Origin of the sequence: Desulfovibrio aminophilus DSM 12254, assembly GCF_000422565.1 — a bacterium.
GTDB lineage: Bacteria > Desulfobacterota > Desulfovibrionia > Desulfovibrionales > Desulfovibrionaceae > Aminidesulfovibrio > Aminidesulfovibrio aminophilus.
This window is the reverse complement of sequence record NZ_AUMA01000008.1, coordinates 115,344-169,300: the sequence shown is the minus strand read 5'-3', so window position 1 is coordinate 169,300 and position 53,957 is coordinate 115,344. Positions and strand designations below refer to the sequence as shown.

Annotated in this window: 57 protein-coding genes and 1 tRNA gene (1 of these 58 only partly in view); 19 read left to right on the top strand and 39 right to left on the bottom strand. The window is 67.4% G+C overall.

What is annotated here, in order from left to right:
• Positions 1–119 precede the first annotated feature (119 nt).
• The 3 genes from H587_RS0105965 to H587_RS0105955 all read right to left on the bottom strand — a co-directional run bounded on the left by H587_RS0105965 (position 120) and on the right by H587_RS0105955 (position 3,290).
• Positions 120–878 carry a L,D-transpeptidase family protein gene (locus tag H587_RS0105965; RefSeq protein WP_051202484.1) on the bottom strand — a complete coding sequence of 253 codons (759 nt, stop codon included), beginning with the start codon at positions 876–878 and terminating at the stop codon, positions 120–122.
• A 132-nt stretch (positions 879–1,010) separates the two neighbouring features.
• Complete coding sequence (gene pal, locus H587_RS0105960; RefSeq protein WP_027175486.1) at positions 1,011–1,541, bottom strand: peptidoglycan-associated lipoprotein Pal; 531 nt, start codon at positions 1,539–1,541, stop codon at positions 1,011–1,013.
• Positions 1,542–1,694: 153 nt separating this feature from the next.
• Positions 1,695–3,290: a flagellar hook protein FlgE gene (locus H587_RS0105955; protein WP_027175485.1), complete on the bottom strand. Its 1,596-nt coding sequence runs from the start codon at positions 3,288–3,290 to the stop codon at positions 1,695–1,697.
• 238 nt (positions 3,291–3,528) lie between these two features.
• Here H587_RS0105955 and H587_RS0105950 point away from each other — a divergent pair, with 238 nt between their 5' ends.
• Positions 3,529–3,768 carry a hypothetical protein gene (locus H587_RS0105950; RefSeq protein ID WP_027175484.1) on the top strand — a complete coding sequence of 80 codons (240 nt, stop codon included), beginning with the start codon at positions 3,529–3,531 and terminating at the stop codon, positions 3,766–3,768.
• Between the two features lie 170 nt (positions 3,769–3,938).
• Complete coding sequence (locus tag H587_RS0105945; protein WP_027175483.1) at positions 3,939–4,301, top strand: response regulator; 363 nt, start codon at positions 3,939–3,941, stop codon at positions 4,299–4,301.
• Between the two features lie 75 nt (positions 4,302–4,376).
• Here the strand turns inward: H587_RS0105945 and H587_RS0105940 are convergent, their stop codons facing one another.
• The gene (locus tag H587_RS0105940; protein ID WP_156904468.1) at positions 4,377–4,967 is read right to left on the bottom strand and encodes a peptidylprolyl isomerase; all 591 of its coding nucleotides are present in this window, start codon (positions 4,965–4,967) and stop codon (positions 4,377–4,379) included.
• A gap of 112 nt (positions 4,968–5,079) precedes the next feature.
• On the opposite strand from H587_RS0105940, the gene H587_RS0105935 reads away from it, so the two are divergent.
• Positions 5,080–6,450: an SH3 domain-containing C40 family peptidase gene (locus H587_RS0105935; protein ID WP_034608638.1), complete on the top strand. Its 1,371-nt coding sequence runs from the start codon at positions 5,080–5,082 to the stop codon at positions 6,448–6,450.
• A gap of 210 nt (positions 6,451–6,660) precedes the next feature.
• Positions 6,661–8,199 carry a methyl-accepting chemotaxis protein gene (locus tag H587_RS17495; protein ID WP_169432750.1) on the top strand — a complete coding sequence of 513 codons (1,539 nt, stop codon included), beginning with the start codon at positions 6,661–6,663 and terminating at the stop codon, positions 8,197–8,199.
• On the opposite strand, the gene H587_RS0105925 is transcribed toward H587_RS17495, so the two are convergent.
• From H587_RS0105925 to H587_RS0105915, 3 genes are read right to left on the bottom strand one after another with little or no spacing between them, the layout of a single operon-like run.
• Complete coding sequence (locus tag H587_RS0105925; protein WP_034608636.1) at positions 8,196–8,960, bottom strand: amino acid ABC transporter ATP-binding protein; 765 nt, start codon at positions 8,958–8,960, stop codon at positions 8,196–8,198. The genes H587_RS17495 and H587_RS0105925 overlap by 4 nt on opposite strands.
• Complete coding sequence (locus H587_RS19575; protein ID WP_051202502.1) at positions 8,961–9,995, bottom strand: amino acid ABC transporter permease; 1,035 nt, start codon at positions 9,993–9,995, stop codon at positions 8,961–8,963.
• A gap of 16 nt (positions 9,996–10,011) precedes the next feature.
• Entirely contained in the window at positions 10,012–10,794 is a 783-nt protein-coding gene (locus H587_RS0105915) for an amino acid ABC transporter substrate-binding protein (protein WP_027175478.1), read from the bottom strand.
• 221 nt (positions 10,795–11,015) lie between these two features.
• Between H587_RS0105915 and H587_RS0105910 the strand changes: the two genes are divergently transcribed.
• Both H587_RS0105910 and H587_RS0105905 read left to right on the top strand, forming a co-directional pair.
• Positions 11,016–11,852 carry an AraC family transcriptional regulator gene (locus tag H587_RS0105910; RefSeq protein ID WP_027175477.1) on the top strand — a complete coding sequence of 279 codons (837 nt, stop codon included), beginning with the start codon at positions 11,016–11,018 and terminating at the stop codon, positions 11,850–11,852.
• Positions 11,853–11,893: 41 nt separating this feature from the next.
• Positions 11,894–12,811, top strand: coding sequence for a DMT family transporter (locus H587_RS0105905; RefSeq protein ID WP_027175476.1), 918 nt, complete (start codon positions 11,894–11,896; stop codon positions 12,809–12,811).
• On the opposite strand, the gene H587_RS17485 is transcribed toward H587_RS0105905, so the two are convergent.
• The 3 genes from H587_RS17485 to H587_RS0105890 form a co-directional block, all read right to left on the bottom strand.
• Positions 12,779–13,699 (bottom strand): DMT family transporter, encoded by a 921-nt coding sequence (locus H587_RS17485; RefSeq protein WP_051202482.1) that lies wholly within the window; start codon positions 13,697–13,699, stop codon positions 12,779–12,781. The genes H587_RS0105905 and H587_RS17485 overlap by 33 nt on opposite strands.
• Before the next feature lie 72 nt (positions 13,700–13,771).
• Positions 13,772–14,611 (bottom strand): AraC family transcriptional regulator, encoded by an 840-nt coding sequence (locus tag H587_RS0105895; RefSeq protein ID WP_034608635.1) that lies wholly within the window; start codon positions 14,609–14,611, stop codon positions 13,772–13,774.
• A 64-nt stretch (positions 14,612–14,675) separates the two neighbouring features.
• Positions 14,676–15,398: an acyltransferase gene (locus H587_RS0105890; protein ID WP_027175474.1), complete on the bottom strand. Its 723-nt coding sequence runs from the start codon at positions 15,396–15,398 to the stop codon at positions 14,676–14,678.
• A 191-nt stretch (positions 15,399–15,589) separates the two neighbouring features.
• Here H587_RS0105890 and H587_RS0105885 point away from each other — a divergent pair, with 191 nt between their 5' ends.
• A complete protein-coding gene (locus tag H587_RS0105885) occupies positions 15,590–16,378 on the top strand; it encodes a hypothetical protein (RefSeq protein WP_027175473.1) in 789 nt (262 codons plus the stop codon).
• A 134-nt stretch (positions 16,379–16,512) separates the two neighbouring features.
• Here H587_RS0105885 and H587_RS0105880 read toward each other — a convergent pair whose 3' ends face one another.
• The 6 genes from H587_RS0105880 to H587_RS0105855 all read right to left on the bottom strand — a co-directional run bounded on the left by H587_RS0105880 (position 16,513) and on the right by H587_RS0105855 (position 21,966).
• Positions 16,513–17,172, bottom strand: a complete 660-nt coding sequence (locus H587_RS0105880) for a GntR family transcriptional regulator (protein ID WP_027175472.1) — start codon at positions 17,170–17,172, stop codon at positions 16,513–16,515.
• A gap of 232 nt (positions 17,173–17,404) precedes the next feature.
• Positions 17,405–18,787, bottom strand: a complete 1,383-nt coding sequence (locus H587_RS0105875; protein WP_051202500.1) for a Na+/H+ antiporter NhaC family protein — start codon at positions 18,785–18,787, stop codon at positions 17,405–17,407.
• Positions 18,788–18,847: 60 nt separating this feature from the next.
• Entirely contained in the window at positions 18,848–19,873 is a 1,026-nt protein-coding gene (cuyA, locus tag H587_RS17480) for a D-cysteate sulfo-lyase (protein WP_051202481.1), read from the bottom strand.
• 207 nt (positions 19,874–20,080) lie between these two features.
• Complete coding sequence (locus H587_RS0105865; protein ID WP_027175470.1) at positions 20,081–20,704, bottom strand: LysE family translocator; 624 nt, start codon at positions 20,702–20,704, stop codon at positions 20,081–20,083.
• Between the two features lie 13 nt (positions 20,705–20,717).
• The gene (locus tag H587_RS0105860) at positions 20,718–21,380 is read right to left on the bottom strand and encodes a TylF/MycF/NovP-related O-methyltransferase (protein ID WP_027175469.1); all 663 of its coding nucleotides are present in this window, start codon (positions 21,378–21,380) and stop codon (positions 20,718–20,720) included.
• 133 nt (positions 21,381–21,513) lie between these two features.
• A complete protein-coding gene (locus H587_RS0105855) occupies positions 21,514–21,966 on the bottom strand; it encodes a GlcG/HbpS family heme-binding protein (RefSeq protein WP_245560828.1) in 453 nt (150 codons plus the stop codon).
• A 502-nt stretch (positions 21,967–22,468) separates the two neighbouring features.
• Here H587_RS0105855 and H587_RS17475 point away from each other — a divergent pair.
• On the top strand, positions 22,469–25,894 hold the full coding sequence (locus tag H587_RS17475) for an autotransporter outer membrane beta-barrel domain-containing protein (protein WP_034608633.1): 3,426 nt from the start codon (positions 22,469–22,471) through the stop codon (positions 25,892–25,894).
• Between the two features lie 4 nt (positions 25,895–25,898).
• On the opposite strand, the gene H587_RS0105845 is transcribed toward H587_RS17475, so the two are convergent.
• The 3 genes from H587_RS0105845 to H587_RS0105835 all read right to left on the bottom strand — a co-directional run bounded on the left by H587_RS0105845 (position 25,899) and on the right by H587_RS0105835 (position 29,088).
• The gene (locus tag H587_RS0105845; protein ID WP_027175467.1) at positions 25,899–26,561 is read right to left on the bottom strand and encodes a flavodoxin family protein; all 663 of its coding nucleotides are present in this window, start codon (positions 26,559–26,561) and stop codon (positions 25,899–25,901) included.
• 9 nt (positions 26,562–26,570) lie between these two features.
• Entirely contained in the window at positions 26,571–27,326 is a 756-nt protein-coding gene (locus H587_RS17470) for a substrate-binding domain-containing protein (protein ID WP_169432749.1), read from the bottom strand.
• A 61-nt stretch (positions 27,327–27,387) separates the two neighbouring features.
• Entirely contained in the window at positions 27,388–29,088 is a 1,701-nt protein-coding gene (locus H587_RS0105835) for a uracil-xanthine permease family protein (protein WP_027175466.1), read from the bottom strand.
• 490 nt (positions 29,089–29,578) lie between these two features.
• Between H587_RS0105835 and H587_RS0105830 the strand changes: the two genes are divergently transcribed.
• Positions 29,579–30,904: an APC family permease gene (locus tag H587_RS0105830; RefSeq protein ID WP_027175465.1), complete on the top strand. Its 1,326-nt coding sequence runs from the start codon at positions 29,579–29,581 to the stop codon at positions 30,902–30,904.
• Positions 30,905–31,088: 184 nt separating this feature from the next.
• On the opposite strand, the gene H587_RS0105825 is transcribed toward H587_RS0105830, so the two are convergent.
• Positions 31,089–31,164, bottom strand: a tRNA-Ala gene (locus H587_RS0105825).
• Between the two features lie 242 nt (positions 31,165–31,406).
• Between H587_RS0105825 and H587_RS0105820 the strand changes: the two genes are divergently transcribed.
• Genes H587_RS0105820 through H587_RS0105810 form a run of 3 tightly spaced genes read left to right on the top strand, consistent with a single transcriptional unit; the run spans position 31,407 to position 34,881 of the window.
• Complete coding sequence (locus tag H587_RS0105820; RefSeq protein WP_027175464.1) at positions 31,407–32,402, top strand: ABC transporter permease; 996 nt, start codon at positions 31,407–31,409, stop codon at positions 32,400–32,402.
• Entirely contained in the window at positions 32,399–33,235 is an 837-nt protein-coding gene (locus H587_RS0105815) for an ABC transporter permease (protein WP_027175463.1), read from the top strand. The genes H587_RS0105820 and H587_RS0105815 overlap by 4 nt, the downstream gene beginning before the upstream one ends.
• Before the next feature lie 56 nt (positions 33,236–33,291).
• The gene (locus tag H587_RS0105810) at positions 33,292–34,881 is read left to right on the top strand and encodes a DNA repair protein RecN (RefSeq protein WP_027175462.1); all 1,590 of its coding nucleotides are present in this window, start codon (positions 33,292–33,294) and stop codon (positions 34,879–34,881) included.
• 29 nt (positions 34,882–34,910) lie between these two features.
• Here the strand turns inward: H587_RS0105810 and H587_RS0105805 are convergent, their stop codons facing one another.
• The 8 genes from H587_RS0105805 to H587_RS20790 form a co-directional block, all read right to left on the bottom strand.
• Positions 34,911–35,495, bottom strand: coding sequence for a hypothetical protein (locus H587_RS0105805; protein ID WP_027175461.1), 585 nt, complete (start codon positions 35,493–35,495; stop codon positions 34,911–34,913).
• 30 nt (positions 35,496–35,525) lie between these two features.
• Positions 35,526–36,014: a universal stress protein gene (locus H587_RS0105800; protein ID WP_027175460.1), complete on the bottom strand. Its 489-nt coding sequence runs from the start codon at positions 36,012–36,014 to the stop codon at positions 35,526–35,528.
• Positions 36,011–36,967: a serine/threonine-protein kinase gene (locus tag H587_RS17465; RefSeq protein WP_034608632.1), complete on the bottom strand. Its 957-nt coding sequence runs from the start codon at positions 36,965–36,967 to the stop codon at positions 36,011–36,013. The genes H587_RS0105800 and H587_RS17465 overlap by 4 nt, the downstream gene beginning before the upstream one ends.
• 19 nt (positions 36,968–36,986) lie before the next feature.
• Complete coding sequence (locus H587_RS17460; RefSeq protein WP_034608630.1) at positions 36,987–37,715, bottom strand: molybdopterin-dependent oxidoreductase; 729 nt, start codon at positions 37,713–37,715, stop codon at positions 36,987–36,989.
• Positions 37,716–37,794: 79 nt separating this feature from the next.
• Positions 37,795–39,033, bottom strand: a complete 1,239-nt coding sequence (locus tag H587_RS0105785) for a molybdopterin molybdotransferase MoeA (RefSeq protein ID WP_027175459.1) — start codon at positions 39,031–39,033, stop codon at positions 37,795–37,797.
• Positions 39,033–39,737 carry a molybdopterin-guanine dinucleotide biosynthesis protein MobB gene (locus H587_RS0105780; RefSeq protein ID WP_027175458.1) on the bottom strand — a complete coding sequence of 235 codons (705 nt, stop codon included), beginning with the start codon at positions 39,735–39,737 and terminating at the stop codon, positions 39,033–39,035. The genes H587_RS0105785 and H587_RS0105780 overlap by 1 nt, the downstream gene beginning before the upstream one ends.
• 8 nt (positions 39,738–39,745) lie before the next feature.
• Complete coding sequence (argB, locus tag H587_RS0105775; protein WP_027175457.1) at positions 39,746–40,621, bottom strand: acetylglutamate kinase; 876 nt, start codon at positions 40,619–40,621, stop codon at positions 39,746–39,748.
• A 112-nt stretch (positions 40,622–40,733) separates the two neighbouring features.
• Positions 40,734–40,880 (bottom strand): hypothetical protein, encoded by a 147-nt coding sequence (locus H587_RS20790; RefSeq protein ID WP_169432748.1) that lies wholly within the window; start codon positions 40,878–40,880, stop codon positions 40,734–40,736.
• 124 nt (positions 40,881–41,004) lie between these two features.
• On the opposite strand from H587_RS20790, the gene H587_RS0105765 reads away from it, so the two are divergent.
• Both H587_RS0105765 and H587_RS0105760 read left to right on the top strand, forming a co-directional pair.
• A complete protein-coding gene (locus tag H587_RS0105765) occupies positions 41,005–41,361 on the top strand; it encodes a PilZ domain-containing protein (RefSeq protein ID WP_027175456.1) in 357 nt (118 codons plus the stop codon).
• 28 nt (positions 41,362–41,389) lie between these two features.
• Positions 41,390–41,719 (top strand): carboxymuconolactone decarboxylase family protein, encoded by a 330-nt coding sequence (locus H587_RS0105760; protein ID WP_034608629.1) that lies wholly within the window; start codon positions 41,390–41,392, stop codon positions 41,717–41,719.
• Between the two features lie 78 nt (positions 41,720–41,797).
• Here the strand turns inward: H587_RS0105760 and H587_RS0105755 are convergent, their stop codons facing one another.
• The 10 genes from H587_RS0105755 to H587_RS0105710 all read right to left on the bottom strand — a co-directional run bounded on the left by H587_RS0105755 (position 41,798) and on the right by H587_RS0105710 (position 48,972).
• The gene (locus H587_RS0105755; RefSeq protein WP_027175454.1) at positions 41,798–42,172 is read right to left on the bottom strand and encodes a NifB/NifX family molybdenum-iron cluster-binding protein; all 375 of its coding nucleotides are present in this window, start codon (positions 42,170–42,172) and stop codon (positions 41,798–41,800) included.
• Between the two features lie 98 nt (positions 42,173–42,270).
• Positions 42,271–43,425 carry an MFS transporter gene (locus tag H587_RS0105750; protein WP_027175453.1) on the bottom strand — a complete coding sequence of 385 codons (1,155 nt, stop codon included), beginning with the start codon at positions 43,423–43,425 and terminating at the stop codon, positions 42,271–42,273.
• A 5-nt stretch (positions 43,426–43,430) separates the two neighbouring features.
• Positions 43,431–44,588: a glutamate 5-kinase gene (gene proB, locus H587_RS0105745; protein ID WP_027175452.1), complete on the bottom strand. Its 1,158-nt coding sequence runs from the start codon at positions 44,586–44,588 to the stop codon at positions 43,431–43,433.
• On the bottom strand, positions 44,585–45,631 hold the full coding sequence (gene obgE / locus H587_RS0105740) for a GTPase ObgE (RefSeq protein WP_027175451.1): 1,047 nt from the start codon (positions 45,629–45,631) through the stop codon (positions 44,585–44,587). The genes proB and obgE overlap by 4 nt, the downstream gene beginning before the upstream one ends.
• Before the next feature lie 121 nt (positions 45,632–45,752).
• On the bottom strand, positions 45,753–46,022 hold the full coding sequence (rpmA, locus tag H587_RS0105735) for a 50S ribosomal protein L27 (protein WP_027175450.1): 270 nt from the start codon (positions 46,020–46,022) through the stop codon (positions 45,753–45,755).
• Positions 46,023–46,035: 13 nt separating this feature from the next.
• Positions 46,036–46,347, bottom strand: coding sequence for a 50S ribosomal protein L21 (gene rplU, locus H587_RS0105730; RefSeq protein WP_027175449.1), 312 nt, complete (start codon positions 46,345–46,347; stop codon positions 46,036–46,038).
• A 124-nt stretch (positions 46,348–46,471) separates the two neighbouring features.
• Positions 46,472–47,188 (bottom strand): ComFC family protein, encoded by a 717-nt coding sequence (locus tag H587_RS0105725; RefSeq protein WP_051202477.1) that lies wholly within the window; start codon positions 47,186–47,188, stop codon positions 46,472–46,474.
• A gap of 2 nt (positions 47,189–47,190) precedes the next feature.
• On the bottom strand, positions 47,191–47,814 hold the full coding sequence (locus tag H587_RS17455) for a flavodoxin family protein (RefSeq protein WP_034608628.1): 624 nt from the start codon (positions 47,812–47,814) through the stop codon (positions 47,191–47,193).
• 10 nt (positions 47,815–47,824) lie between these two features.
• Positions 47,825–48,424: an MBL fold metallo-hydrolase gene (locus H587_RS0105715; RefSeq protein WP_211219491.1), complete on the bottom strand. Its 600-nt coding sequence runs from the start codon at positions 48,422–48,424 to the stop codon at positions 47,825–47,827.
• A gap of 26 nt (positions 48,425–48,450) precedes the next feature.
• Positions 48,451–48,972, bottom strand: coding sequence for a nitroreductase family protein (locus tag H587_RS0105710; RefSeq protein ID WP_027175446.1), 522 nt, complete (start codon positions 48,970–48,972; stop codon positions 48,451–48,453).
• A 181-nt stretch (positions 48,973–49,153) separates the two neighbouring features.
• Here H587_RS0105710 and H587_RS0105705 point away from each other — a divergent pair, with 181 nt between their 5' ends.
• The 5 genes from H587_RS0105705 to H587_RS19565 all read left to right on the top strand — a co-directional run bounded on the left by H587_RS0105705 (position 49,154) and on the right by H587_RS19565 (position 52,946).
• Positions 49,154–49,705 carry an RNA polymerase sigma factor gene (locus H587_RS0105705; protein ID WP_027175445.1) on the top strand — a complete coding sequence of 184 codons (552 nt, stop codon included), beginning with the start codon at positions 49,154–49,156 and terminating at the stop codon, positions 49,703–49,705.
• Positions 49,698–50,291 carry a glycogen-binding domain-containing protein gene (locus tag H587_RS19570; protein ID WP_051202476.1) on the top strand — a complete coding sequence of 198 codons (594 nt, stop codon included), beginning with the start codon at positions 49,698–49,700 and terminating at the stop codon, positions 50,289–50,291. Before H587_RS0105705 ends, H587_RS19570 begins: the two co-directional genes overlap by 8 nt.
• Entirely contained in the window at positions 50,275–51,042 is a 768-nt protein-coding gene (locus H587_RS0105695) for a hypothetical protein (RefSeq protein WP_156904465.1), read from the top strand. The genes H587_RS19570 and H587_RS0105695 overlap by 17 nt, the downstream gene beginning before the upstream one ends.
• Before the next feature lie 89 nt (positions 51,043–51,131).
• Positions 51,132–52,112: a tetratricopeptide repeat protein gene (locus H587_RS0105690; RefSeq protein ID WP_051202475.1), complete on the top strand. Its 981-nt coding sequence runs from the start codon at positions 51,132–51,134 to the stop codon at positions 52,110–52,112.
• Between the two features lie 24 nt (positions 52,113–52,136).
• A complete protein-coding gene (locus H587_RS19565; protein WP_156904464.1) occupies positions 52,137–52,946 on the top strand; it encodes a hypothetical protein in 810 nt (269 codons plus the stop codon).
• Between the two features lie 60 nt (positions 52,947–53,006).
• Here H587_RS19565 and H587_RS0105680 read toward each other — a convergent pair whose 3' ends face one another.
• On the bottom strand, positions 53,007–53,957 hold the 3' portion of the coding sequence (locus H587_RS0105680) for an NADase-type glycan-binding domain-containing protein (RefSeq protein WP_027175442.1). 141 nt of this gene lie beyond the right edge of the window; only the last 951 of its 1,092 coding nucleotides appear in the window; its start codon lies beyond the right edge, outside the window; its stop codon occupies positions 53,007–53,009.

Below are 53,957 nucleotides of genomic sequence, written 5' to 3'. Positions count from 1 at the left end.
CTCAAGCAGGAGCCGGCAAACAACCTCGCCGGATCGGCGGGTCAGGCGAGCGGACATGCGCCGCCCCGCGTATGCCCCAAGGGGAAGAGGAAGACGTCCGAGCCGCAGCGCGGGCTCGGCTAGGGCAGTCCCCAGACCGTCTTGAGCCGGCCGTACTCGGCCCGGGGCAGTTGCACCAAGACCGGCCGCTTGACCGTGTCGAGGCGGCGCAGCAGGCGTTCCATGTCGGGCCGCGCCATGGACGTGCAGCCGGAGGTGGGCAGCGGAGGCTCCGAAAACAGGTGCATGAAGATACACGAGCCGCCCCCGGGCACGACCGGGGGTGGATTGTGGCCCACCAGCAAACCCAGGTCGTAGCGGGCGTCGGAACGCAGCATGTTTTCGCAGCTGTCCCAGTTCCTCACCGGGACCTGATCGGCCTGGAATACCGTGTTGTAGCGGGAGGACACGCCGTCGTCCACGCAGATCGTCTGCCCGTTCACCACGAGGAAGGGAAAGGTCTTGAGCTGCGGCGCGAGCGGAGCCCGGCCGAAGGCCGAGTCCAAAGTGAAGATGCCCGCCGGGGCCCGGCCGTCCCCCTCGGCCTTGCGCGGCCCCTCGGTCTGTTCCGGGTGCAGGCCCCGGCCCCACCCCAGCCCCTTGCGCCCCAGGAACACAGGAACCCCCGGACCGACGGCTTTCCAGCTCCCGGTCCAGGAACGCTCGAAGAGCGACAGCGTCCCTTGGGTGGAATCCCAATCCTCCGCCAGCACCAGCAGACACTGGTCCGAGGAGGCCACGGGCGTGACGGCCTTTCCGCCGCCCGGGGAACGCCCACCACAGGAACAACAAAACAGGGCCAAAACCACGATGCAGAACGCCCGGCGCGCGTTGTCCATTCCCATCCTCCCGCTTGGGCTGAACATTAGCCTGGGACCGGATCGCTGAAAAGCCCGGTCGCGCCTCGCGGACAAAAAAAGGCCGACGGCGAACCGTCGGCCTTTCGTGTTGAAAGCGGAACACGTCGCCGACTAGCGGCGAACCACGAACTCGTCGCGACGGTTCTTGGACCAGGCGGCCTCGTTGTGGCCCGGGTCCACGGGGCGCTCCTCGCCGTAGCTCACGGTGTCGACGCGGGAGGGATCGACGCCCAGCACCTTCAGATACTCCTTGGCCGAATCCGCGCGGCGCGAACCCAGAGCCATGTTGTACTCGTTGGTGCCCCGCTCGTCGCAATGCCCCTCGATGGTCACGGAAACCACGGGGTAGCGCTGCATGATCACGGCCTTGTTCTGAAGCCGGTCTCGGTCATCACCCGCGCGGATGGCGGACTTGTCGAAGTCGAAATGGATGGGGGTGGCCAGTTCCTGCATGGCCTGCTCGGCCTTGAGCGCATCCTCGTCCACCGCCGGAGGCGTGTAGGGCTCGGGCGCGGCCGGGGGAGTGGTATCCTCGATGACCACGGCCTGGGGCTGAGCGGCGGTCTTCTTCTTGGCGCAGCCCGCGGCAAGCAGCAGCGCCATGGCCAGGAACACCAACAGGACGGCAAACTTGGACTTCATATGGGCAACTCCTTTCTCGCTGATGACCATTTGCATCACTTTAATTCGTATTCCATCCAGGCACGAAGTCAACTGCCTTTCTAACCCTGGATGAAAAAAAAGAAAAGAGGCCCACCCCTTTCCGGAATGGGCCCGGCGTCATTTTTTCCGTTCTCAGCGCTTCATGCTGATGGCCGTGTTCAACATGGCGTCCGCGGCGCTGACCACCTTGGTATTTGCTTGCAGCCCGCGCTGGGTGACGATCATGTCCACGAACTCCTCAGTCATGTCCACGTTGGACTGTTCCAGGCTCTTGCCCTGGATATTGCCGCGCGGGCCGGTCCCGGCCGTGCCTTCGACCACCGAGCCGGACTCCACGGTCTGGGTGAACAGGTTCGACCCCTCGCGCCGCAGGCCGTACTCGTTGGTGAAGGTGTACAGCGGGATCTGGTAGAGGTTTTCCTCCTCGCCGTTGGAGTAGATCGCCCGCACGTAGCCCTCGCTGGTCACGGAAACGTCCAGGAGATAGCCGGTGGCGTGGCCATCCTGACTGGCGCTCAGGGTGGCCAGGGAGTCGCCGTAGCCGGTGGTGGCGTTGGGCTGCTCGGCGATGGAGGCCAGATTTGGCAGATTCGCCACACTGGTCCCCACGGAGGCGGCCGAGGCGTTGGAGGCCAGCCCAGTCCAACCGCCCGTCGCGCTGCCCAGGCCCAGGTTCAGGGCGATGGTCTGTCCCGTCGTTCCGGCTCCGGCCCCGCTGGCCAGGCCCAGAAAGGTCGCGGTCATGGTCGGGAAGCCGTCGGCGGAAAAGGCCGCGGGCGACCAGTTGCTCAGAAGCGACGAGTCACCGGCTCCCTCATAGGTGTAGGAGGTCTGCCCCACGAACTGGCCGAAGCTGTTGAAGGTCAGCGTGCCCATCATGAGCAGGCCGGCCCCGGAGGTTCCGGTCATCCCGGCGCGGCCGTCGGCGGCCGGGTCCACGGTGGCGATGAATTCCCAATAGGTGTTGCCGTCGCTCGGGGTGACGTCCACCTTGTCGAAATAAAGCGTCATCGGCTGGGCGTTGCCCTGCGCGTCGTAGATGTTGATCGAGCTGGAGTAGGCGTAGCTGCTTCCGGCCAGCGGCGGGTCGGCGGCGCCATCCCAGAGCCCGGCCAGGGCGAAGAAGGGATCGGTGGCGCTCGTGCTGTGGTCGGTCTCGCTCTTGTCCAGGGAGAACTGGAGATTCAGGCGGGTGGTGGGGCTCGGCGGGGAGCTGACGACCCGGGTGGGTACGCCGTCGATGGTCGCATCCTCCCACGGCAGCACGATGTCCGTGACGCCGCCGGAGACCTCGCCGGTGGTCCGGTCGATGGCCCGCCCCTGGAGCACGTTCCCATGGGGATCGACCAGATAGCCCGCGTTGTCGAAACGGTAGTTTCCTGCCCGGGTGTAATAGGACGTGCCGGCGTCCTGGCTGACCACGCGGAACATGCCCTTGCCGTCGATGGCCATGTCCGTGTTCGCGCTGCCGTCCTTGAACGATCCCTGATTGAGATCGATGCGCACGTCGGCCACGCCCACGCCCATGCCCATCTGGAAGGCCGCGCCCGTGTCGTTGGAGAGCACCTGCCCCACGGTCCCGTACCGGCTCATGAGATCCTGAAAAAGGACGTCGCTGCCCCGGTAGGCAATGGTGTCCACATTGGACAGGTCATTGCCGATGACCGACATCTTCTGGCTCAGGGAGGTGACTCCCGTGGCGCCCACGTACATCGCGCTGAAACCCATGAAGGCGCTCCTTTCCCGGCGACCCCACCGGGACTTGCGGAGGTCGGGCCATCGGCCCGGACGTCCGGCAAAAAATTCCTCCACCCCGACAAAGGCAAGGTCCGTGCCAAGATGGAACATCCCCCCGGAACTCCCCTCCGAATCGCGAACGGAACCGTTTTTCTCTTGTGAAGAAGTGGACATGCCGTGCGAGGAGGGATATAAACAAACCAAAGCACTCAAAAAGGGAGGGAGAGTCATGGATTACACCGAGGCGGATCTTCCCGTTCGCATTCATCATGGCGAGATCGTCACCCTGGCTGGAGGCAAGTCCGTCCGTTTCGACAGCAACGGCGAAGCCAAGGACATCTTCTTCGGAGACGAATTCAACGCCAGCCTGCAACTGTTTCCGGGCATGGAGCACGAATTCGAGGCCGGCGGCGCCAGATACCGGTTGGTGCCCGATTTTGACGACACCATGCTCGTCGAGAAGATCTAAACGTCACGACGCCGAAGGCGTCCCGCCCGTCCCGCCCCCGGGACGGGCTTTTTTTCGCCCGCCTCCCCGGGCGTCCCGCTTGTCACTTCCGTCCATCTCTGCCAAAAAGGACAGAGAACACCCGCTCCGAGCGCCGAAGCCGAAAACACGGACGGGCACGGGAACGCAGCATGGCCAAGATCCTCATCGCGGAAGACGACCGCATCTCCCAGAAATTGGCCGCCCGGCTGGTGGAGGACATGGGCCACTCGGCCTTCGTCAGCCCCAACGGGCGACACGCCTACGACGCCATCCGGGTCAACGACTTCCAACTCCTGCTCACGGACATCATGATGCCGGAAATGGACGGCCGCCAGCTCATCCTGGCCCTGCGGGAGGACGCCGCGCTGCGCGACATGCCGGTGATCATCATGTCCGCCGTGGTCGGGGTGAAGGAAATCGCCGGGCTGCTCAAGGTCGGGGCCACCTTCTTCCTGGCCAAGCCCCTGGTCGCCGGAGACCTGCGTGAATATGTCCGCCGCGCCCTGGGCTGACGCCGGGCCGGGCGAAACCCAAAAAGGCCGGACCCTCGCGGGCCCGGCCTTTTCGCTTCATGCGGGAAAAGGGGCTCAGGGTTCCTTGTAGAGGTAGGCCTTGCGCACGACCACCTGCTCCACGGGCACGTCGTCCATCATGCCCCGGGGCGTGGTGCGCAGATTGGCGATGTCCTGGATCACGTTCATGCCCCGGATGATCCGGCCGAACACGGCGTACCCCATGCCTTCGGGAGTGGCCGAACGGAAGTTCAGGAAGTCGTTGTCCCGAACGTTGACGAAGAACTGCGAGGTGGCGCTGTCCGGGTCGGCGGTGCGGGCCATGGCGATGCTTCCGGCCTTGTTCTCCAGCCCGTTGCGGGACTCGCAGGCGATGGCCGGCATGGTCGGCTTCTGGCGGAAGGCGGCGTCGTAGCCGCCGCCCTGGACGATGCCCATGCCCTTGTTGTTGACCACGCGGTGGAAGATGGTTCCGTCGTAGAATCCAGAGTTCACGTACTTCAGGAAGTTGGCCGTGGTCACGGGGGCCTTCTGATTGTCGAGCTGGATGAAGATCATGCCCTTGCTCGTCTCGAAGACCACCACCGGGGCGGGGCCGTCGGCGGCCAGGGCGGCCGCCGGGGCGGCGAGACAAAGCAAGAGGGCCAGCAATCGGATGAGACGCATGCGTTTTCCTCCTCGGCGAATGAATTGCGGCATCCTATCCCCAAGCGCCGTCGCGCTCAACGAAAAAGGCGGGACTTTCGCCGCCAGGGTGAATCTGCTAGGATTGGCCTCCATGCGCTCCATCCCAGTCAGTTCCCGTTCCCGGGCCGCGATCCTGGCGTTCTGCCTGTCCCTGCTCCTCTCCGCCTGCGCGGCCAAGGGCCCCCTGGTTCCGCCAGACCCGCCGGAAGTGCGGGACGTGACCGACCTGCCCCAGGATCTCTTCGCCTATCTCGGCCCGGACGGCGGCCGTTCCGTGTTCACGCCGGACGTCCAGGCCGGGATGCTGCGCGGCTTTCTGACCGGCCACTTCGCGCCCTGGGAACGCACCTCCCCGCCCAAAGATCCCGGGGACGCCTTCTGGGGGCTGAACCACTTCGCGGCCAAGAAGGTCTACGGGGAGAATCTCCTGCGCCGGAGCCCGGCCTGGATGGCCGAGATGCGCCGTCTTTCGCGGCCCGAGGACTTCCCCAACTTCGGCCGCCCGGCCGTGGCCGTTGTGCATACCTCCCTGCGGGTGCTGCCCACCCTGGAACCGGCCTTCCTCAACCGCCACCTGCCGGGTGAAGGCTTCCCCTTCGACTATCTGCAAAACACGGCGATCTGGGCCGGAACCCCGCTCTACCTCTCGCACCTCTCGGCCGACGGGGCCTTCGCCCTGGCCCACTGCCGCTACGCCTCGGGCTGGGTGCCCCTGGCCGATGTGGCCTTCGCCGGGTCCGAGTTCCGCAAGAAGTTCCAGTCCGCCCCCCTGGTGACCGTGACCCGCGACCGGGTGCCCCTGGCCGACGAACACGGCCTGTTCCGCTTCGAGGCCCGCGTGGGCATGCTCCTGCCCCTGGCCCGGGCCACCGCCCGAGGCTACGAGGTGCTCCTCCCGGTCCGCGACGCCCGCGGCGAGGCCGTCACGGTGCGCGGCCTGCTGCCTCCCTCCGCCGCCGCGCCCCTGCCCCTGCCCGCCACAGCCGCCAACCTGGCCCGCGTGGGCGGCTCCATGCTCGGCGAACCTTACGGATGGGGCGGGATGTACGGCCACCGCGACTGCTCGGCCCTGCTCATGGACCTCTACACGCCCTTCGGCCTGGGCCTGCCGCGCAATTCCAGACAGCAAGGCAAGGCCGGGGAATACATCTCCCTGGAGGGCCTTTCGGACCAGGACAAGGAAACCGCCATCCTGGCCCGGGGCGTGCCCTTCGCCACCCTGCTCTGGAAGCCCGGGCACATCATGCTCTACGTGGGCGAATTGGGCGGCCGGGCCATGATCCTGCACGACGTCTGGGGCCTGCGCACCGAGGAGCGGGGCCGCGAGGGACGGCACATCATCGGCCGGGTGGCCGTGACGACCCTGACCCCGGGCGAGGAACTGCCCGAGCTGGAGAAACCCGAGGGGCTGCTCCTGCACACCATCCGCGGCATGGTCCTGCTGGGATCGAAGAATCCCTGATTTCCGTAAGCCGTCTTGGCCCCGCCCTTGCAGTGCCCCCCTGGAAACATTCCACATGGAAGCGGGAGCCATTGCATGCGCACTACAATTTTATCCTTATCAATCGGAAATTCCATCCTTTTCTGTCTAGTGACCTTGACGTCCTGCCTGACTTCCGACTTGCCGTTTTTGTCCAATGCGACGGCGATGATGGCCGGAATTGTCGCCCTCATGAGCCTCGGGAGCGGCCTGTTCCTGGCGGCGAGGGCCAGCGCGGCGGCGGCGGAACTGTCGTCCAGGCTGTGGTCCCTGGCCGGCGAGCCGCGCGCTGCGGGACAGGGGCCTGACAATTTTGCAATCTTGCGTCAGTTGGTCAGGAAAGGGGATGAACGCGCCGCAGGGCTGGAATCGACCCTGGCCTCGACGCGTTCCGAACTGGCGGCGCAACGCCGCGACCTCGCCGTCTGCCTTGAGGAGGCCGAGCTGTCCAAGGAGCAGTCCGAAAACGCCCGTTTCCAGGCCCTGCACTCGGCGGCCAAGACATTGAAACAGGCCGTCGACGGCATCGAGCGGGCCTCCGGCGATCTGGAAAAGGCCTCGGCCCGAGCGGGCGAGGGCGCGCGCAAGCAGCAGGAACTCATGGCCGGGGCGGCCTCGGCCATGGAGGAAATGACCGCCTCCATCTCCGAGGCGGCCACGGGTGCCGAAGCGGCGTCCCGCGAGGCGTCCGCCGCCGTGGAGCGGGCCCGGGCGGGCGCGGACACCGTGGTGCGCACCGTGCGCTCCATCGAGGCCGTGGCGGCCAAGTCCGCCGAACTGGGCGAGGCCGTTGTCGTGCTCGGCGGCCAGGCCGAGGCCATCGGCCGGATCATGGGCGTGATCAGCGACATCGCGGACCAGACCAACCTTCTGGCGCTGAACGCGGCCATCGAGGCGGCCCGGGCCGGAGAGGCCGGACGCGGCTTCGCCGTGGTGGCCGACGAGGTCCGCAAGCTGGCCGAGAAGACCCAGGCCGCCACCCTGGACGTGCGCCGGGAGATCGAGGCCATCCGGGACAAGGTCGGCACGACCCGCCGGGGCGTGGAGGAGGCCGGGGAGATGGTCGGGGAGACCGTGCGCGTGGCCCAGGAGTCCGGCGCGGCCCTGGACGAGATCGTGCGCCTCGTGGGCGGCACCACGGAACGGGTCCAGGCCATCGCCGTGGCCGCCGGACAGCAGTCCCAGGCCAGCGAGGATCTCAACAGGACGGTCATGGAGGTCAACGCCATTTCGGCCGAGACCGGCGAAGCCATGGGCACGGCGGACACGGCCGTGCGCGGCCTGACCAGGAGCATCGCCTCTCTGGCGACCATGACCCGGGTCTTCGAACTGGTGGGCGGCGGCGCGCTCAAGGAGGTCGTGACCGAACTCTCGGCCGACGCGGACATCCTCTCCCTGGACCGGGGCCGCATGGAGCGCTCCCTGCGCTCCCAGATCAAACGCAAGCCCTTCCTGGAACTGCTCTACGTCACGGACGCCGCCGGCCGCCAGTTGGTGGAGAACATCCCCCAGCCCGGAAACGAGTCAGCCGACGACCGCGCGGCCCTGGGCAAGGACTGGTCCAGCCGACCCTGGTTCGCGGAGGCCATGAGCAAACAGACCATGCAGGTTTCGGACGTATACGTGTCCCAGGCCTCGGGCGCGGCCTGCATCACCGTGTCCAGTCCCTTCCAGGACGCCTCGGGCCGGATTCTCGGCGTCATCGCCGCCGACGTGCGGGTGGAGGGCTAGAGCATCTTTTCCAGGAAGGACTTGATGCGCGGCAGTTCGACCCCGGAGGCGAAGAACTCCTGGGGCGAGCCCTGGGCCAGGAACCGGCCGTTCTCCATGAAGATCACCGTGTCCGCGACCTCACGGGCGAAGCCCATGTTGTGGGTCACGATGACCATGGTCATGCCGTCCAGGGCCAGCTGGCGGATGGTGTCGAAGACCTCGCCCACCAGTTCGGGGTCCAAGGCGCTGGTGGGTTCGTCGAAGAGCATGATCTTGGGATTCATGGCCAGGGCCCGGGCGATGGCCACGCGCTGCTTCTGGCCGCCGGAGAGGGTCACGGGGTAGGCCTCGGCCCAGCGCTCCATGCCCACGCGCCGGAGCATGGACAGGGCCGTCTCGCGGGCCTCGCCCCGGCTCTTGCGGAGCACGGTCACCGGTCCCTCCATGACATTGCCGAGCACGGTCATGTGCGGGAAGAGATTGAACTGCTGGAAGACCATGCCGATCTCGGAGCGCAGGCCGCAGACCATGCGCTGGCGTTCCCGGGTGCGGCGCAGTCCCCAGACCGTCGAGCCGCAGGGACGGCCCTCGAAGAGCATCTCGCCGGAATCCGCCGTCTCCAGGAAGTTCATGGTCCGCAGGAGCGTGGACTTGCCCGAGCCGCTGGGCCCCACGATGACCACCTTCTCGCCCCGGCGGATGGACAGGTTCACGCGGTCCACGGCCGTATGCCCGCCGAACTGCTTGACGATGTCCTTGAGCTCCAGAATGTAGTCCATCTACCGCCTCTCGTAGACCCCGAGGCGGTGTTCCACGCGCTCGAAGACGAAGGTGAAGACCGAGGTGAAACAGAGGTAGATGGCCGCCGCCAGAACCAGCACCGTGACGTTGAAATAGGCGTTGAAGATCTGGTCCGCCGAACGCATCAGCTCGACCATGGCGATGGTCGAAACCAGCGCCGTATCCTTGATCAGGGCGATGAACTCGTTGCCCACCGGCGGCACGAGGCGCTTGTAGGTCTGGGGGATGATGACCCGGCGCATGGTCTGCCAGGGGGTCATGCCCAGGGCCTTGGCCGCCTCGGTCTGGCCGTGGTCGATGCTCTGGATCGCTCCCCGGATGATCTCGGCAAGGTAGGCCGAGTAATTCAGACCCAGGCCCAGGAAGGCCGCGCTCATGGGTTTGAGCGTCACGCCCAGGGCGGGCAGGCCGTAGTAGATGAAGAAGAGCTGCAGCAGAAGCGGCGTGCCCCGGAAGAACCAGATCACGAACCAACAGGCTCCGGAGAGCAGCTTCACCGGGCTGATCCGGCCCAAGGCGATGAGCAGACCGCCGAAGGGCGAAACCGCCATGGTGAAGAGCACCAGGGCCAGGGTCATCAGGCTGCCGTGCAGGAGCGTGGGCAGGAAGCGCAGGGTGTCGTCCAGGTAGCGCCGCCACTTGGGCAGGCGTTCGCGGGCCACCGACTCGACGAGGTTCACGGCCTCGGCGTTGTCCGGGTACACGGCCAAGACCTCGCGCGCGGCGGCCTCGGCGCCGTCCGGATCCTTGAGGGCGAAACGCTGGCGGGCCACCTGCATGCGGCTTTCCACGAACTGGCCGTCATCGCCCAGGGGGCCGGGCGGCGGGACCATGAGGTAGAAGCGCTCGGCGGCCTGGAGGTCGCCCGTGGACTGAGCCTCGCGGGCCTGGCGCAGATAATCGTCCGGCGTTCCGGCCCGGGCCGGCAGGGACGCGAAGAGCGTTCCGGCGAACAACCCCAGGAGAAGCAAGAAGAGCGGGACGCGGCGCGCCCCGCTCCTGATCGAAGTCATGGAATCGGTCACCCGTCTACCACTTCTTGGGATTGGTGATGTCCTCGCCGAACCACTTGCGGGAGATCTTGCCCATGGTGCCGTCGGCGACCATGGCGTCGATGGTCTTCTGGACCATGTCCTTGAGGGCCACATCGCCCTTGCGGAAGGCGATGCCGAAAGGCTCCTTGGTGATGAAGCCGGGCAGAACCTTGAACTTGCCGGGGGCAGTGGAGATGAAGTAGCGGCCCGAGACGTTGTCGATGACCACGGCGACGATGCGGCCGGCTTCAAGATCCAGGAAGGCCTTGGGGTTGGCGTCATACTCACGGACTTCGGAGGGAGCCTTGGGCAGGGCCTTCACGGCCTCCACGGCCGAGGAGCCCTTCTGGCAACCCACGGGCTTTCCGCCCAGATCCTCGAACTTGGCGGCCTTGCTGTTCAGGGCCACGACCACGATCTGGCCGTCCATGATGTAGGGCTTGCTGAAGAGCACCTTCTGGGCGCGCTCCTCGGTGATCGTCATGCCGTTCCAGATGCAGTCGAACTTCTTGGCGTCCAGGGAGTGGATCACGCCGTCCCAGGCGGTGGGCTGCCAGACGATCTTGATGCCCAGGCGCTTGCCGACTTCCTCGGCGGCGTCGATGTCGAAGCCGTAAAGCTTGTTGTCGTCCTTGCGGAAGCCCATGGGCGGGAAGGCGTCATCCAGGCCGATGGCCAGCTCGCCCTTGGCTTTCACGGCGTCCCAGGAGCCGTCGGCGGCGTAGGCCGCGGACACGGAAAACAGCACGAGCGCGAGAAGCAGGAAAATCCGTTTCATAACCTCTCCCCTCCTTCAGGGTTTGTTCGCCGGGAAGGCCCGTTGGTAACGCAACGGGAGCCGAGCTGCAAGGCCGACGGCCCATGGGCGCGGCACGTTTTCCTATACCCGGCGAGCGGCCCGCCGTCCACCTCGGGAGCGGTCCCCGGAGCAATTTTCTTCAAGCCCCCGAGGTCTTGACCATGTAGGATCGCTGTCGCATCTTCAAGGCGGGAGCGGAAATGGCCGCAAGCGGACACACGACGGAACAGAGCATGGCCTGGAGGATTTCCGGCCTGGACGGGCTGGAGCTCCTGCGCGCCTCGTTCCGCACCCAGACCTTCCCGCGCCACTTCCACGATGGCTACGCCCTGGGCGTCATCGAATCCGGGGCCCTGGCCTTCCGCTACCAGGGCGCGGACCTGGTGGCCGCGCCGGGCGAGGTCAACCTCGTGGTGCCGGGGCTGGCCCACGACGGCCACGCCGCCTCGGATCAGGGGTGGGCCTACCGCATGTTCTACCTGGAGGCCGACCTGCCGCGCGCCGTGGCCGGGGAACTGGGCCGTGCTGGACTGCCGCATTTCCGCGCGGGCGTGCTGCGCGACCCGGCCCTGGCCCGCGACCTCCTCGCCCTGCACCACCGGCTGGAATCCGGCATGGACCGTCTGGCCGCCCAGTCCGGCCTGCTCTCCCTGCTGGCCGCCTGGATCACCCGCCACGCCGACGACGGCGGAACACCGCCCCGGGCCGGTCGCGAACCCCGGGCAGTGGCCCTGGCCCGGGAATTCCTGGCCGCGCGCTGCGCCGAAGACCCGGACCTGGCCGAAACCGCCCGCGTGGCCGGACTCTCGCCCTTCCACTTCCTGCGCGTGTTCCGCCGGACCACGGGTCTGACCCCGCACGCCTTCCTGGTCCAGTGCCGGGTGCGCCGCGCCCAGGGGCTGTTGCGCCGGGGCCTGGACCCGGCCCGAGTGGCCGCCGAGACCGGCTTCGCGGACCAGAGCCATCTCACCCGCCAGTTCAAGCGGCTCACCGGCGTCACCCCGGCGGCCTACCGCAATTCCCTTCAAGACCGCTGAGCCGGGAGTCGGCATGTTGGGGCCATCGCAAGGAGGCTCCCATGTCGTCGCCATTCGCCGCCCGGGCCTGTCTGGCCGGGGCCATGTGCATCGTCGGAAGTTCCGTGGCCGTCGGCAAGTCCGTGGCCCTGTCCATGCCCATCCACCTGGCGCTGGGCCTGCGCTTTCTCGTGGCCTGCGCCCTGGCCCTGCCCCTGCTGCGGCTGCTGGAGGGCGGTCTGCCCCAGCTGCGCCTCCGGCACTGGGGCCTGCTCTTCCTCCAGACCTTCTGCGGGGTTTTCCTCTTCAACGTCCTGCTCCTGCTCGGATTGCTGCGCACGGACGCGGCCTCGGCCGGGGTGCTCACGGGCACCACTCCGGCCTGGATCGCGTTCCTGGCCCTGATCTTCCTCAAGGAGCGCCCGGGGAAAAGGGGCACGCTGGGCATCCTCCTGGCCCTGGCCGGGACCATGAGCATCGCCGCTCTGAACGCCGGAAACGGCGGGGAGTCGTCCCTCACGGGCGACCTGTTCGTGCTCGGGGCGGTGATCGGAGAGGCGGTCTTCCTGCTCCTGCGCAAGGCCCTGCCCGCTTCGCTTTCGGCCCTGACCGCGTCCACGGCCGTGAGCTGCATCGGCCTGGCGCAGTTCCTGGGCCCGGCGGCCTGGCAGGCGGCAAGCTTCGACTTCGCCACCCTGGGACTTGGGCAGTGGCTCCTGCTCCTCTACTACGGCGGAGCCGTGAGCGTGCTGGCCTACGTGCTCTGGTTTTACGGCGTGGCGCGGGTTCCGGCCGCCACGGCCGGAGTCTACAGCGGGCTCATGCCGGTGAGCGCCCTGTTCTTCTCCTGGGCCTTCCTGGACGAGCCCCTGGGGTGGGGCCATGTGCTGGGCTGCATCTGCGTGCTCGGCGGCATCGCCCTGCTCTCGGCCCCGGCGCGGCGACGATCAGCGACCGGCGGCCTCCGTGCCGAGTGCTGACCGCCCCCGGCGCGGCCGTGAGCGCATCTGGCTCAGGCCCACCCCGGCCAGCACGAGCAGCGCGGCCCAAATCTGCCCCAGAGTCAAGCTCTCGCCCAGAAACAACCAACCGAAGACCACGGCCATCACCGGCACGAGGTTGATGTAGGCCGAGGCCCGGCCCGCCTCCATGCGGCTCATGCCCCAGTTGTACAGGCCGAAGGCTCCCAGGCTCGCGCCCGCGCCGAGGAAGAGGAGAATCCAGAGCTGCCCCCCGTGGAGCAGTGCATCCCAACGGTCGAAGAGGATCGGCGCGCCGGGGAGAAAGAAGAGCATCCCGGCCACGGTCTGGAGCATGGTCAGCGACCAGGAGCCGTAGCGCGCGGAGAGGCGCTTGAGCACGAGCATGGACCCGGCGGCGCAGATCATGGCGCAGACCTCCAGGACGTTGCCCAGGAGCGGGTCCGAGGCGGCCTCCGTGGCCCGGCCCTGGAGGCTCATGAGGCTGACCCCGGCCAGGGCCAGCAGCAGACCGGCCAAGGCGCGCAGGGACAAAGGCTCCTTGAGGAAAAGCCAGGCTCCCACCGCCACCAGCAGGGGCACGGTGGAGGAGATGATCCCGGCCTGCATCGAGGTGGTGTAGCGCAGGGCGTTGGACTCGAAGAAGAAGTAGGCGCAGGGCATGAGCAGGCACATGGCCGCCAGGGCCGGGAGATCGGCCCGGCGCATGCGGGGCCAGACGCGGGTGAGTACCGGCAGGAGGGTGAGCAGGGCCACGGCCATGCGCGCCCACATCACGGCCTGGGGGTCCAGGACCGTGACCACGGTCTTCATGGCCGGGTAGGACAGGCCCCAGAGGACCACGGTGGTCAGCAGGGCCAGCACGGGAAGCAGGGCACGGTCACGCATGAAAGCCTCCTGACGCCTCGGCGTCGGCCCCTGTCCTAGCGTGTCCGCGCCGGGATTTCTTGGAAGGAATTGCTAGCGGAGAAGACGATAGCGGCGGGGCGTGACACCCATGAAGCGGCGGAAGGTGTTCGTGAAATGGCTCTGGTCGTAAAAGCCCGTGGCCAGGGCCGCCTCGGCCGGGGACACGCCCCGGAGCAGGAGATGCCTGGCCCGCTCCACGCGCAACTGGGTCAGCCAGGCGTGCGGCGTGACGCCCACGGCCTTCTTGAAAACCCGCAGCAGGTGGTAGGCCGAGAGCCCGGCGGCCCGGGCCAGGTCGTCCAGACGCACCGGCCCGGCCAGATTGGCGGCCAAATATTCCCGGGCTCGGGCCACCGCCCCGGGTTCGCCATCGTCGCATCGCGACGCCGGGCGCAGATGGCCGGCGCGTACGAGCAACCCGGCCAGGGCCGCCAAGGAAAGGCTCTCGCGGGTCAGCAGCCCGCCCTTGCCGAACACGGCCCGATCAAGGCGCATCATGGCCTGAAACAAGGCGGGGTCGGCGGAAATGACGTTGCGGAACTCGGGGTAGCCCTCGTCCCGGCCCGTGACCCGCGTGACCACCCGGCGCATCTCCTCGGGGTCCACGTAGAACATGAGGTAGGTGATGCCCACGTCGCGCGCGGGTATGCCGGAATGCACCTGACCCGGATTGAGCAGGCAGAGCTGGCCGGTCTGGATGACGCTGTTCTCGCGGTTGCGGATGCAGAGACTGCCGCCGCTCAGGGCCGCGCCGATGGAATAGCAGTCGTGCCAGTGGTTGGCGAAGGCGAAGTCCTTGTAGCGCGCCAGGCGCACCTCCAGACCGCCCAGATCCCCGTCGCGGGCGAAACGGACCTCCTCCAGGCCCGGAATACCCTCGTGATGCGCCATGCGTCCTTCTCTACCACCCGAGGGCGGGCTCGTCTTGGAAAAAATTGACCCGCCCCACGCCGAATCAATAGAGCCAGATATGCTCCAGGTCCACGCCGTGGCGGCCATCGGAACGGCGTTCGCGAATGATTTTGGCGGGCATCCCGGCCACCACCATGCCCGGAGGCACGTCACGGTTGACCAGGGCATGGGAGGCCACGATGGACTCGTCGCCCACCGTGACCCCGGGCAGGATCACGGCCCCGGAGTAGACCTTGGCGTAGGCGCCGATGCGCACCGGAGCGTAGCTCCGCTCCAGATGCGAGGACTCGGAGTGGCCGTGGGAGAAGACGCGCACGTCCTCGGCCAGGGCCGCGAAGTCGCCGATCTCCACTCCGCCCTTGGTGTCCAGAAACACATTCCGGTTGATGAACACGCCCTCGCCCACGCGCAGCAGGGCCGCGAAGTTGAAACGCATGTTCTCCTCGCAGATGAACCCCGGGCCGCACCGGGCGAAAAGCCGCTCAGCCAGAAGCCTGCGGAAGGGAATGGAGAAATTCACGGACAGACAGCGGGGCAGCTTGTCGAATGCATCCCAAAGGAAGTGCAGGAACCGGGTTTGCCGAGTGAACGGGAACTCCTCGGCCTTGGGCAAGGTCTCGTTATAGAGCCGCAGTTGCTCCAATGCCTCCTCGGCCGGAGCGACACCGCCCAAGAGTTCCAGAGCCCGGCCAGTGCTCCGCGCATCCAACCCCGCGTCGATGAGGGCCCGGAGGCGTTCCAACAACGAGTCATAGTAGGTGGACATCCTGGCCGACCTCATGAACCGCCGGGCTTACGGCGGGTTGGAGACGGTTTCTCGTCTTGGGACTCGGATGCGCGGAATCATAGCCTGCTTTCCACGACGGCGAAAGGCAAGCGCGAAACGGGGCCGCCGTTCCCGATGGAATTGACCCGCCCCCGCCCCTGGGCTAGCCTCGGCGGTCGTCAGGAGGTTCCGTGTCCGACGCCTTTCTCGTCCTCGGTCTGGCCGCCGGATATCACTACGGCGACATGAAGCCCTTCGCCGCTTCCCTGGAGCGCTCCGGCTTCCGAGGCCGCTGCCTGCTCTTCGTCTCGCCCACCACCAGGGAGGCGGAGCGCCTGGAGCCCCACGGCGTGGAAACGCTGCTCTTCAAACGCCCGGCGGAGATGGAGCACGTTCCCTACAACGCCTGGCGCTATTTCCTCTACCGGGACTGGTTGCGGGAGCATGGACGGGAGTTCGGCCGGGTGCTGCTCACCGACACCCGGGACGTGGTCTTCCAGCGCGACCCGGCGTCCGTGGACTGGCCCGGCGCATTCTGCGCCGCCCTGGAAGACCCCTCGGCCAGCGTGGGCTCCTGCCCGCACACCTCGCACTGGCTGCGCGGCCATCTGGGCGACGCCGCGCTCGCGGAGGTGGCGGCCGAGCCCCTGTCCTGCTCCGGCACCAGCGTGGGCGATCCCGGCGCGGTGCTCGACTACCTGGAGCGCATGACCGCGCGGCTGCTGCCCTTCACGCCGGGCCCGCGCATGGCCGGATACGACCAGGGGCTGCACAACCACCTCCTGCGCCGCGACCCGCCGCCGGGCCTCTGCTTCCAGGGCAACGACGGGCCGATCCTGACCCTGGGCTCCAAACCCGGGGAACCGGAACTGTCCGAGGCGGGCGAGGTGCTCAACGACGCCGGACTCCCGGCCGCCCTGGTCCATCAATACGACCGCAAGCCCCCCCTCTTCCGCCGCATCCGGTCGCTCTATTCCTGATCGCCATCGGGCCGGTACTCCAGGATGCGCGCGGAACTCCACGGAACGAGTGTCCGCCCCGGGCCCATGCCCGCTCAAAAACACCAGTCTGTCGAAACAGGATTGAGGAAGGATCAAAAACAGAGGCCGACGATTCACCCCGGCTCGCGGCCGCTGCGGGACATGCGTTCGCCGATCTCGTTGTAGTGGTCCCGGAAGGTGGTTTCGATGCGCGCGACATCGCCCGACCGCAGGGCGTCGATGATCTTCTGATGCCGCTCGTAGACCTCGCTGCGCGAGAAGAGCCGCTTCCAGCGGGGATAATAGAGCAGCTTGGACACGCCCTGGCAGGACCGGCGGATGATGTCCACGATCATGCGGCTGGAGGTCCGGGAAAAGATGATGCCGTGGAACTCGTTGTCCAGTTCCTCCAGCATCTCCACATTGACGGGATCCTGCTGGGAGGTGCGCATGCGCTCCAGGATATCCCCCATCCGGCGGAAATCGTCTTCCGTGTAGGCCGACAGCGAGGAAGCCGCGAGCGCGCCCTCCAGGGCTCCGCCGATGAAATAGCTGTCGCGGATTTCCTGCGGCGACATCTCGGTGATGCGCTTGCCCTTGTGCGGCGCGGAGACCAGCACGCCCTCGTTGGCCAGCATCTGCATGGCCTCGCGGATGGGAGCTCGGCTGACGGACAGCTCCTTGGCCAGTTGCTCCTCGCTGATCCGGTCGCCCGGACGGAGCGTACCCGCGCGGATGGCGTGCTTGATGTATTGAACGACCTGTTCGCCGTAGGTCTGTTTGCTGATCGGCATAGGGTCCACGTGCCCGCGTCGGAACGGGCCGGTCGAGGGGAATAACCGCCGCGATGGAGCCAAAGGGCCCCGGTGGGAGGGAAACACGCTCCATTCCCCGTCGGCGAACTGCGCCTTTTTAGCAGCACCGGCAGGGGGACGCAACAGGCCCCGGCGATCACGCCGGAAACTCCGTCGGACAGGAAAAGGGAGGGCCGGAGCCCTCCCATAATGCGCGGGATGCGGATCGGGTTCAGACCTGCCCGGCGGCGTAGCGCCGGTTCCAACCGGTGATCGCCGAGAAGACGATGACCGCCAGAAGGGCCCAGGAGTAGGGATTGTAAAGCGCGATGCCCACCGAGGGGGCTTCCAGCCCGTACGTAGCGGAGGAGGAGACCACCGCCCCGTACCAGGCCGCGACCACGATGTGCCACGGCAGGGTGAAGAAGACGGTGCACACGGCGCAGTCCATGAGGTTGGCGCGCCGCGCCGGAGCCAGGTTGAACTTCTCGCCCAGGGGCCGCACCAGGCTCGGCCCCACCAGGAGTTCCGCCGGGGCGTTGGCCGAGATGGGAATGGAGGCCAGCACCGTGATGCCGATGATGAACAGCTCGGCTTGGCGCACGGTGCGCGCCATGAAGCGTTCGGCCAGATCCAGAATGCGGCGCATGATGCCGCTTTCCACCAGAATCTGGGTCACGGCCAGGATCAGGATGGCGAAGATGATCGCCCCGACCACGCCGTTGATCCCGTTCTGGATGATGCCGGTGGAGTCGCCGCGCTTGGCCGGAATGGAGAAGATGGCCGCCGGGGTGATGTTGCCGGTGAGCATGCCGATCACCGCAGCCGCCACGTTGCCGTAGATGAGCGACTCGATGATGTGCCGCCCGGCCAGGGCGGCGATCACAACCACGATCAGGGCGACGAGCATGAACGCTCCGCTCGGGTCCATCTGGGCCTGGATCTCGGGCAGGGGTCGGGCGACCCCTCCTCCGCCGAACACGGCGAAGGCCGTCGACGCGATGGCCGCGGCGACCAGCGCCAGTGGCGCTCGGCTGCGCACCACGTCGCGCATGGTGGCCCCCTGGGTGAAGGCCGAGACGATGGTGGTGTCGGAGATGGGCGCCAAGTTGTCGCCGAAGGCCGCGCCGGAGAGGATCGCCAGGGCCAGCATGGCCGGGTCGGCTCCGAGGAAGCAGCCCGCCGGATACAGCACGGGAGTCAAGGCCAGGCAGGTGCCCGTGCTGGTGCCCGTGCCCAGCGAGAAGAGCATGGCCGCCACGAAGACCAGCAGAGTGAACACCGCGCCCTGGGCCCCGGTGGTCATGCCCAGCCAGAGCAGTCCCTTGACCAGACCACCGGCGGCCATGAGGCTGCCGAAGACCCCGGCGAAGAGCCAGGCCGTGACGATCACGATGCCCGTGGAATCGCCGATGCCGCGCATGGCGGCCTTGCAATACTCACTTTTGTTTTTAGCGAAGAAGAGTCCGGCCACGATGGCGATCCAGGCGCAGGCCCAGAAGGGCTTGGTGCCGCCGCGTTCGGCCACGGAAAGCCAGACAAGGCCGGAGATCAGGACCAGCAACGGCACCAAACCGCCGAGCAGGCCGCCGTGCATCTCAAGACGCTTTTCCATCACGGGGGAATCCATGGAGAATCCTCCTGAAGAAGGTTGACCTATCTTGAGCCGAATTGTCTACCCGTTCCTTTCCGCGTCGTAGCCGGAGGCGAGGACGTCGCGATAGGCGTAGAGCGCCGGGGAACCGCCGGTGTGCAGGAAGAGGACGTTGGAGCCCTCGGGAAAATACCCCTTGCGCACCAGGTCGATGCATCCGGCCATGGCCTTGCCCGAATAGACGGGGTCCAGCAGCACGGCCTCCAGGGAGGCCAGCAGACGGACCGCCTCGACCATGCCTTCGGTGGGCAGGGAATAGCCCGCGCCCACGTAATCCCCGAAGCAGGTCACGTCGTCGTCCGGGATGCCGCCGCGCACGCCGACGCGTTCGGCGGTTTCACCGGAAAGCTTGCGCACAAGCTGTTCCTGGGCCTCCTTGGTGCGGCTCACGTTGATGCCCACCACCGGAATGTTCGCGTTGCAGCCGCGCATGCCCACGACGATGCCGGAGTGGGTTCCGGCGCTGCCGCTGGGCACCACCATGCAGTCGATGGCCAGCCCCATGTGGAAGAGCTGCTCCTGGGTTTCCTGGGCGCAGGCCACGTAGCCCGTCGCGCCGATGGGATTGGAGGCCCCGCCGGGGATGATGTACGGCTTGCGCCCGGAGGCCCGCAGACGCTCGGCCACGGCCTGCATGGCCTCCATCATGTTCGTGCCGCCGGGAACCACGGTGATGCCCGCCACACCGAGCAGATCGAAGAGGAAGTTGTTGCCGGACGCCTCGGGCTTGAAGCTGCCCTTGACCCGTTCCTCAAGCACCAAGTGGCACGGCATGCCCTCCTTCACGGCCCAGGCCAGCGTCAGGCGGCAGTGGTTGGACTGCACGGCGCCGCAGGTGATGACCGTGTCCGCACCCTGCTTCAGGGCGTCGGCTATGCAGAAGTCCAACTTGCGGGTCTTGTTGCCTCCGGCCGTGCCGGGAAGCAGGTCATCACGCTTCATCCAAAGATTCACCTTGCCGCCCAGCGACTTGGACAGGTGCGGTAGAGGTTCGATGGGCGTGGGCGCGGTCACGTAGCCGCGCCGAGGAAACTTCGCCAAGTTCATGCTGCTCTCCTTCTCTGTTCCGGGTTTCTGTTCGGGGCCTCGCGGGCCGATGCTGAACGTCATATTGTCGACTTTATCTTGTATATTGTCGACAATTGACAGTTAGCGTTTCGTTCACCCGGCTGTCAAGAGATTGCGCGATAAAAAAGACCCCTCAGCCAAGAGGTCGATGGGATGACTCGAGAACGTAATGTGGGAAAAGAAAAATCAGGCCGAAAGAAAATGCAGGAGCTTCAGTCCGTCGCGGACGAGAAGACCCGCGAAGACCAGAAGCAGAACACCCAGCAGCCGCATGGTCCAGACGTAGGCAGCACCGGTCAGCAGACGCCGTGAGTTATGGCAGAGCAGGACCACGACCAGCTTGGAGCCCACAAGGCAGAAATAAAACGCGGCCAGGAAAAAAACCGCCATGAGCGGATCACGGGCCCAGTCCTGGTAGACGAGCGGCATGCCCACGGTGAGCCAGAAGAGATAGGGATGAGGGCTCAGGCCGTTGACCAGCACCCCTTGAAGGAGCGAACGGGGTTCGGACCCCACGGCGTCCGGGCGCAGCCCCCGGGCGCGCAGGCTGTCCAGGCCCAGGCGCAGGAGCACCGCGCTCCCAGCCAGGGAGACAAGCCCGAGCACCGTGCTCTGCCCGCGCACCGCGGCCAGGACCAGGGCGCAGACGAGGATGATCGGCAGATCGGTGATGAGCGGCGAGACCGCCACCTTGGCCCCCTCGGCGGGGCCGTGGCGCAGGGTCTGGGCCATGACCAACGCCAGAAGCGGACCGGGCGAAAGCCCGGCGGAGAGGCCCAGCAGGGCCCCGGCGCTCAGGGAGGCGATCACGCGGAATTTCCAGTCACGGCTTGACGATGAAGGCCGGACTCGTGTGCGACTGGGGCAGTTTCTGGACGAGCACGTTCCGGTCACGGAGGAACTCGTCCACGGCCTTGGTGCCGCCGAACTCCGTGCCATAGTCATCCAGGACCAACAGGCCGCCACGCACCACGCGGTCCCAGAGCAGCTCCAGACCGGCCTTGGCGGGCTCGTAGATGTCCGTGTCGATGTGCAGCAGGGCGACCTTGAGCTGGGGATTGCGTTCGAGGTAGTCCGGCAGGGTCCGCAAGATGTCGCCGCGCACCAGCTCATAGTTGCCAAGCTTCTTGAGGGCCAGGGACTTTTCCAGCTCCTCCACCGGGATGCCCGCTCCGGCCCCCCGTTCCCATCGCTCGACGAAACGCTTGTCCGCCTCGTTGGCGGCCTGCGGGAAGGAGCCGAAGGCGTCGAAGCCGATGACCTTGCGGGACTGGGGCGACTCCAGGATTTCGCGGAAGGTGAGGAAGCGCAGCAGCGACGCCCCCTTGAAGACCCCCAGCTCCAGCACGTGGCCCGGAAGGTGGACGATCCGCTTGTACAGCTCGTAGTGGGCGACGATCTTGCCCATGCGGCTGATGTCCGAGGTCAGGTTGAAACCGTTCTCGTAGTCCCAGGCCTTGCCGGTGTCGAATCCGAAGATCTCCATGCGCCGTCCTTTCGTCCGCGCCCTTGGCGGACCAGACGCAACATGCCAACAATGCGGCCCCGGCGCAAATGAAAAACCGGACCCGCGGACAGCTTCTCCGTCCGGGGTCCGGCCGCTGAACGATTCGCGCGCGCTACTTCGCGAGCACCTTGGCCCCGGCCATGGCCACGCTCTCGTCCTCGTCCACGCTGCCGCCGCTGACGCCGATCGCGCCGATGATCACGTTGTTCTTGTCCACCAGGAGCACGCCTCCGGCGAAAATGATCAGCCCGTTGTTGCTGACCTCGATGCCGTAGAGCGGAGCCCCGACCTGGGAGGCCGCGCCCAGGGCCCGGGTGGGCATGTTGAAGTAGCGGGCGGTGACGGCCTTCTTCATGGAGATGTCGACGCTGCCGATGAAGGCGTCGTCCATGCGGTAGAAAGCCTTCAGGTTGCCGCCGGAATCCACGACGGAGATGTTCATGGGCACCTTGATCTCCTCGGCCTTGGCCACGGCGGCCTTGAGAACCTTCTGGGCCTGCTCCAGGGTCAGCTCGCCGGGCAGGGTCTTCTTCGGCCCGTCAGCCAAGGCGAGCGATCCGGACATGAGCAACATGCAACACGCCAACACTACGGACTTGATCATCTTTTGCATGTCTCGCACCTCCATTCGTGTTGAATGACACACTATGACGCTACAGGGACGCAGCACGACGGTCAACACGATTGTGCAGCGGATTGCGGATCAATGCTCGGAATTCAATCGACGTATTGCGTGCGCATGCTCACTCACACTGCGACGCATGACAAGAACCTGCCCCTGTCCAGAGATTTGAGAAATCCTTTCGCCAAGCCGAAAATCCTTCACATTCAGCATGCGCAGGGACATTTCGCCCTTGCCATTACGAAGTGACATCGATAGTTTCAATTCTGAAATTTTTGACTGAACATGGCACAATGACTTCATAAAACACGCTTCGCCCATTGCGCGGAGCCGACGGTTTCGGCATGTGCGGACAGGGTCCATGCGCATGGCCGCAACGACTCCGCGCCCTGAAACGGAGCGGTGGACGGCTCCGGCATGAAGCGGCGCGGGAACAGGCCGACGCATGAAAATACGAACCTTCGCCCTCCTCCTGCTGGCCTGCGTCGCTCTGGCCTCGCCCGCCACCGCCTCCACGGAATACCCGATCGGCCCGTTCATTCTGGATGTGCGTTCCGCCGGTGAATCATTTTACGAGCCCTATCCCCAGCCCCATCCCCCGTCCACGGCCACCGGCGACTTTTCCCAGGCCGAGATGGACTCCATCATGGGCGGCATGAACTACTGGGTGGAACGGATCGGCGAGGGCCAGGGGGCGAGGATCATCATCAACCTGGCCAAGATCGACGACCCGAGCGGCACGGCCTACAGTTGGACGCCGGAGACGGGCAGGCCGTATTCCGACGTCTACAACTCCATCGTCGGAGGCGTGTACTACGCCCCGGACCCGTTCTACGGCTACCACACCGAAATCATCTTCAATGTTCCGTACACCACGGTGGTCACCCGCCAACTCCTGGACGACGACTCCATCACCTCCACCATCACCCACGAGCTGATGCACGCCCTGGACATGGGCGGCGTCCTGATCGGCACCGACGAGAGCGCCGCCTCCTGGGATCTGACCTCCTGGACCATCAACGCCAAATCCGCATGGGGTTCGCGCCTGTACGACGTCAACGGCAGGCGTGCCGTGGACGGCGACATCGTCTTCGATCCGGCCATTTCGGCCGTCCGGTCCAACGGCGTCTTCGTCATACCGGACTTCAACGCCGCCCCCACCTCCCCGATGGCGACCCATCCCGGCCAGGTGACCTTTTTCCCGACCTTCCACGGGGACGCCGTGGACGCGCTGACCAACGGCCAGGGCATGCCCGTCATGGCGGGCCGGGGCGACGACTACGAACTGGACGAAGGCAACGTCCTGGGCCACCCCGCCCTGCTCGGCTCGATCATGTCCTACGCCCCGTTGCGGAACATGCTCTTCACCGAGGTGGAACTGGCCGCGCTCAAGGACATGGGCTACCAGATCGACCTGAAGAAATTCTTCGGCAAGAGCTATTATCCCTCGCGCCTCGGCGGGCTCCTGACCACGGACACGGCCATGCCCCTGGGGCGCGTGGGCGCCTACCTCGACGAGACGGCCCTCGTCGTGACCAACGCCGACGGCTTTCGCGGCGACGCCTCCTACGCCACGGGCCTGCACGTCTACCGCGACAAGCTGAACGTCACCCAGGCCGCCGACATCTCAGCCGGAGGACATGGCGCGGGCGGCATCCGCGTCGACGGCGTGGGCAACACCGTGACCGTGCCGGAGGGCGTGACCGTGGCGGCCGACGGCAGCTACGGCACCGGTCTGCTCGTGTCCTACGGCAAGAATAACGTCGTCGACATCCAGGGCGTCGTGCGGGCCGAGGGAGAAATGGGCATCGGTGCGCACTTCGGCATCGGCATGTCGGGAATCACGTCCTATTTCCACCAAGCGGGCGCGGATGCGCTCGTCAATTCCGACGACCGCTACTTCTACACGAAGATGAACTCCGACCTGAACGGCGCGCTCGTGAACGCCCTCAACGTCTCGGGCGAACTGTCCGGGACTTACGCGGCCGTCATGGTCGAGGCCGACGCGCACGTGGAGAACATCAATTTTCTGCGCGGCGCGGACGTGGACGGCGACATCCGCTCGAAATGGAATCCCTGGAACATCGCCGCCATCGCGCCGAACCCGCCGGAGGACTACTCCACGGACCTGACTTTCGGCGTGACCATGCTCGGCGCGGGCGACCCGGGCTTCAACATGCGCTACGACGGCACGATCTCCGGGCCCGCCAGCTTCAACCTGCACGCGGCGGGCGGCAGCCTGTCGCTCAACGGCTCGTTCAGCGGCCTGGACGCCACCGTGCATCCCGGCGCGACGCTGCGCGGCTCCGCGACCTACTTCCTCTACGGCGACGGCACGGCGGCCTCCCAGGCCGCTCCCGGAGCAGGCCTGTTCACCAACAACGGCGTCGTGGCCCCGGGCAACAGCATCGGCACGATCTCCATCGCGGGCGACTTCACCAACAACGGCGACCTGCTCATGGAATTCAACGCAAACGGCGAGTCCGACCAACTGAACGTCACGGGCGTCTTCGCCCACAACGCCGGCGGCGGCGCCACGGTCACGGTCACGCCCGAGCAGGACTACTACTCGGGCGCCACGACCATTCCCTTCGCGGGCATGTTCTCGGGAGGCGCGGGCAGCACCCTGCCCTCCGTCATCGATACGTTCCTGCCGTTCAGCTCACCCACGCTCACCATGACCATGTCGCCGGGCGCGCCATACACCGTGACCACCACACGCGCCGCCGGAGCCTACAGCCGTTATGCCTCCGGCCGCAACGGCGCGCAGGTGGGCGCGGCCATCGACACCCTCTCGGGCGCGGCCACGGGCGACATGCAAGACCTCGTCGCCGCGCTCGACTTCTCCGCCCCGGGCGGCGCGACCATCTCCTCCGCCCTGGATCAACTTTCCCCGGAAGCATACAACAGCGCGGCCCAAACATCCCTGACATCCAACCGCATGCTCTCCGGCTCCCTGCTGCGCGTCATGCTTCAGGCCCCCCACGGCCAGGAAACCGGGCTCAACGGCGGAGACGAGACTTCCGAATGGTCCGCCTTCCTCATGCCCGTGGGCGGCACCCGGTTCCAGCGGGCGCACGGCGACGCCCTGGGCTACAGCGCCACCGACGCGGGCCTCTTCGGCGGGATGGAACGGCATTTCGACAGCGGGCTCACCGCCGGAATGCACGCGGCCGTCATCCACAGCCGGGTCGACGTGCATACGGAGGACGGGGCCTCCAGCGAGACGGACAGCCTGCACCTCGGCGCGCAGGCCCTCATGCGGCCGCCGCAGTGGAACGGCGCCTACCTCTACGGCATCGGCCGCGTGGGCGTGGAAAACGCGGAGACGCGCCGCTCCGTCTCATTCGGCGGATTCCAGCGCACGGCCGACGCCGAATGGACGGGGCTGACGAGCGCCGCGAACCTCGGCGCGGGCTACGACTGGCAGCTGGGTTCGGTGACCCTCGGGCCGCTGGCGGGCCTGGACTACGCCTTCACTTGGCGTCCCGACGTGACCGAGCAAAACGGCGGCGCGGCGCGACTGAAGACGGAGTCCAAGGGATATCACAGCCTGCGCTCGGCCCTGGGCGCACACCTGGACGCCGAGACGCGGTTCAACGAGCGCGCCATGCTGCGGGCCGGACTCAGCGCCCAGTGGATGCACGCCCTGGTCAACGAGGCATCGGCCACGCGGGCCTCCTTCGCGGACGGCTCCCAGAGCTTCGAAGCCCAGTCCCCCGCCCCGGGCCGGGACAGCCTCGCCCTGATGGGCGACGTGGGTGTGTTGCAAGACGATGCGCTCAGCCTGAACCTCTTCGCGGGCACCGAACTGTTCCAGACGGGATACTCCTCGCTCCAGGGCGGCTGCTCCGTGAACTGGAACTTCTGAAGCGTCAGGCCCAGCCCCGGCTCTCCCAGTAATCGTACTCGTGCTTCCACGCCTCCCCGGCCTGCCGGATCTTGGCCTGGAACTCGCGGCGGTTGGCGTCCATGGCCCGGCGTTGGTCGAAGTAGAGCGTCCCGGCACGGATGTCGTTCACCAGAACCCGGCCCAGCTCCAGAGCCCGTGCCTCGGCCCGGTCCACGGCCTCGGGCCCCCGGGTGACCACGGCTCCGGCCGTGCCGCTGACGTATGCCCCGAAATCCATGAGGTTGGTAGCCAGATAGCGGGTGATGACCTCGTCGTCCCGGCCGCCCGTGGCCACGGCGCAGCTGTACTTGCCGTCGAAGGACTGGAGATGGATCACGTCGGCCATGCGGTCGATGAGCGCCTTCATGCGGGCCGTGACGCAGAAGGAATAGTTCGGGGAGCCCCAGACGAGGCCGTCGGCGGCCAGCATCTTCTCCAACAGCGGCGCGTAGTCGTCGTCGAAGACGCAGGCTCCGGTCTTGAAGCACTTGCGGCAGCCGATGCAGAACTCGATGCGCAGCTTGCAGAGCTCCACCACCTCAATCTCCGCGCCCTCCCCGGCCGCGCCGCGCAACACGGCGTTCACCAGTCGCAAAGTCTGGCTTCTCTTGCCGTTGGGGCTGGAGTGAATGCCCAGGATTTTCATGCGGCCTCCCTATTCAAAGCCGTGTCGGACAAAAACGGCGCGCGCCTCTTTCGAAGTCAGCCAATCGCGGAACCGTCGGGCCTCTTCCGGGTGCCGCGCTCCGATGACCTCGGCCGCCACGACGCTCCGCAGCCCCTCGGCCCCCGGCAAAGGCAGGAACAGGGAGCCGTCCGTGAGCTGGGCGTGCCAGGTGCGGTAGGTGACCCAGGCGTCCAGGTCCGGCCGTTCCTTCCAGGCCGCGAATCCCTGCTCCCCGGTGACCACGGAGAGCGCCACCCCGGGCAGCCCCTGCGGCGGATCATGCCTGGGACCGGCCATGTTCTCCAGGCGCACGTCCAGCACCGCGACCCCCGGTTTCCGCAGATCCTCGGGAACCGCGATGGCCTTGGGGTTGCCCGCCCGGACGATGATGCCCATGCGCCGGGCGAAGAGCGGGGTCACTCCGGCCGCGTCCAGCACACCGGGATGGGCGGCCAGGAAGTCGTCCATCATGTACTCCGCGCCGTTGTAGAACAGGTCTCCGTCGGAGCGGACGGCCTCCACGAGCAGGTCGGGCTGGCCCTTGACCACCTCCACCGGAATGCCGGCGCGGGCGGAGTACAGAGCGGCGCACTCCTTCATTGCCGGATACGGGCCGCCGGGGCCGTACACGCGCAGGCTCTCTCCGGCGGGCAGGGGGGACGACTGGGCCATGACCCACCTCCAGGCGCAACAGGACAACGTCAGAAGCAGCAGGATCGCCGGAATGCGGACTATCCGATTCATACCGACGATATATCCAAACCGCATCGCCGGGGTCAATATGGCGGACGCGCTCGGCGGCCGCTCAAATCAGGAAAGAGATGTAGGAGTAGCCGGATATCTCCATGTGCTTCACGTCGCGGGCATACTGCGAGAAGAGCACCAGCCCCAATTGGCCGAGTTCGTCCGGCGAGGCCTGCAGCAGGGATTCCGGCAGGGCGAAGTTGTTGATGTCGTCCATCATGTGCCCGCAGATCATCTCCACCGACCAGCCCTCCTCGATTCTGGAAACCCGCAGACTCACGGAGTCCTCACCGCCCCTGCCCCCCTGCCCGAGCATGTGCAGGAAGACTTCCTCGCAGCATAGGGAGAGGACGTTGAAACGGTCTTGGGGCAGGTGGAGGCGGTGTCTGCCGGAGGCCAGCAGGTCGTGCAGGGAGCGGACCTCGGCGGGATCGGCCCGAAAAACGCCCGTGAGCCCTCGCCGGGGCGCGAGATAGGCCAGGGTGCTCAGCAGGAAGGCCGTGAACCCGCCCATGGCCACGCTGTTCTGGAGCAGCGGGCTCAGGGTGGACGGCGCCACTCCCGGAAAGAACGACCTGCCCCCGGCCACCAGACCCACCACCAGGGACAGGCCGAGGATGAGGCCGTGCTGGTTGTTCAACCGGGTCATGGCCACCAGACCGAAACCCGCATGGAACAACAAGGCCGCGATGACGATGAGGAATCCCCCGATCACCGGGCCGGGCATGTCCAGGATGACGCCGCTGACCTTGGGCATGAAGGCCAGCAGGAGCAGGATGGCGGCCCCGACCGCGCCGACGCGGCGGGAGGCCACGCCGGTCATCTCGATGAGCGGAAGGTTGTCGCAGTAGAGCGAGGGAACGGCCGTGCCGAGCAGCGCGGCCGTGATCTTGCTCAGGCCGTCGCAGTACAGGCCGCCTTGCACCCGGTCGTAGGACACCCGCCGGAAGTCACGCGTGGATATCTGTTGCACGAGCATGATGTTGCCCGTGCTCTCGATCATGCTGGCCACCATGCCCATGCCGAAGGCGAGGAAGAGCGGCAGGTGCGCGGAGTGGAGGTCCAGTTCCAGGCCGGGCCAGGCGGAGAGTTGCGGCAGGCCGAACCAGGCCGCGTGGACCGCGTGTTCGAAGTGAAGTTCGCCGGTGAGGGCCGCCGCGCCGTAACCGCCGCCCATCGCCAGCAGCGGTCCCCAGAGTCGCAGGGCGGGCGGAGCGAAGAGCATCATCAGGGTCAGGATGAGCACGGTGACGGCCCCGATTCCCAGGCGGGTGACGGAGGCGGTCTCGCCGGCCCAGAGCCCAAGGCCGATGGGCACCATGGAGGTGGCTATGAGCAGGATGACCACGCCGCCCACGGCCGGGGTGATGATGTGCCGGAAGAAGCGGATGAAGAAGGTGTACAGGAAGACCACCGGCGCCGTGAGCAGGGACATGGTGGCCAGCAGGGGCATCCCGCCCATCTTCACGGCGTCCAATGAGCAGAGGAGGAACGCGCTGTAGGAGCCGGTGAAGAGCACGAATCCCGCGCCCAAGCCGAGACGCGTCCGGCTCTGCAGAAAGGTGAATACCGCCGCGACGATGATGATGGCGAAGGTGATGAAGGCCAGGGTCTGGGGCGCGATGTCCGTGGTCTTGCCGAGCACGTTGGGGATGAAGATGATGGCGTCGAACACCAACAGCACGTGCATGAACGCGATGCAGAGCGTGGTGTGCGGCGGCGGGGTCTGGCCCACGTCGAACTTGAGCGTGTCGCGGATCATGTGCTGCGCCTTTCCGGTAACAGGGTCAACCGCCTTGAAAGCGCGCGATTCTTCCAGATCGTCCCAGGCAAAGCAAGGACGAAGGCTCTCCGGACGCCAGTGGGACCGGGCTTCGGCGAAAACGCCGCCCCAGTCTCCGGCCTTCAGTCCCGGCCCTCCGGCCCGGTGATCAACCCGCTTTATCTCTTGAAGAAATGAAAATATCGGAGCAGGATATGCGCGGGCGTTCCACGGGAATCCAGGCGTATTGAAAAGGATTCCCTTCTTTTTTTTGTCGCGGGGAGAACACGACGACATGAAACGAGGAACAAGACCCGGCGGAGTCAGCGGGAATCCCGCATTCGCCCCGCCCCTCCGAAGTGCGACGGCGGCTGTCCAGGCCGCTCTTGATGACATGCGGAAAAGGTGAGAAAGGAGCTGGGCCGACGGCGGAATCCGTCGGTTTTCGCCCCGCTTTTCGGGGGCCACACCAAGGAAACGCGAGAAAACAATGCCTGACCTACAAAAAAAATACGGTTTCTGGACCGCGGCCGCCATGGTCGTCGGCATCGTCATCGGCTCCGGCGTGTTCTTCAAGGCCGACGACGTACTCAAGGCCTCCGGCGGCAGCCTCACCACGGCCCTGCTCGCCTGGCTCATCGGCGGCTCGATCATGGTCGTGACCGCCTACGTCTTCTCCAAGATCGCCACCCGCATCGAGCGGGTCAACGGCGTGGTGGACTACTTCGAACAGGCCTACGGCAGGAAGGCGGGCTACATGGTGGCCTGGTTCATGACCTTCATCTACTACCCCACGCTGGTGGCGGTGCTCGCCTGGGTCTCGGCCAAATACACCGTGGGGCTGCTCGGGATGAAGGACGGCCTCTGGCCCGTGTCCGTCGTCTACCTGACCGGCTTCTTCCTGCTGAACTACTTCTCGCCCAGGCTCGCGGGCGCGTGGCAGGTCTCCGCCACCGTGATCAAGCTCATCCCCCTGGGCCTGGTGGCCGTCGTGGGCGGCATCGCGGGCCTGCGCAGCGGGATGACCATGAGCAACTTCATGCAGACCGCTCAGGGCGTGTCCGGCCAGGGCGGCCTCGCCGTGGCCACCCTGTCCACGGCCTTCGCCTACGAGGGTTGGATCATCGCCACGGTCATCAACGCCGAGTTGCGCGACGCCAAGCGCACCTTGCCCCGGGCGCTGATCGCGGGGACCATCGCGGTGGTGACCATCTACATGCTCTACTACCTCGGCATCTCCGGCGTGCTGACCAACGCCCAGGTGCTCGAGGCGGGCGACGCCGCGCCGGTCCAGGTCATCGGCTTGGTGTTCAACACCATCGGCGGAACGCTGCTCACCGTCTTCGTCATCATCTCCTGCCTGGGCACGCTCAACGGCCTGATCATGGGCTCGGCCCGAGGCATGTACTCCATCGCCGCGCGCGACATGGGCCCCTGCCCGGCGTTCTTCCGCCGAATCAACGCCGTGACCAACAGCACCATCAACTCCGCGCTGCTCGGCTACCTCCTGTCCTGCTTCTGGCTCCTGGTCTGGTACGGCAACTTCGCGGGCTGGTGGGGCCAGTTCATGGACGTCTCCGAACTGCCCATCGCCATCCTCTATGTGATCTACATCTCCATCTACATCTGGGTGATGAAGACCTTCACGGACCTGGGCCCGTTCAGCCGCTACCTCTGCCCGCTGCTGGCGGGGATGGGCTCCCTGTACATCATCTGGGGCGCGATCCAGAAGGACATGTTCCTGCACTTCCTGATCCTGGCCCTGGGCATCCTGGCCGTGGGCTTCGCGCTCATGCGCGACAGGAAAAAGGCCTAGCCTCCGCCTGCCTCTGACGCCGTGAGGCCGTTCCGCCGCCAATGGACGGGGGGAACGGCCTTTTTCATGCGTTGCGCGGAGCGTAAGGCTGCAAGAACTCCCGAGGAGAAACAAGCGATCGTTCCCGAAGGCGGGCAAAGAAAAAGGGCTTCGGAATCTCATCCGAAGCCCTTGTTCTTCACGTTGGTGGAGCTGAAGAGAATTGAACTCTTGACCTCTTGAATGCCATTCAAGCGCTCTCCCAACTGAGCTACAGCCCCACTCGCATGGCAGAAGGAGTGTTTAGCCAACAGACCTTCGCTTGTCAACACGAAAGATGAAAAAAATTAAAATTCCCTTGCGGGGCGGTGCGTTGCGCGGGCCGCGACCTTTTGCCGAAGGCGCACGCAACCGGTCGGAGCACATGCCGCCAGGACGCGACCCCCGCCTGCGGCGCTCGCGGGCGCTCCGGCCGAGGGCCTTCCCGCATTGATTCCAAGCCCATGCTGGCGTATCAAGGCCCATGCGCGTGCTCTCCCGCATCCTGCTCAAACTCCTCTGGATCGCCGTGGTCTTTCTCGGGATCACGGTGGTCAGCTTCTGGGTCATCCACCTGGCCCCGGGCACGCCCACCGACCTCCAGACCACCATGAATCCCACGGTCACGCCCGAAGCCCGGGCCCGCCTGGAAAAGCTCTACGGCCTGGACCAGCCCATCCACGTGCAGTACGGCCGCTGGATCGCCCGGCTGGCCACCTTCGACTTCGGCCAGTCCGTGTCCGGCGACAACCGCCCCGTGTGGGACAAGATCGAGGAGCGCCTGCCGCTGACCTTCGGCATGAACGTGGCCTCCCTGATCCTGACCCTGCTCCTGGCCGTGCCCATAGGCGTGCTCTCGGCCTGGAAACAGAATGGGCCCTTCGATCGCTCCATGACCGTGCTCGTGTTCATCGGCTTCGCCATGCCCGGATTCTGGCTGGCCCTCCTGCTCATGCTGGCCCTGGGCATCCACTGGCCCGTGCTGCCCATCTCGGGCATCACCTCCCTGGACTTCCCGCACCTCTCCTTCTGGGGCAAGGTCGCGGACCTGGCCCGACACCTGGCCCTGCCCATCTTCATCTACACCTTCGGCTCCCTGGCCGGGCTCTCGCGCTTCATGCGCGCGTCCATGCTGGAGGTTCTGCGCCAGGACTACATCATGACCGCCCGGGCCAAGGGCCTGCCCGAACGGATCGTGATCTTCCGCCACGCCCTGCGCAACGCCCTCATGCCGGTGATCACCATCCTCGGTCTGTCCGTGCCCGGGCTCATCGGCGGAAGCGTGATCATCGAATCCATCTTCGCCCTGCCCGGCCTGGGCCAGCTCTTCTACCAGGCGGTCATGGCCCGGGACTACCCGCTCATCATGGGCAGCCTCGTGCTCGGCGCGGTGCTCACCCTGGCGGGCAATCTCCTGGCCGACCTGGGCTACGGCCTGGCCGACCCACGCGCGCGCCGCTCCGGCGGGGAGGCCGCGTGAACGCGCTGAAACGGCCCTCGTTCCTCTCGCGCCACGGCCTGCTCGTGCTGGGCCTGGGCCTGGTGGGCGTCATCTCTCTGGCCGCCGTCCTGGCCCCCTGGTTGGCGCCTTTCGACCCCCTGGACATCGACGTGAACGTCATCCTCCAGCCGCCCTCCTGGACCCACCCCCTGGGCACCGACGCCCTGGGCCGGGACGTGCTCTCGCGCATCCTCTGGGGCGGCCGGGTCTCGCTCTGGGTCGGCTTCGTGGCCGTGGGCATCTCCACGGCCATCGGCCTAGCCCTGGGGCTGGTGGCCGGGTACTTCGGCAGGCTCACCGACGAGATCGTCATGCGCGGGGTGGACGTGATGCTCTGCTTCCCGTCCTTCTTCCTCATCCTGGCGGTCATCGCCTTCCTGGAGCCGAGTCTGACGAACATCATGGTCGTCATCGGCCTGACCTCCTGGATGGGCGTGGCCCGGCTCGTGCGGGCCGAGACCCTGACCCTCAAGTCCCGGGACTTCGTGCTGGCCGCGCGCGTGGCCGGGGCGGGCCCGGGCCGCATCCTGCTCCGGCACATCCTGCCCAACGCCCTGGCCCCGGTGCTCGTCTCGGCCAGCCTGGGCGTGGCCGGGGCCATCCTGGTGGAGTCCTCGCTGAGCTTCCTGGGCCTGGGCGTACAGCCGCCGGACCCGTCCTGGGGCAACATGCTCATGGAGGGCAAGGATGTGCTCGGCATCGCGCCCTGGCTCTCGGTCTTCCCGGGGCTGGCCATCCTGCTCACGGTGCTCGGCTACAACCTGCTGGGCGAATCCCTGCGCGACCTTCTGGACCCGAGGCTGCGGCGGTGATCGCCGCCCTTGATTCCCTTTCCGGCCGAGTTTAAGGGAGCCTTGGAAGGACACCCATGCTCGAACTGCTGCGCATCCGCGATCTGGCCCTCATCGAGGACGCGGAACTGGAATTCTCCAAGGGCCTGAACGTGCTCACCGGCGAGACCGGCGCGGGCAAATCCTTCATCCTGCGCGCCATCGACTTCCTCACCGGCGAGCGCATGGGCGCGGAGATGGTCCGGCCGGGCAAGGAAAAAGCCGTGGTCGAGGCCCTTTTCGCCCGGCCCGAGGGAGACCTCGTCATCCGCCGCGAACTCTCGGCCGAAACCGGCCGCTCCCGCGTCTACCTGGGCGACCGCCTGGGCTCCCAGGAGGCCGTGCTCGAGCTGCGGCCCTCCCTCGTGCTGCACACCTCCCAGCACGGCCAGCAGAAGCTCCTCCAGCCCGCCTACCAGGCCCGCATCTTGGATGGCTTCCTGCCCGAACAGTCCCTCCTGGCCGAACGCGAGGAGACCCTTTCCGAACTGCGCCGCATCCTGGAACGCCGACGCGAATTGACGGCCCGTACCGAGGAACTGGCCCGCCAGCGGGAGTTCCTGGAGTTCCAGCGCGCGGAGATCGAGAAGGTCGATCCCCTGCCCGGCGAGGAGGAGGAACTGCTGACCCGCAAGGAGGGCGCCCGGGACCGCGAACACGCGGCCAAGGCCCTGTCCGAGGCCCTGGACATCCTGGGAGGCGACTCCCCGCTCACCGAGGGCGTGGCGGTCCTGGCCCGGGACATGGAGGCCGTATCCGCGCTGTTCCCGGAGTTCGAGGAGGAGCGTCTGGCCGTGGAGGACTTCCGGCTACGGCTCCAGGCTCTGCAGAACCGGCTGCGCCGGGCCGAGGCCGAGGACGGCGAGACGATCGACCTGGACGCCCTGGAGTCCCGGCTGTTCGAGATTTCCCGGCTCAAACGCAAGCTGAACAAGAGCCTGGAGCAGATCCTCGCGCTCAAGGACGAGATCGTCGAGAACCTGAATTTCCTGGATTCCTGCGGCCTGGACCTGAAACGCCTGGACAAGGAGGAGACCGCGGCCGCCAAGCGCCTGGGCGACATCCTGGCCCGGCTCAACGCGGCCCGGCGCGCCGCCGGGGAACGGCTCTGCCGCGCCCTGGAGGCCGAGTTGCGCGGCCTGGGTTTCTCCGAGCACGCCCGCGTGGAATACGCCTTCGAGCCCTTCGAACCCTATCCCGGGCTGGTCGAGGACCGCGCCCGGCTGCTCTGGGTGCCCAACCCGGGCCAGCCGCCCCGGCCCCTGGACAAGATCGCCTCGGGCGGTGAACTCTCGCGCTTCCTCCTGGCCGTGACCAGCCTGAAAAGCTCGGACGAGCTGCCCACGCTCATCTTCGACGAGGTGGACGCGGGCATCGGCGGCCACACCCTGAACAAGGTGGGCGACAAGCTGAAGTCCCTGGCGGGCCGCCAGCAGATGCTGCTCATCACCCACTGGCCCCAGCTGGCGTCCCTGGCCGAGCGGCACTTCCTGGTCAGCAAGGAGGTCGAGGACGGTGTCACCTACACCCGCTGCCGGCGGCTCGGCCAAACCGAGATCGCGGCCGAGCTGACGCGCATGGCCGGCGGTGGGGCTCCGGGGGCTTCGGGGGCTTCGCCCCATTCATAGAAAGGCGGAGAGAAGAGGCCAGCACAGCCTCAGCCGCCGTCCGACCCGTCCCCCGCTTCCGCCTTCAATCCGAGCGCCGCGCGCCACGCCTCGGCGTATTCGCGGTGGAACCCGACATCGCAGGCCCGCCGTATCCTCCGGGACAAGAAGGCCGTGAATCCGCCCAGCAGGACCGCCAGCCAGAACGACAGCGACATCAAGGGGATGTCGGGGGACATGGCCAGCGCCAGCACCGGGACCAGGGCGAGAATCATGTAGAACCCCACCATCGCCCTGTGGAACCGGCTCCTCTCCGGCGAAAGTCCGCGCGTCCGCAACAGGTGGAGCGACCGCTCCCAGCCCAGGCCGAGTTTCGGCTCCAGCACGACCCGGATGTACTGGGAGATGCCCGCGATGACCTCCTGCTGGGAAGCGGTGTAGAGAATCGAGGGGATGAGCAGGGCGTAGGCGGCGAGAAAGACAGCTCCGCCCGCCGTGTTTTCCGACAGGCCGAAGCCGATGATGCCTGCGGTCACGGAGGCGTTCACCTTGAACAGGTTCGAGACGATCTGCTGGTTGGAGTCGATCTCCTTGCGCAGCGTCCGGTATTCCTCCAGATGGCACTCTTCGGACATGGCCGCCTCCTGTTCGGGTTCAAGCCGGGGTTACGCCACCACCCAGACCGCGCAGTCCTTGGCCAAGTGCATGACCTTGGTGGACACGCTGCCGAAGAGGAACTCCTCGGCCTTGGACACGCCCCGGCGGCCGATGACCACGGTGCCGAAGCCCCCCTCGTCCATGGCCCCCACGATGTCCCGGGCGATGCTCGTGCCCAGGCTGCACGCCGGAGCCGCATTGCGCGGGGAGCGGCAGCTTTGCAGGTAGCTGCTGTCCACCGCGTCCGACGGCAGTCCGGCCGCCTTCAGCCGTTCCACGGCCGAGGCCAAGGCCTGGCGCGCGGCGTCGGCCTGGACCCGGCAGGCGTCCTTCCAGGCCGCCTCGGTCTCGAAGAAATCCCGCTCCGGCAGGCGCTCCACGTAGAGCAGCCGGACCTTGCCCCCGGGGATGCCCCCGGCCATCTTGGCCACGTAGTCCACGGCCCGCAGGGCGTTCTCCGAGCCGTCGAAGGCCACCAGAATGTTCTTCTCGTTCATGGCGCGTCTCCTTGTCCGAGTCGGGCGCGGCAGGCCCGCAGATCCCCGGCCAGTTCCTCCACCGAGTCGTAGAAGACCTCGCTGGCCGCCGAGAAGTGCAGGAGCACCCGGTTCAGATCCTCCGGGATGTAGGGATAGAGCTTGCGCAAGTTCACCAGACGGTTGCCGAAGACGATGGACATGTCCCCGCCGGTGAGCGTGGCCGCCACCTCGGCCGGGATGCTCATGGGCGTGGGCGTGCCCTTGGCCGTGAGGAAGACCAGGATGTTCCCCAGGCCGAACAGGTCCAGGCCGAAGGGATTCTCGTGGAAGTCGAAGGCGTAGTCGAAGTCGATCCAGCGCCAGCCCCCGCCCTGGTACTCCACGAAGATGTGGTCGCGGCGCACGTCGCCGTGCTTCTCCCCGCGCTCATGCAGGAAGCGCAGGGCCTCACAGGCCCCCAGGAACCGGTCGAGCACCTCCGGGAAGCGTTCCCGGAAGTAGGTCGCGTGGTCCATGTCCAGGTCCTCGATGAGCGTGTCCAGGCGACGGCCCTGGACTACCTCCAGCACGCGGACGTTGTGGCCGCCCGCGTCCATGAAGGTCTCGCCCTGCATGAAGCGGGGGTCGCCGCGCGTCAGGTCGAGGATGCGCGACTCCTTCTGCGGGCTGCGGTAGCAATGGGCCTCGAAGGAACCGATCCTGACCGGAAAGTTCTCGAAGAACTCCAGCTTGAGGATGCGCCGTTCGCCGCTCTCCAGGTGGCGGCAACGCTTGACCCAGAATTTCGGGTCCTCCATTCCGAAGCGGCGTTCGGCCTCGTCGCGCAGCACGAGGTAATGGCTCCCGCCCACGGCGATGACGTCTCCGTGGCCGATGTTCATGAACTCGGCGGTGTCCGTGACGATATTGCCCGCGTACTGGGGCGGGAAGTCGGGGGCCATGTCGGCCAGCAGGCGGCGGGCGCTGTCCATGCGTCCTCCTGGCGCGGGCCTAGCTCCGGCGGGGATCCCTGACCCGCAGCCGGGACACGGGCACGGGCGCGCGCACGGGATAGATCGGGTTGGCCCGGGTCCACCAGCCTGGCACGGAGCGGTCCGTGAATTCCACCCGGGTCACGAACTTGATGCTTTTGTAGGCCAGATCGAAGGGACAGACAACCCGGGCCGGGGCTCCCCGCTCGTGCGGCAGGGGCTGTCCCTCCAACTCCAGGGCCAGCATGTACCACAGGTCCGGGCGAAGCAGCTCCGCGATGGGAAAGGACTCGATGTAGTGGTCCGTGCCCTCGGGCGGGTATTTCGTCTTGCCCAGGGAATGAAAGACCACGTGCGTGGCCGTGGGCAGGGGGCGCACCCCGTCGAAGAGGCTCTTGAAATCCACTCCGCCCCAGGGCACGTCCTGGACGCTCCAGCCCTCCACGCAATGGAAATCCACGATTCGCTCCACCCGGGGCAGGGCCCGCAGTTCGTCCCAGGTCATGTCCCGGGGCGACTCCAGCAGCCCGTCCAGGCGCAGGACGTAGGGCTCGCGCCGGTTCCCCGGCCAGACCACCTCGCCCGCGCGGGCGTCGAACCGGAACACGTCGTCGTCCACGGTGCGGGTGGGAAAGCGGTCGTTGATCGCCGCGCGCACGGACTCGGGCAGCAGGCCCCAGCACCAGCCGCCCAGGGCCAGTGCCCCGGCCCCAAGCCATTTCAGAAGGGAACGGCGCGGCGCATCCATGACGTACTCCTTTCGCCAGAGGATAACACCGAACCGCATTCAGACAATACCCGCGCGGCGGGACCGAGGGGATGCGTCCTCAGATGAGCCAGACGTCCACGGCCGCGCCCGCGTACAGACCCTCGCGGTCGGCCGGGACCGCGACCAGACCCTGGGCCTGGAGCAGGGTCTTGAGCAGGCCGGACTTGCCGGGCAGGGGATGGGCCAGGGGCAACGCGCCCCCGCGCGGCTCCAGGCGGACGCGCACGTAATCCTCGCGGCCGGGTTTGGAAGCCAGGTTGCGGGCCAACTCGGCCGGACGCACGGGCCGCTGGAGCGGATCAAAGGCGTCGGCCCGGCCCATGAGATGGCGCAGGAAGGGCTGGACCAGCACGAGCATGACCACCTGGGCCGAAGTGACCTGCCCAGGCAGACCGAGCACGGGCGTACCGCCCACGCGGGCCAGGATGGTGGGCTTGCCCGGGGACAGGGCCACGCCGTGAGCCAGGATTTCTGAATCCGGCAGGGAGCCCAGGGCGGCCACGGTGAGGTCGCGCGACCCAACGGAGCTGCCGCCGGAGAGGAGCACGCAGTCGCTCGTCTCCAGGGCGGCCAGAAGGGCCGCTCGCAGAGCCTCCAGGCGGTCGGGCGCGATGCCCAGGGTCGCGGCCTCGGCTCCGGCCTCGCGGGCCAGACAGGCCAGGGCCAGGCTGTTCACGTCGCGCACCTGCCCGGGCCGGGGCGTCGCGCCCGGGGGCACGACTTCGTTGCCGGTGGACAGGACCGCCACCCGTGCGCGCCGGCGCACGGCGATCTCGGCCACGCCCAGGGCGGCCAGCAGGCCCAGCTCGGGCACGCGCAGCAGGGTTCCGGCGGCCAGGGCCACGTCTCCGGCCCGGGCGTCCTCGCCGCCGAGCATGACGTTCTCGCCCGGGGCCAGACTCTTGCGCGCCTCCAGGGTGCCGGACATCTCATGGCCGTGCTCGACCATGAGCACGGCGTCCGCGCCCTCGGGCAGCACCCCGCCGGTGGGGATGCGGGCGCAGGTTCCGGCGGCCAGTTCGAAGTCCGGGGCCCGGTCCACGGCGATCTCCCCGGCGATCTCCAGGTAGGCCGGGGCGCTCTCCGAGGAACCGAAGACGTCCCTGGCGCGCAGGGCATAGCCGTCCATGCAGGAACGCGGGCGCGGCGGCAGGTCTTCGGGCGCGGCCAGATCATGGGCGAGCACCCGCCCCAGGCACTGGTCCAGGGGCAGGGTTTCCGCCGCGAGCGGGGGAAAGCTCCGCAGCAGATCCTCGAAGGCCGCGCGGCTCAGAACCTGAAAAAATCCCTGTTCCATCAGCGCTCCAGCTTGATCTCGATATCGCCGGGACCGAAGCCCTTGAGTTCGGCCAGCATGGCCAGCAGGCCCGCGCCGAGCATCCGGGCCACGAAGGGATTCAGGGCCAGGGGACGGCCGTCCACGCTCACGCTCAGGCCGCCGTTCAGGGAGACGCAGTCCGCCGGGACGGCCTTGCCCGCCACGATGTCCACGGCCAGGGCGCGGCAGTCCTCTCGGCCGCAGCCGCCGCAGTTCAGGCCGGGCAGGAGGAAACCCTTCTCGGCCGCCAGCCGGGCCAGGGCCTCGGGATCCTCGATGTTGGGCACTCCGGCGAGCCGGGCCTTGCCGCACACGGCGACGGCCAGCTCCGGCTCCAACTCCCGGGCCGTGGCCTCGTCGTCGGCCAGGATGATCCGGGGCATGAGGCCCTGGGTCTTGCCGCCCTCGCAGACGAGCAGGTCCGCCGTCACCAGCGGAGCCAGGTCGGGCAGACGGCGCTCTCCGGGCCAGAAGACCTGGGCCCCGCCCGGAGACCAGGCCAGCACCGGGCAGCCCAGGGCCCGGAAGCGGGCCGTGTCCGTGCCTTCCTTCTCGTCGAAACCGTGATGCGAGTGCTTCCCGGCGGCCACGGAAAGGCCGAGCGCGCGGGCCGCCTCCAAAAGTTCGAGGGTCAAAGCGGTCTTGCCGGACTTCTTGAAGCCGACCACGGCGACAGCCTTCATGGGGCCTCCTAGCGGGTGATCTCGGTGCCCACGCCCGAGTCGGTGAAGAGTTCCAGAAGCACGCAGTTCTCCACCCGGCCGTCGAGGATGGCGGCCTTCTCCACGTTGGCCAGGGCCTCAAGGCAGCAGCGGATCTTGGGAATCATGCCGCCGGTGATGGTGCCGTCCTCCATGAACTCCAGGGCCCGGCGGGTGGTCAGGGAGCTGACCAGGGAACCCGACTTGTCCAGCAGGCCGGGCACGTCGGTGAGCAGGTAGAGACGCTTGGCGTTCATGGCCGCGGCCACGGCGCCGGCCACGGAGTCGGCGTTGATGTTGTAGGTCTCGCCGTCGGCGTCCACGCCCACGGGCGCGATGACCGGGATGAAGCCCTCCTTGGCGATGGCGTCCAGCAGATTCGTGTTGATGCGGACCACCTCGCCCACCTTGCCGAGGTCGATGATCTCCGGCGGGGCGTCCTTGCGCTCCACGGCCAGTTCCTTCTTCTCGGCCTCGATGAGCACGCCGTCCTTGCCCGAGAGGCCCACGGCCCGACCCCCGGCCTGGTTGACGAGGTTGACGATGCTCTTGTTCACTTGGCCCACGAGGACCATCTCGACCACGTCCATGGTGGCCTGGTCCGTGACCCGGTAGCCCTGGCGAAACTCGGAGGAGATGTCCAGGGCCTTGAGCATCTTGCCGATCTGGGGCCCGCCGCCGTGAACCACCACGGGGTTGATCCCGATGTACTTGAGCAGCACGACGCTCTGGGCGAAGCTCTGCTTGAGGGCCTCGTCGATCATGGCGTTGCCGCCGTACTTGATGACCACGGTCTGGTGGTAGAACTGGCGGATGTAGGGCAGGGCCTCGATGATCATCCGGGCCTTGAGCCGGTTGCGCTCCATGTCCGCCACGACCTGCGCGTCCTGGTTCATTGCGCCTCCCACGGGCTGGCGAGAATGATGGATATTCCCCCGAAGGTCCGTGCCTGTCAACACGGAGCGGGGCGGAAAGGGTCTAGGAGAGGACCAGACGGTAGAGGAACCGCTCGTAGATGCGGCAGACCCGCTGGGCGCTCGCCGGAGCCACCCCAGCGTTGCAGAGGCGGCAATAGACGTGCAGCGGATTGAGCGTGTGCTGGAGCAGACGTCTGAACTGGCGCATGGGTCACTCCCGTGAACGTCTTATCGGCCTGTCCCGTCGCCGAGATTAGGCCAATGCGGGTTGCCATACGCCCAACCGGGGGGTATTGTCCAGCCATCGGCGTTGCTTGATTCGCGGAGGCCCCATGGACGAGAACAGGAGACGTCGCACCCGTGTGCGCACCGGACACGAGGCCGTGCTGACGGTCGGCGGCGAGGACCGCCCCGTCAGAACCCTGGACCTGAGTCTCAAAGGCGCCCAGACCACCCCCCTGCCCGGCGTCGAGTCCGGGCTGGAATGCCGCTTCCGCATCGACCTGGCCCAGGACGTGGTCATCGAAGCCGAGGGCCGTGTGGCCCGTTCCGACGCCGCCGGAGTGGCCCTCGAATTCACCAGCGTGACCGAAGAAAGTTTTCCGCACCTGCTGCGGCTGGTGCAGTTGCATTACGGCGACGCCGACGCCATCGAACGCGAACTGTCCACCCCGGCCTTCGAACCCTGACCGCTCACCCGAAACCGAGGAGACCCGCATGACCCTGCTGGAAGAAGCCAACACCCTGTTCAAGGATCTGAAGAAGTCCACCCCGGCCCAGTTCGACTCGCTCATGGAGTTCATGAAGAACGCCAAGGCCGACGGAGCGCTGGACGGCAAGGCCAAGAACCTCACCCTGGTGGCCCTGGCCGTGGCCAACCAGTGCGACTGGTGCATCGCCATCCACGTGGCCAACGCCGTGAAGACCGGAGCCTCCCGCGAGGAGATCCTGGAGGCCGCATGGCTGGCCGTGCTCATGGGCGGCGGCCCCAAGCTCCTCTATCTCAAGGTCGTTGTGGACGAGCTTGCCCGACATTTTCCCAAGTGATTGCGGCGAATCCGACAAAAAAAGAGCGGGCCGGAACTGACCGGCCCGCTCTTTTTCGTCATGCGCATTCCGCGCGGCTCAGTGATGGTGGCCGCACTCGTGGCCGTCGCCGTGGGAGTGGCAGACGATCTCGGCGTCCTTGAGCGCCCCGGAGAGCCAAGCCTCGGCGACATCGCGCACCGGCCCGGAGGCCCCGCGCGTGACGTCGATGCCCGCCTGGCGCAGACGCACCACCGCGCCCTCGCCCATGTTGCCGCCCACCAGGGCCGTGACGCCCATCTCAACCAGGGTGGGGATGAGGTTGGACTTGCAGCCGCAGGACGGCGGCGGGGTGAAGCTCGTCTCGCCGACGATGGCCTTGGACTCGTTCACCTCATAGACAGTGAAGGCTTGGCAGTGGCCGAAATGCTCGTCCACCACGCCGTCACGGGTGGGAATGGCGATCTTCGACATGGGTACCTCCGACTCGCCCGGATGGGCGGTATTCTTCGACAGGCCCCTACATAACCACTTGGGATGAAACGTCAACCGAGTGATTTGGTCGGGATTGTCTAGCGCAGGGCCAGCCAGGCCACGGCCAGCAATCCCAGGGCCAGCAGCGCCGCGGCCGTAAACACCGCGGACAGGCCGAAACCCGCGAAGACCAAGCCCATGAGCAATGGGGCCACGGTCTGGCCCAGGCGCAGGAGCATGCCGTTGACGGCCATGACGGCGGCCCGGTTCTCCAGTCCGGCCACGCCCGAGAGCAGGGTCATCAGGCTCGGCAGGTTGAGGCCCTGGGCCAGCCCCAGGAGCATGATCGGCAGCGCGGCGAGCCAAAGCGCGGGCAGTCTGGGCATGAGCAGAAGTGCGGCGATGTAGAGCAGAAAGGACGCGCGCAGGAGCTGGAGTTCGCCGAAACGGCCGGAAAGGCGGCCGAGCTGGGAGGCGGCCAGAGCCGTGGCCAGGGCCGACAGGGAAATGATGCAGCCGGTCTCCACGGGCATGGCCCCGAACTGCTCATGCAGGAGCACGGGCAGATAGGTGACGAAGGCCCCGAAGAGGATGATGAAGGTGCCCAGGGTCAGGGTGAACAGCGAAAGGGCCCGACGCGTGCCCATGCGCGAGAGCGCCGAGCGCATGTAGGCGCCGAAGGGCTGACCCCGGCGCGGCTCGGGATTCTCCAGAAAGAGCGCCACGGCCAGGGCCAAGGGCAGGGCCAGGACGTTCAGCAGGAAAGGCCAGTTCCAGCCCAGGTGGGCCAGCAGGCCGCCCAGGGCCGGGAAGAGGGCCGTGCCCATTGCCTGGACGCCGCCGTTGTAGCCCATGGCCGTGGCCCGCTCACGGCCGTCGAAGAGATCGCCGATGAGCGTGGCGTTGAGCACGCCCAGGGGCCCCGCGCCGATGCCCTGAAGCGCGCGCAGGGCGTAGAGCGCGGGCAGGCTGCGGACGAAGAAGCAGGCTCCCCCCGCCAAGCCGAAGAGGAGCAACGAACCCACCAGCACCTTCTTGCGGCCCAGGCGGTCCGCCAGCACGCCGCCCACCGGGGCCATGAGCACGCCCGGCAGGGTGAAGGCCGTGATGACCCAGCCGATGGACGGAGCCGGGATGGAAAGGTCGCGGATCATCACCGGCAGCGCGGGCATGAGGCCCGCGACGCCCATGATGGCCGTCAGGGTGACGCCGAAGACGAGCTGAAGATTGCGGTCGCGGTACAGCGGTCGCACGGGCGTCAGAGCGCGGCGTCGAGCAGCATGTTGTCGCGATGCACGGCCTCGGGATAGGGAGCTTGCCCCAGAATCTCCTCGATCTCCGAGGTCCGGCGGCCCATGATCTTGCGCAGGTCGGCGGCCGAGTAGTTGCTCAGGCCCACGCCCAGGCCCAGGTCGTCGGGACCGCTGATGCGAACGAGCGCGCCCTTGGCGAAGCGGCCCTCCACCCCGGCGATGCCCGCGGGCAGGAGGCTCTTGCCCCCTTCCGTCAGGGCCCTGGCCGCGCCCGCGTCCACGCGGATCTCCCCCACCGGGTCGGCGTGATAGGCCATCCAGAACTTGCGGTGGGAGACGCGATGGCCGCAGGCCGGAATCCAGGTGCCCATCTCCGCGCCGTCGAAGACCTTCTCCAGCACGAAGGGCGTGCGGCCGGAAACCACCAAGGAGGGCACCCCCAGCTGGGCGGCGCGGCGCGCGGCCCGCAGCTTGGAGTACATGCCGCCCGAGCCCACGCTGGTCTTGCCGCTGCACATGCGGGCCAGGTCCAGGGCTCCGATGTCCTCGATGCAGGTCAGGCAGCGGGCCCCAGGATGCTGGTCGGGGTTCTTGTCGAACACGCCGTCGGCCGAGGTGAGGTTGATGAACAGGTCGGCCTGGATCAGGTCGATGGTCAGGCTGGCCAGGGTGTCATTGTCCCCGAACTCCAGCTCGGCCACGGCCACGGTGTCGTTCTCGTTGACGATGGGGATGACCCGCCAGTCCAGGAGGCGGCGCATGGTGTTGCGGGCGTTGAGGAAACGTTGGCGGTGGCGCAGGTCGTCGCGGGTCAGGAGAACCTGGGCCGTGGCCTTGCCGTAGCGGGCGAAGGCCTCGTCGTACTCGTGCATGAGGCGGCTCTGGCCGATGGCCGAGGCGGCCTGCCTGCCGGGCAGGTCGGTGAGCTCCAGCGCGCTTTCCTGGTTCAGGGAGCGCATGAGGCCTCGTCCGGCGGCCACGGCTCCGGAGGAAACCAGGACCAGCTCCAGGCCCCGGTCGTGCAGCCCGGCCAACTGGTCGGCCAGTCGGTTCACCGCGCGGGGATCAAGCCCCGTCTTCGTGGTCAGGATGGCGCTACCGACCTTGACCACCACGCGCCGGGCCCGTTCGAGGGCCGCTTTCCTGTCCTCGCCTGCGCTCATGACGCCTCGCTCCCTTCGGCCGCGTCCCGGGGCTCTTCGAGGGCCAGGTTGCGCCGCCAGATCTCGTCCACCAGATCCTCCAGCCCGTCGCCGCGCAGGGCCGAGACGAAGAATACCGAAAGCCCGGCCGCGGCGGCTTTGCTCTTGAGGGCGTCCAAGGCCGCGGCGTCCAGGAGGTCGATCTTGTTCACCACCCGAATCTGGTCCTTGCTGGCTAGGCGCGGGTCGAACCGCTCCAGCTCCTCGTCCAGCAGGCGGAAGCCGAGGAACGGATCGTCCTCGCGGATCTCGTCCGTGCCGAGCAGGTGCACGAGGAAACGCGTGCGCTCCACATGCTTGAGAAACTTGTGCCCCAGGCCGAGGCCCTGGCTGGCTCCCTCGATGAGTCCCGGGATGTCCGCGATGACCAGCCGCCGCCCCTCGTCGTCGTGGAGAACGCCGAGGTTCGGGGTCAACGTGGTGAAGGGATAGGCCGCGATCTTGGGCCGGGCCGCCGAGACGGCGGCGAGGAAGGTGGACTTGCCCGCGTTGGGCAGGCCGAGCAGCCCCACGTCGGCCAGGATCTTCAACACCAGGCGCAGATGTTTCTCCTGGCCGGGCCAGCCCTTCTCGGCCCGGCGCGGGGCCTGGTTCACGGCGGACTTGAAATGGATGTTGCCCCGACCGCCGTCGCCGCCCTTGCAGACCACCACAGGTTCGCCTGGGATGGTCAGGTCGGCCACCAGCGTCTCGGAGCCGTCCTCGGCCACCTCGAAAACCTGGGTGCCCACAGGCAGTTCCAGGACCAGGTCGGCGGCATTGGCCCCGAAGCGGTCCTTGCCCATGCCGCCCTCGCCGTTGCGGGCCTCGTAGAGGCGCTTGAGCCGGAAGTCGAAGAGCGTGAGGATGCGTTCGGCGGCCATGAGGACCACGTCGCCGCCCTTGCCGCCGTCGCCGCCGTCCGGGCCGCCCTTGGGGATGTACTTTTCCCGGCGGAAAGATAGGCATCCGTTGCCGCCCTTGCCTGAGCGCACGGTGATGGTGGCTTCGTCGATGAACCGCATGGGGAACCTCTACCCTGCCCCGGGCCCGAGGGCAACGCCGGGGCGCGATCCGCGCGCCGGGACAAAAAAAGGCAGGGGACGCGCGGCGCGCGTCCCCTGCCCCGCTGATGCCGAAAAGGGACTAGGCCTCGGCCGGGAGGATGTGAACCCGGGTCTTGACCTTGTTGTTGCGGGTGTACTTCTCGTACTTGACCATGCCGTCGATGAGGGCGAACAGGGTCCAGTCCTTGCCGACGCCGACGTTCTTGCCGGGGTGGATCTTGGTGCCGAGCTGGCGCACCAGGATGTTGCCGGCCAGAACCTGCTGGCCGCCGAAGCGCTTCACGCCCCGACGCTGGCCCTGACTGTCGCGACCGTTCCTGGAGCTGCCGCCCGCTTTCTTGTGAGCCATGACTGACCTCCTGCTAAGCCTGGATGGACGTGACCTTCAGGCGGGTGAAGTCCTGACGGTGGCCCTGCTTCTTGTGAAAGTCGTTGCGCTTCTTCTTGTGGAAGACGATGATCTTCTCGCCGCGGCCATGGCCCAGCACCTGGCAGGCCACCTTGGCGCCCTCGACGTAAGGGGTTCCGATCTTGGTGTCGCCGGACTTGTCCACGAGCAGAACCTTGTCGATGGCCAGCTCGGAGCCGGATTCGACGTTCAGGAGTTCCACGTTGAACTCGAGGCCTTCCTCGACGCGAAACTGCTTCCCGCCGGTTTCAATGATTGCGAACATGCGTAATCCTCCATCGTTCGAGAAGGGGCAAATTATCCGCAACAGGGGGCGAAAGTCAAGCCCCGGCACACATTTTTTTCATTCCAGGGCCGGGCGGAAAAAATCAATCAAGACGCCATATTGCTTACGGCGTCTTGGCTAGCACCAGAACCTCGACCCGCGCCGCCCCGGCGCGCTTCAGGGTCCGGGCCCCCTCCTCCAGGGTCGCGCCGGTGGTCAGCACGTCGTCCACCAGGAGCACCCGCCGCCCTCCCACCTGGGCCGGATCGGCGACGAAGGCGTCGCGGATGTTCTCGCGTCGACGATGGCCGGGCACTCGGGTCTGCGGCGTGGTCCGCCGCACCCGGCGCAGGGCCCGTGCGGCCAGGGGCACGCCCGCGCGGCGGGAGAGCAGCCGGGCCAGCTCCAGGCTCTGGTTGTAGCCACGCCAGAGCAGCCGCCACGGATGCAGCGGCACGGGGACCAGCACCTCGGGCAGGGGCTCCCGTCCGGGCCGGAAGGCGTTCAGGGCCAGTTCCTGGAGCAGTCGTCCCAGGCCTAGGGAGCGGGCGAATTTGTAGCGCAGAATCAGGTCGCGCAACAACCCCTCGTAGGGCCCGTGAAAATACAGCCGGTCCCAGGGCCGGGGCTCGGCCGAACACTGAAGGCAGAGCAACGGCGGCAGCCCCGGATCCTGGGCCAGGGCCCCGCAGCCGGGGCAGTATCCGCCCCGGCGCGGCGCGAGGCGTTCGGCGCAGACCGGGCAGAGCCGGGCGGGCCCGTCCTGGAGCAGGCCGCAGGCCGGGCAGCGGGATTCCAGCAGGCCCAGGGCGGACAGGCTCCGCCGCAGCCGCTCGAACACGGCTAGTCCTTCTTGGCCTCGGCGGCGTAGCGCTCCCAGGCGGTCTTGCCGAGGTTGAAGAGCGCCTCCGTGGCCGCCTCGTCCTTCTCCAGGTCGCCCACCTTGTCCACGCCCTTGAGGGTCATGGGATCGCGGATCTCCAGGTTGAAGCTGTCCAGGAAGTACTTCAACGTGAGGAGCGCGCCGTCGAAGAGCTTCTCGCCCTCCCTGCGGCCCGCCAGAAGGCAGACATAGGCCGGACGCCGGGGCAGGCCCACCACCTTGGGGTCGCCCTTGTGCTTGGCGGCCCAGACCTGCTGGCTGCGATCGATCCAGGTCTTGAAGATCGAGGGCAGATGATAAAAGTAGATGGGCGAGGAGAAGAACGCGAACGGCGCGGTCATGAGCAGGTCGAACATCTCGGCCGCGTAGTCCTTCTCGGCCAGGATGCAGGGGCTTTCCGGATCCTTCTCGCAGATGCCGCAGGCCGTGCAGGGCAGGATCTTGATCTTGCGCAGGTAGATGGTGTCGGCCTGACCGCCGGCGGCCTCCACCCCGCGCACGAAGAGGTGCGCGGCGTCGTTGCTGTTGCCCTGGGCCTTGTGCGTGCAGGAAAAGACCGCCGCCTTGGGTCCGAGTTCGTCCATGTTGGGCTCCCTAGTAGGTCATGGCCCCAAAGAAGGGGTTGTGGGTTTTCTCGTCCCCGGCGGTGGTGGCCGGGCCGTGGCCGGGATAGAGCGCGGTGGCCGGCGGCAGGGTGAATATCCTGGCCTGGATGGACTCCTGAAGGATCTTCATGTCCCCGCCGGGAAAATCGGTGCGGCCCACGGAGCGCTGGAAGATGAGGTCGCCCACGAAGGCGGCCGCCAGGCCGGGGAAATGCAGGGTCACACTGCCGGGGGTGTGCCCGGGGGTGGGCAGGATCAGGCACGGCAGGTCCAGGAACATGGTCTCGCCCAAGGGCAGGTCGGCGAAGATGAAATCCTCGACCAGCGGCAGGCCCATGACGCCGCCTCGGCCCAATTCGGTCTCCAACAGAAAGCGATCCGCCTCCGGGGCCAGGATCGGCGCGCCCGTGGCCCGGGACAGGGCCGCGTTGCCCGCGATGTGGTCGAAGTGCAGGTGCGTGTTCAGGATGCGCTCCAGCACGAGGTTCCGGTCCTTGAGGAACTCCAGCAGGGGGCCGGGGTCGCCGCCCGGGTCCACGGCCACGGCGCGGCCGTCGCGGGCCAGCAGGTAGCAGTTGGTCTGGAGCATGCCAAGGGGAAAGACGCGGATGTCGGTCACGAAATATCCTCCAAAAGCAGGGCGGAAAGGGGCTTGCGGTCGGCCGAGCCTTTCTGGTCCGGATGGCCCAGGGCCACGACGGCCTGCATTTCAAGGTCCGCGGGGTCCAGGCCCAGGGCCTCGGTGACGCGCGGCTCCTGGTTCACGATCTCGCCGATCCAGACCGCGCCCAGCCCCAGGGAATGGGCGGCCAGGAGCATGTTCTGGAGGCAGGCCCCCGCGCCTTGGTGGTCCTTCATGGGATTGTACATCTCCGACCGGGCCAGGAAGACGCAGATCAGGGCCTGGGCCCGCTCCAGGATGTGGGCGTACTTGGTCAGCCCGGCCAGGGCGGCCCGGCGCGGGTCGTCGCGGCGCAGCACGAGAAAACGCCAGGCCTGGTGATTCAGGCCGCTGGGGGCCCAGCGCCCGGCCTCCAGGATGGCCTCGATCTCCTCGCGGGAAACGGGGTCGCCGCTGTAGCGGCGGATGCTCCGGCGTTCCCTGATGGCCGTCAATACGGGGTTTTCGGCTGGCATGATTCCTCCGACCGGAAGCACCCTAGCCCAAGCCCGGAGCGGCGGCAAGGGTAGGCCGGGCTGGATCGCGGCGAATGCGGCGGGCGTCGGTGACTTTTCCCTCTTCCCGAGCGTATATGGTGTGAGGGGGCCCGCGCGTGAGCCTCCACGACGCCCAGGGGATGACGGAACGCCGGGGAACATGGACGACGACAACGACCTGATCCGGGAGACGCTGGCCGGGAACACGGCGGCCTTCGGGCTGCTCGTGACCCGCTACCAGCGCCCGGTCTACAACCTCATGCTGCGCGCCGTGAAATCGGCCGACACGGCCGCCGACCTGGCCCAGGACACCTTCATCCGGGCCTACGAGAACCTGGAGCGCTTCCGCCCCGGAGCGCGCTTCTTCTCCTGGCTTTACGCCATCGGCCTGAACCGCGCCCGGGATTGGCTGCGGGCCTCGCGCGGCCACCTGGAGGCCGAGCCGGAGACCCTGGATTCGGTGACGGTCTGCGGCGACGGCGGAACCCAGCAGGACGAACTGGCCGCCCTGCTCGACCTCCGGAGGGTGGGCCGGGCCCTGGAGGCGCTGCCTCTGGAGCAGCACGAGGCGCTGGTGCTGTATTACCGTGAGGAACTGCCGCTCAAGGAGGTGGCCCAAATCCTGGGCATTTCCCTGAGCGCCGCGAAGATGCGGGTGAGCCGAGGCCTGGAGCGCCTGCGGCGGACCCTGGAGGTGGACGGTCATGCCTGACGCCGAGCTGAAGACCACTGCATCGTCTGAAATCCTGGACGCGGCCCTGACGCGGGCCATGCGCGACCTGCCGATGGAGGAACCGCCCGTCGGCTTCGCGGCCGGGGTGTTGCGCGGGATCGCGCCCAAGCGGCCCTCTTTCCGGCAGCGGGCCTGGATATGGGCACGCACCCCGCATCCGCTGACCGTCACGCCCCTGCGCCTCGCGGCGGCCGCCTGCCTGCTGCTCCTTCTGGTCCTGCCGGCCCTGCGGGGCGCCCTGCGCCCCGACACGGTGACGGAAACCGCCTCCGGCCTGCTCCCCGTGACCTTCCTCCTGCCCGATCCCGACGGCCGGGCCCGCACCGTGGCGGTCATCGGCTCCTTCAACCGCTGGAATCCGACGGGATTCGAGATGCGCTATTCCGAACGGGAACGGGCCTGGATACTGAAGACGCAACTTCCCCCGGGCAGTCACGAGTACGTCTTCCTGGCCGACGGGCGACAGGCCGTGCCCGACCCGGCCTCGTCCATGACCACGGACGACGGCTTCGGCAACCGCAACTCCGTCCTTTTCCTGGCGAACGGCCATGAACAGAACATTTAGTCTGTTGCCGGCCCTGGCGGCCCTCCTTTGGTTGGGCTGCGCCCCGGTCCTGGCCCAGGATTCCGCGAACGAGGCCGCGCGCCGGGCCCTGGCCTGCGGAGCCCCCGAGGACAGCGTGGCCCGGGTGCTCACCGCCGTGGCCAAGGGACAGGCGACCCCGTCCGAGGGCGAGGCCATCCTCGCGCCCCTGGTCCGGGCCTGTGATGCGGGCCTGCCGCCGGGACTCCTGGCCGACAAGCTGGACGAGGGCCTGGCCAAGTCCGTGCGGCCGGAGGTTCTGCGGGCGGCCCTGGAACGCCGTCTGGACGACCTTCTCTTCGCCCGCGCCCTGCCGAACATCCCCGACGAGGCCGCGCCGCCCGCCGAGGCCCTGGCCGGACTGGCCGAGGCCCTGGCCGCCGGACTTGCGCGGGAGGAGTTGCGCGGGCTGGCTCAGCGCCATCCACAGGCATCCCCGGAGCAATTCTCCCAGTCGGCGCGGCTCATGGCCTTCCTGGCTCGGGCCGGGCTGCCGCCGGAGGACGCCCGGACCGTTGCCGACGCGGGCCTGGAGCGCGGGGGGCTGGCTCCGGAATGGCTCCAGTTTCCCCGCCTGGCGGCGTCCGCCCTGAAACGGGGGACACCGCCCCAGACCGTGCGCGAGGCGGCCCTGGAAACCCTGCGCGACGGCGGAGGCCTGCGTGAGGCCGCGGTCCGTCTGAATTTAACCATTCGCGACTTGGGAACTTCCCCGCGATCTTCGGCAAAATGACGTTCAGCCTGTGACCCTGTCCGAGGACGCCGCGTATATCGGGACATGAGGCGCCTCGTTTCCGGAAACACGATCTCTGGAGCCGGTTCATGAACAAGAAGACGGTCATCATGGTGGCCCTGGCCGCGACGCTCGCCATGACGGGCTGCGCGACCATGCGACAGACCTACAACGCCCAGGTCCGGGGCCCCTGGTACATGAACCAGGGCAAGTACAAGGAGGGCATCGCGGAGTTCGACAGGGAACTCCGGGAGCACCCCGGGGAGCCGGGGACCGCTTATTGGCTGGGGCGCTACCACCTGGCCCTGAACGAGCCCGGTGAGGCCGTGTCCTCCCTGGAGCAGGCCGTGCGCCAGGATCCCGGCGACGCCGACGCACACTTCTGGCTCGGCGTGGGCTACTGGGCCCTGGGCGACCAGGACCGGGAGCGGAGCCAGTACGAGCAAGCTCTCCGTCTGGAGCCCAAGCACCTGGCGGCCAACCTCTACCTGGCCCACAACCTCCTGGACCGCGGGCAATGGGCCGAAGCCGCCGCGCAATACGACAAGGTGCTGCGTCTGGCTCCCGAACAGCCCGAAGCCCTCTACGACCGGGCTCTGGCCCTGGATGAAATGCATCGCACGGACGAGGCCCGGCGCGCCTGGAAGACGTTCCTGGACCTCCATCCCGAAGGCGGGATGGCCCTGGCGGCCACGGACCGGCTCAACGCCAGGGGCGGTTTCGAATACCGCAACGTGTACGTGGGACAACGGCGGACGACCATCAAGGCCGTCGAGTTCGACTCCAAGGGCCGGGTGAGCGCCGACAGCCTGCCCTCCCTGGAGATGCTCGCGGCCATGCTCTCCAACCGCCGCGACATCGTGCTGCACATCGTGACCTACGCCGAAGGCAAACCCGCCCTGGCCAAGGCCCGGGCCCAGGCCGTACGGAAGGAGCTCCTCGCCGCCGGAGACGGGCTGGACGCCGGGCGGCTGCCTCTGAGCTGGTTCGGCTCGGCTGAAAAGGTCGCGGCCGGGGGCAAGACCTGGCGTGTGCGGCAATCCGTCAACTTCGTGACCCAGGTCCGCTGAACAGGCGGACCGGAGGATACAGACATGAACAGTGGAATAAAGATGCTTGGGATCGCCCTGACCCTGGCCCTGCTGCTCACGCCGCTGTCGGCCCGGGCGCAGGACACGACCACTGGCGATACGACCGCCACGGGAGATTCCGCCACGACCGCCGACACGTCGGCCACGGGCGACACCGCCCCGGCCTTCAGCAACCCGGCCCAGGCCGCCAAGGCCGAAGCCTTGGCCGAGGCCGCGGCCGCCAAGGCCGATCTGGCCGCCGAACAGGCCCTGGCCGATCTGGCCTCGGCGCAGCAGGCCCTGGCCGCCATCCAGGCCGATCCCACCGCCGATCCGGCGGCCGTGGCCGCCGCCGAGCAGGCCGTGGCCGAGGCCGAAGCCAAGGCCGAGGCGGCCGCGGCGGCCGTGGGATCGGTGTCCGCCGCCGACATCGCCGGAATGCGCGCGGCGGGCATGGGCTGGGGCCAAATCGCCCATGAGCTGGGAGTGCACCCCAGCACCCTGGGCCTGGGCAAGGCCGCCCAAGTCGCCACCCGTGAGCGCACCCGCACCCAGGCGTCCCTGGGCCTGGCCCTCGGCCAGACCACCCGCAGCATGAAGACCGCCGAGGTCGAGCAGATGACCGTGGAGCAGGCCAAGGGTTCCAAGGCCGTGGGGCTGGCCCACGCCTCGGGCAAGGCGAACGGCTCCTCGTCCTCCGGCAACTCCGGCAAGGGCAAGGGCAACGGCGGAGGCAAGGGCGGAGGCAAGGGCAACGGCGGAGGCAACGGAGGCGGTAACGGCGGAGGTGGTGGCAACGGCGGCGGAGGCGGTGGAGGCAAGGGCGGCAAGTAGTCCCGCCATCCGACTCTCGAACAGACGAAAAAAAGACGGCCCGGTCATCCGGGCCGTCTTTCATTTCTTGGGATCCACCGCTCCGTCCTGGCGCTCCAGGATACGCCAGCGGCCGTCCTCGCGCAGGAGTATGAAGAGGGTGTTCTCGGGCACGTCCTCGTAGGTGTCGGCCACGAAGATGGTATACGTGCCGCTGACCTCGACCCGTACCCGGTCCGGATCGATGGTCTGGAACTTCATGGACAGCTTGTCCATGTCCAGCAAGGCGTTGCGGAACTTCTCGAAGGTCTTGCGCTTGCGCTGGAACTCTCGGAACATCTCGAAGACGAAGGCCTCCTGGTCGCGCACCTGACGGGCGAAGACCTGGGGAAAGGAGTCGTCCAAGGTGATCAGGCGGCGATAATACTCCCGGATCACGCCCACGGCGTCGCCGCCGCGCTGGAATTCCGCCATCAGCTCCGCGCCGTCGCGGTCGCCGCTGGGCTTGCCCCGCGCCGGCGCGGGCGCGGGCTCCGTCGTGAGCACGGCGGCTCCGGCTCCGTGCCCGGTCTTGGCCGCATCCTTGGGCGCACCCTTGGCGGCGGGCCTGGCCGGAGTCTCCGGGCCCTTCTCCAGGGCCTGGGCCAGGGCCGCCGTCGCCGGTCCCTCGGCCTGCGTCTCCGCGGCGGAGGTCTCGACGACCACCTCGCTCAGGCAGGTGGTCTTGGCGTTGAAGAAAACCGAACACTTGTAGACGTCCACGATAACCAGACGCAGCCATGACCCGCGCGCCCCGCCCAGGTCCACCACCTGTTCGTCGCGGGAATCGGCCAGCTCCACCCGCCGCCGCGCGCCGTCCGGGAAAACCAGCTCCAGGGTCTTGACCCGATTGTACTTCTCGAACCAAGTGGGATCCTGCACACCGTTGCGCAGGCGCATCCGTCGCATGCTCACGGTCTCGGGAAAGGTGAACTCCACCCACTCGCCCAGGCCCGGACCCTCGCCGCCCTCGGCCCAGGCCGTGATCGGATC

What these genes read in the sequence shown, in the direction of transcription:
- H587_RS0105965 (WP_051202484.1), bottom strand. Translation starts at nt 878, where the DNA reads ATGGACAACGCGCGCCGGGCGTTCTGCATCGTGGTTTTGGCCCTGTTT.
- pal (WP_027175486.1), bottom strand. Translation starts at nt 1,541, where the DNA reads ATGAAGTCCAAGTTTGCCGTCCTGTTGGTGTTCCTGGCCATGGCGCTG.
- H587_RS0105955 (WP_027175485.1), bottom strand. Translation starts at nt 3,290, where the DNA reads ATGGGTTTCAGCGCGATGTACGTGGGCGCCACGGGAGTCACCTCCCTG.
- H587_RS0105950 (WP_027175484.1), top strand. Translation starts at nt 3,529, where the DNA reads ATGGATTACACCGAGGCGGATCTTCCCGTTCGCATTCATCATGGCGAG.
- H587_RS0105945 (WP_027175483.1), top strand. Translation starts at nt 3,939, where the DNA reads ATGGCCAAGATCCTCATCGCGGAAGACGACCGCATCTCCCAGAAATTG.
- H587_RS0105940 (WP_156904468.1), bottom strand. Translation starts at nt 4,967, where the DNA reads ATGCGTCTCATCCGATTGCTGGCCCTCTTGCTTTGTCTCGCCGCCCCG.
- H587_RS0105935 (WP_034608638.1), top strand. Translation starts at nt 5,080, where the DNA reads ATGCGCTCCATCCCAGTCAGTTCCCGTTCCCGGGCCGCGATCCTGGCG.
- H587_RS17495 (WP_169432750.1), top strand. Translation starts at nt 6,661, where the DNA reads ATGAGCCTCGGGAGCGGCCTGTTCCTGGCGGCGAGGGCCAGCGCGGCG.
- H587_RS0105925 (WP_034608636.1), bottom strand. Translation starts at nt 8,960, where the DNA reads ATGGACTACATTCTGGAGCTCAAGGACATCGTCAAGCAGTTCGGCGGG.
- H587_RS19575 (WP_051202502.1), bottom strand. Translation starts at nt 9,995, where the DNA reads ATGACTTCGATCAGGAGCGGGGCGCGCCGCGTCCCGCTCTTCTTGCTT.
- H587_RS0105915 (WP_027175478.1), bottom strand. Translation starts at nt 10,794, where the DNA reads ATGAAACGGATTTTCCTGCTTCTCGCGCTCGTGCTGTTTTCCGTGTCC.
- H587_RS0105910 (WP_027175477.1), top strand. Translation starts at nt 11,016, where the DNA reads ATGGCCGCAAGCGGACACACGACGGAACAGAGCATGGCCTGGAGGATT.
- H587_RS0105905 (WP_027175476.1), top strand. Translation starts at nt 11,894, where the DNA reads ATGTCGTCGCCATTCGCCGCCCGGGCCTGTCTGGCCGGGGCCATGTGC.
- H587_RS17485 (WP_051202482.1), bottom strand. Translation starts at nt 13,699, where the DNA reads ATGCGTGACCGTGCCCTGCTTCCCGTGCTGGCCCTGCTGACCACCGTG.
- H587_RS0105895 (WP_034608635.1), bottom strand. Translation starts at nt 14,611, where the DNA reads ATGGCGCATCACGAGGGTATTCCGGGCCTGGAGGAGGTCCGTTTCGCC.
- H587_RS0105890 (WP_027175474.1), bottom strand. Translation starts at nt 15,398, where the DNA reads ATGTCCACCTACTATGACTCGTTGTTGGAACGCCTCCGGGCCCTCATC.
- H587_RS0105880 (WP_027175472.1), bottom strand. Translation starts at nt 17,172, where the DNA reads ATGCCGATCAGCAAACAGACCTACGGCGAACAGGTCGTTCAATACATC.
- H587_RS0105875 (WP_051202500.1), bottom strand. Translation starts at nt 18,787, where the DNA reads ATGGAAAAGCGTCTTGAGATGCACGGCGGCCTGCTCGGCGGTTTGGTG.
- cuyA (WP_051202481.1), bottom strand. Translation starts at nt 19,873, where the DNA reads ATGAACTTGGCGAAGTTTCCTCGGCGCGGCTACGTGACCGCGCCCACG.
- H587_RS0105860 (WP_027175469.1), bottom strand. Translation starts at nt 21,380, where the DNA reads ATGGAGATCTTCGGATTCGACACCGGCAAGGCCTGGGACTACGAGAAC.
- H587_RS0105855 (WP_245560828.1), bottom strand. Translation starts at nt 21,966, where the DNA reads ATGTCCGGATCGCTCGCCTTGGCTGACGGGCCGAAGAAGACCCTGCCC.
- H587_RS17475 (WP_034608633.1), top strand. Translation starts at nt 22,469, where the DNA reads ATGAAAATACGAACCTTCGCCCTCCTCCTGCTGGCCTGCGTCGCTCTG.
- H587_RS0105845 (WP_027175467.1), bottom strand. Translation starts at nt 26,561, where the DNA reads ATGAAAATCCTGGGCATTCACTCCAGCCCCAACGGCAAGAGAAGCCAG.
- H587_RS17470 (WP_169432749.1), bottom strand. Translation starts at nt 27,326, where the DNA reads ATGAATCGGATAGTCCGCATTCCGGCGATCCTGCTGCTTCTGACGTTG.
- H587_RS0105835 (WP_027175466.1), bottom strand. Translation starts at nt 29,088, where the DNA reads ATGATCCGCGACACGCTCAAGTTCGACGTGGGCCAGACCCCGCCGCCG.
- H587_RS0105830 (WP_027175465.1), top strand. Translation starts at nt 29,579, where the DNA reads ATGCCTGACCTACAAAAAAAATACGGTTTCTGGACCGCGGCCGCCATG.
- H587_RS0105820 (WP_027175464.1), top strand. Translation starts at nt 31,407, where the DNA reads ATGCGCGTGCTCTCCCGCATCCTGCTCAAACTCCTCTGGATCGCCGTG.
- H587_RS0105810 (WP_027175462.1), top strand. Translation starts at nt 33,292, where the DNA reads ATGCTCGAACTGCTGCGCATCCGCGATCTGGCCCTCATCGAGGACGCG.
- H587_RS0105805 (WP_027175461.1), bottom strand. Translation starts at nt 35,495, where the DNA reads ATGTCCGAAGAGTGCCATCTGGAGGAATACCGGACGCTGCGCAAGGAG.
- H587_RS0105800 (WP_027175460.1), bottom strand. Translation starts at nt 36,014, where the DNA reads ATGAACGAGAAGAACATTCTGGTGGCCTTCGACGGCTCGGAGAACGCC.
- H587_RS17465 (WP_034608632.1), bottom strand. Translation starts at nt 36,967, where the DNA reads ATGGACAGCGCCCGCCGCCTGCTGGCCGACATGGCCCCCGACTTCCCG.
- H587_RS17460 (WP_034608630.1), bottom strand. Translation starts at nt 37,715, where the DNA reads ATGGATGCGCCGCGCCGTTCCCTTCTGAAATGGCTTGGGGCCGGGGCA.
- H587_RS0105785 (WP_027175459.1), bottom strand. Translation starts at nt 39,033, where the DNA reads ATGGAACAGGGATTTTTTCAGGTTCTGAGCCGCGCGGCCTTCGAGGAT.
- H587_RS0105780 (WP_027175458.1), bottom strand. Translation starts at nt 39,737, where the DNA reads ATGAAGGCTGTCGCCGTGGTCGGCTTCAAGAAGTCCGGCAAGACCGCT.
- argB (WP_027175457.1), bottom strand. Translation starts at nt 40,621, where the DNA reads ATGGAGCGCAACCGGCTCAAGGCCCGGATGATCATCGAGGCCCTGCCC.
- H587_RS20790 (WP_169432748.1), bottom strand. Translation starts at nt 40,880, where the DNA reads ATGCGCCAGTTCAGACGTCTGCTCCAGCACACGCTCAATCCGCTGCAC.
- H587_RS0105765 (WP_027175456.1), top strand. Translation starts at nt 41,005, where the DNA reads ATGGACGAGAACAGGAGACGTCGCACCCGTGTGCGCACCGGACACGAG.
- H587_RS0105760 (WP_034608629.1), top strand. Translation starts at nt 41,390, where the DNA reads ATGACCCTGCTGGAAGAAGCCAACACCCTGTTCAAGGATCTGAAGAAG.
- H587_RS0105755 (WP_027175454.1), bottom strand. Translation starts at nt 42,172, where the DNA reads ATGTCGAAGATCGCCATTCCCACCCGTGACGGCGTGGTGGACGAGCAT.
- proB (WP_027175452.1), bottom strand. Translation starts at nt 44,588, where the DNA reads ATGAGCGCAGGCGAGGACAGGAAAGCGGCCCTCGAACGGGCCCGGCGC.
- obgE (WP_027175451.1), bottom strand. Translation starts at nt 45,631, where the DNA reads ATGCGGTTCATCGACGAAGCCACCATCACCGTGCGCTCAGGCAAGGGC.
- rpmA (WP_027175450.1), bottom strand. Translation starts at nt 46,022, where the DNA reads ATGGCTCACAAGAAAGCGGGCGGCAGCTCCAGGAACGGTCGCGACAGT.
- rplU (WP_027175449.1), bottom strand. Translation starts at nt 46,347, where the DNA reads ATGTTCGCAATCATTGAAACCGGCGGGAAGCAGTTTCGCGTCGAGGAA.
- H587_RS17455 (WP_034608628.1), bottom strand. Translation starts at nt 47,814, where the DNA reads ATGGACGAACTCGGACCCAAGGCGGCGGTCTTTTCCTGCACGCACAAG.
- H587_RS0105715 (WP_211219491.1), bottom strand. Translation starts at nt 48,424, where the DNA reads ATGCTCCAGACCAACTGCTACCTGCTGGCCCGCGACGGCCGCGCCGTG.
- H587_RS0105710 (WP_027175446.1), bottom strand. Translation starts at nt 48,972, where the DNA reads ATGCCAGCCGAAAACCCCGTATTGACGGCCATCAGGGAACGCCGGAGC.
- H587_RS0105705 (WP_027175445.1), top strand. Translation starts at nt 49,154, where the DNA reads ATGGACGACGACAACGACCTGATCCGGGAGACGCTGGCCGGGAACACG.
- H587_RS19570 (WP_051202476.1), top strand. Translation starts at nt 49,698, where the DNA reads ATGCCTGACGCCGAGCTGAAGACCACTGCATCGTCTGAAATCCTGGAC.
- H587_RS0105695 (WP_156904465.1), top strand. Translation starts at nt 50,275, where the DNA reads ATGAACAGAACATTTAGTCTGTTGCCGGCCCTGGCGGCCCTCCTTTGG.
- H587_RS0105690 (WP_051202475.1), top strand. Translation starts at nt 51,132, where the DNA reads ATGAACAAGAAGACGGTCATCATGGTGGCCCTGGCCGCGACGCTCGCC.
- H587_RS19565 (WP_156904464.1), top strand. Translation starts at nt 52,137, where the DNA reads ATGAACAGTGGAATAAAGATGCTTGGGATCGCCCTGACCCTGGCCCTG.